Annotated in this window: 35 protein-coding genes; 13 read left to right on the forward strand and 22 right to left on the reverse strand. The window is 63.7% G+C overall.

Going from position 1 to position 46,256, the window contains the following annotated elements; translation table 11 throughout:
* Positions 1 to 391 precede the first annotated feature (391 nt).
* Positions 392 to 2,347 carry a M23 family metallopeptidase gene (locus ACOZKU_RS02810; RefSeq protein WP_421577567.1) on the forward strand — a complete coding sequence of 652 codons (1,956 nt, stop codon included), beginning with the start codon at positions 392 to 394 and terminating at the stop codon, positions 2,345 to 2,347.
* 55 nt (positions 2,348 to 2,402) lie between these two features.
* Here the strand turns inward: ACOZKU_RS02810 and clpB are convergent, their stop codons facing one another.
* From clpB to ACOZKU_RS02880, 14 genes are all read right to left on the reverse strand, one after another.
* Positions 2,403 to 5,009, reverse strand: coding sequence for an ATP-dependent chaperone ClpB (gene clpB, locus ACOZKU_RS02815; protein WP_421577568.1), 2,607 nt, complete (start codon positions 5,007 to 5,009; stop codon positions 2,403 to 2,405).
* 254 nt (positions 5,010 to 5,263) lie between these two features.
* On the reverse strand, positions 5,264 to 5,953 hold the full coding sequence (locus tag ACOZKU_RS02820; RefSeq protein ID WP_421577569.1) for a DUF4167 domain-containing protein: 690 nt from the start codon (positions 5,951 to 5,953) through the stop codon (positions 5,264 to 5,266).
* Between the two features lie 330 nt (positions 5,954 to 6,283).
* Complete coding sequence (prmC, locus tag ACOZKU_RS02825) at positions 6,284 to 7,156, reverse strand: peptide chain release factor N(5)-glutamine methyltransferase (protein ID WP_421577570.1); 873 nt, start codon at positions 7,154 to 7,156, stop codon at positions 6,284 to 6,286.
* The gene (prfA, locus tag ACOZKU_RS02830; RefSeq protein ID WP_421577571.1) at positions 7,153 to 8,235 is read right to left on the reverse strand and encodes a peptide chain release factor 1; all 1,083 of its coding nucleotides are present in this window, start codon (positions 8,233 to 8,235) and stop codon (positions 7,153 to 7,155) included. The genes prmC and prfA overlap by 4 nt, the downstream gene beginning before the upstream one ends.
* Before the next feature lie 22 nt (positions 8,236 to 8,257).
* Entirely contained in the window at positions 8,258 to 10,525 is a 2,268-nt protein-coding gene (gene ptsP, locus ACOZKU_RS02835; RefSeq protein ID WP_421577572.1) for a phosphoenolpyruvate--protein phosphotransferase, read from the reverse strand.
* A gap of 86 nt (positions 10,526 to 10,611) precedes the next feature.
* Entirely contained in the window at positions 10,612 to 11,886 is a 1,275-nt protein-coding gene (locus ACOZKU_RS02840) for an aspartate kinase (protein WP_314089285.1), read from the reverse strand.
* Between the two features lie 246 nt (positions 11,887 to 12,132).
* Positions 12,133 to 13,854, reverse strand: a complete 1,722-nt coding sequence (locus ACOZKU_RS02845; protein WP_314089287.1) for an ABC transporter substrate-binding protein — start codon at positions 13,852 to 13,854, stop codon at positions 12,133 to 12,135.
* An 82-nt stretch (positions 13,855 to 13,936) separates the two neighbouring features.
* Positions 13,937 to 14,356: a DUF2160 domain-containing protein gene (locus tag ACOZKU_RS02850; RefSeq protein WP_314089288.1), complete on the reverse strand. Its 420-nt coding sequence runs from the start codon at positions 14,354 to 14,356 to the stop codon at positions 13,937 to 13,939.
* Between the two features lie 13 nt (positions 14,357 to 14,369).
* Positions 14,370 to 15,221, reverse strand: coding sequence for a carbohydrate ABC transporter permease (locus tag ACOZKU_RS02855; protein WP_421577622.1), 852 nt, complete (start codon positions 15,219 to 15,221; stop codon positions 14,370 to 14,372).
* A 26-nt stretch (positions 15,222 to 15,247) separates the two neighbouring features.
* Positions 15,248 to 16,114: a sugar ABC transporter permease gene (locus tag ACOZKU_RS02860; protein WP_314089289.1), complete on the reverse strand. Its 867-nt coding sequence runs from the start codon at positions 16,112 to 16,114 to the stop codon at positions 15,248 to 15,250.
* Between the two features lie 2 nt (positions 16,115 to 16,116).
* Complete coding sequence (locus ACOZKU_RS02865; protein ID WP_421577573.1) at positions 16,117 to 17,187, reverse strand: ABC transporter ATP-binding protein; 1,071 nt, start codon at positions 17,185 to 17,187, stop codon at positions 16,117 to 16,119.
* Between the two features lie 10 nt (positions 17,188 to 17,197).
* Positions 17,198 to 18,280 (reverse strand): ABC transporter ATP-binding protein, encoded by a 1,083-nt coding sequence (locus tag ACOZKU_RS02870; protein ID WP_421577574.1) that lies wholly within the window; start codon positions 18,278 to 18,280, stop codon positions 17,198 to 17,200.
* A 42-nt stretch (positions 18,281 to 18,322) separates the two neighbouring features.
* A complete protein-coding gene (gene glpD, locus ACOZKU_RS02875; protein WP_421577575.1) occupies positions 18,323 to 19,840 on the reverse strand; it encodes a glycerol-3-phosphate dehydrogenase in 1,518 nt (505 codons plus the stop codon).
* A gap of 115 nt (positions 19,841 to 19,955) precedes the next feature.
* Positions 19,956 to 20,726: a DeoR/GlpR family DNA-binding transcription regulator gene (locus ACOZKU_RS02880; protein ID WP_421577576.1), complete on the reverse strand. Its 771-nt coding sequence runs from the start codon at positions 20,724 to 20,726 to the stop codon at positions 19,956 to 19,958.
* A gap of 139 nt (positions 20,727 to 20,865) precedes the next feature.
* Between ACOZKU_RS02880 and ACOZKU_RS02885 the strand changes: the two genes are divergently transcribed.
* Entirely contained in the window at positions 20,866 to 21,636 is a 771-nt protein-coding gene (locus ACOZKU_RS02885; protein WP_421577577.1) for an SDR family NAD(P)-dependent oxidoreductase, read from the forward strand.
* Positions 21,637 to 21,651: 15 nt separating this feature from the next.
* Here ACOZKU_RS02885 and ACOZKU_RS02890 read toward each other — a convergent pair whose 3' ends face one another.
* Entirely contained in the window at positions 21,652 to 22,647 is a 996-nt protein-coding gene (locus ACOZKU_RS02890; protein WP_421577578.1) for an MDR family oxidoreductase, read from the reverse strand.
* A gap of 103 nt (positions 22,648 to 22,750) precedes the next feature.
* Here ACOZKU_RS02890 and ACOZKU_RS02895 point away from each other — a divergent pair, with 103 nt between their 5' ends.
* From ACOZKU_RS02895 to ACOZKU_RS02925, 7 genes are all read left to right on the forward strand, one after another.
* On the forward strand, positions 22,751 to 23,644 hold the full coding sequence (locus ACOZKU_RS02895) for a LysR family transcriptional regulator (protein WP_421577579.1): 894 nt from the start codon (positions 22,751 to 22,753) through the stop codon (positions 23,642 to 23,644).
* Between the two features lie 183 nt (positions 23,645 to 23,827).
* Positions 23,828 to 24,307 carry a formate dehydrogenase subunit gamma gene (locus ACOZKU_RS02900; RefSeq protein ID WP_421577580.1) on the forward strand — a complete coding sequence of 160 codons (480 nt, stop codon included), beginning with the start codon at positions 23,828 to 23,830 and terminating at the stop codon, positions 24,305 to 24,307.
* Positions 24,304 to 25,860 (forward strand): formate dehydrogenase beta subunit, encoded by a 1,557-nt coding sequence (locus tag ACOZKU_RS02905; protein WP_421577581.1) that lies wholly within the window; start codon positions 24,304 to 24,306, stop codon positions 25,858 to 25,860. The genes ACOZKU_RS02900 and ACOZKU_RS02905 overlap by 4 nt, the downstream gene beginning before the upstream one ends.
* On the forward strand, positions 25,857 to 26,072 hold the full coding sequence (locus tag ACOZKU_RS02910; protein ID WP_421577582.1) for a DUF4287 domain-containing protein: 216 nt from the start codon (positions 25,857 to 25,859) through the stop codon (positions 26,070 to 26,072). The genes ACOZKU_RS02905 and ACOZKU_RS02910 overlap by 4 nt, the downstream gene beginning before the upstream one ends.
* A gap of 55 nt (positions 26,073 to 26,127) precedes the next feature.
* Positions 26,128 to 29,007 (forward strand): formate dehydrogenase subunit alpha, encoded by a 2,880-nt coding sequence (gene fdhF / locus ACOZKU_RS02915; RefSeq protein WP_421577583.1) that lies wholly within the window; start codon positions 26,128 to 26,130, stop codon positions 29,005 to 29,007.
* A gap of 8 nt (positions 29,008 to 29,015) precedes the next feature.
* The gene (gene fdhD, locus ACOZKU_RS02920) at positions 29,016 to 29,849 is read left to right on the forward strand and encodes a formate dehydrogenase accessory sulfurtransferase FdhD (protein ID WP_421577584.1); all 834 of its coding nucleotides are present in this window, start codon (positions 29,016 to 29,018) and stop codon (positions 29,847 to 29,849) included.
* Between the two features lie 9 nt (positions 29,850 to 29,858).
* The gene (locus ACOZKU_RS02925; protein WP_421577585.1) at positions 29,859 to 30,113 is read left to right on the forward strand and encodes a formate dehydrogenase subunit delta; all 255 of its coding nucleotides are present in this window, start codon (positions 29,859 to 29,861) and stop codon (positions 30,111 to 30,113) included.
* Positions 30,114 to 30,180: 67 nt separating this feature from the next.
* On the opposite strand, the gene ACOZKU_RS02930 is transcribed toward ACOZKU_RS02925, so the two are convergent.
* From ACOZKU_RS02930 to rocF, 4 genes are all read right to left on the reverse strand, one after another.
* A complete protein-coding gene (locus tag ACOZKU_RS02930; protein ID WP_421577586.1) occupies positions 30,181 to 31,965 on the reverse strand; it encodes a methyl-accepting chemotaxis protein in 1,785 nt (594 codons plus the stop codon).
* A 398-nt stretch (positions 31,966 to 32,363) separates the two neighbouring features.
* Positions 32,364 to 32,840 (reverse strand): chemotaxis protein CheW, encoded by a 477-nt coding sequence (locus tag ACOZKU_RS02935; protein WP_314089324.1) that lies wholly within the window; start codon positions 32,838 to 32,840, stop codon positions 32,364 to 32,366.
* Positions 32,841 to 32,990: 150 nt separating this feature from the next.
* Positions 32,991 to 34,196 carry an ornithine--oxo-acid transaminase gene (rocD, locus tag ACOZKU_RS02940; RefSeq protein WP_421577587.1) on the reverse strand — a complete coding sequence of 402 codons (1,206 nt, stop codon included), beginning with the start codon at positions 34,194 to 34,196 and terminating at the stop codon, positions 32,991 to 32,993.
* 18 nt (positions 34,197 to 34,214) lie between these two features.
* Complete coding sequence (gene rocF, locus ACOZKU_RS02945) at positions 34,215 to 35,150, reverse strand: arginase (protein ID WP_314089330.1); 936 nt, start codon at positions 35,148 to 35,150, stop codon at positions 34,215 to 34,217.
* 135 nt (positions 35,151 to 35,285) lie between these two features.
* On the opposite strand from rocF, the gene ACOZKU_RS02950 reads away from it, so the two are divergent.
* On the forward strand, positions 35,286 to 35,726 hold the full coding sequence (locus ACOZKU_RS02950) for an Lrp/AsnC family transcriptional regulator (RefSeq protein ID WP_314089332.1): 441 nt from the start codon (positions 35,286 to 35,288) through the stop codon (positions 35,724 to 35,726).
* Positions 35,727 to 35,753: 27 nt separating this feature from the next.
* Here the strand turns inward: ACOZKU_RS02950 and ACOZKU_RS02955 are convergent, their stop codons facing one another.
* From ACOZKU_RS02955 to ACOZKU_RS02965, 3 genes are all read right to left on the reverse strand, one after another.
* Positions 35,754 to 39,923: a translocation/assembly module TamB domain-containing protein gene (locus ACOZKU_RS02955; RefSeq protein ID WP_421577588.1), complete on the reverse strand. Its 4,170-nt coding sequence runs from the start codon at positions 39,921 to 39,923 to the stop codon at positions 35,754 to 35,756.
* Between the two features lie 104 nt (positions 39,924 to 40,027).
* Positions 40,028 to 41,950 (reverse strand): autotransporter assembly complex protein TamA, encoded by a 1,923-nt coding sequence (locus ACOZKU_RS02960; RefSeq protein ID WP_421577589.1) that lies wholly within the window; start codon positions 41,948 to 41,950, stop codon positions 40,028 to 40,030.
* 266 nt (positions 41,951 to 42,216) lie between these two features.
* Positions 42,217 to 42,480, reverse strand: coding sequence for a YMGG-like glycine zipper-containing protein (locus ACOZKU_RS02965; protein WP_117371935.1), 264 nt, complete (start codon positions 42,478 to 42,480; stop codon positions 42,217 to 42,219).
* A 457-nt stretch (positions 42,481 to 42,937) separates the two neighbouring features.
* Here ACOZKU_RS02965 and ACOZKU_RS02970 point away from each other — a divergent pair, with 457 nt between their 5' ends.
* The 3 genes from ACOZKU_RS02970 to ACOZKU_RS02980 form a co-directional block, all read left to right on the forward strand.
* Positions 42,938 to 43,429: a (2Fe-2S)-binding protein gene (locus ACOZKU_RS02970; protein ID WP_421577590.1), complete on the forward strand. Its 492-nt coding sequence runs from the start codon at positions 42,938 to 42,940 to the stop codon at positions 43,427 to 43,429.
* Positions 43,430 to 43,533: 104 nt separating this feature from the next.
* Positions 43,534 to 45,885 (forward strand): xanthine dehydrogenase family protein molybdopterin-binding subunit, encoded by a 2,352-nt coding sequence (locus ACOZKU_RS02975; RefSeq protein WP_421577591.1) that lies wholly within the window; start codon positions 43,534 to 43,536, stop codon positions 45,883 to 45,885.
* A 12-nt stretch (positions 45,886 to 45,897) separates the two neighbouring features.
* Positions 45,898 to 46,256: FAD binding domain-containing protein (locus ACOZKU_RS02980; RefSeq protein ID WP_421577592.1), on the forward strand; the 359-nt coding region annotated here is incomplete at its 3' end.

The raw sequence follows: 46,256 nt of genomic DNA on the forward strand, positions 1-46,256 counted from the left end.
CAAAAGCAGCAAAAACACCCTGAACCAAATCAGGCCCTATTCTCACCAGCTCCATCAGGAAACCTTAGAGCGAGTTCGTCGGCCGCCAGAAGCGCCGCCGCTCTCGTTCGATGGCCGGGTTATAGGCCCACAGTTTTCAACCGTCAACAGCCATGTGACACTTTTTTGAAAAAATCTTCGAAAAAATGCGTTTGCCTTTCATTTGCCGCGGCGAAAGGCCGGATTTCCAGGCGGTTTACACCGCAAACCGTGTGAAAGCGCCTAATTGCCCTCAGATTATCACAATCGGCGCCTCTAGAGAGGAGCATAGAAGCAGCGTGATTTGACTCGCGGGCCCACCTGCGTGCATCTTCCCGCGCTGAAACGATAAGACAGGGCGAATGCAATCGGCATGACCACCCACAGGAACATGATCCGATCCCTCGGCAATGAACCGCCGATCCTCGCCGACGGGCGCAAGGCGCCCGACCGTCGCGAGATTTCGCTGCGCTGGCTGTCCGGCACCTTCCTGACCGGCATCACCTCTTCCATCCTCATGGGCGTCGCGCTTTTTGCCGCCCTCGACGGGCGCCAGCAGCTTGCCATTCCGGCAGAAGCCTATGCGGCGATCGGCACGGCCAACCAGACGAACAAGACCGGCGAAACGGCCAAGCGCGGCGAACGCGTGCTGGAGCCTGCCATCGTCACCAAGCCCGCCGACAAGAAGATCATGGAAATTTCCACCATGATCCACGACGGCCAGAAGGAAGTGGTGCGGCGCCAGCCCTTCGCCCATGTGAAGATGGCACTCGCCGCCAATCATGCGACGACCGAGGACTACCCGCGCTTCGATCCGCTGGCGATCTTCTCGACCAACGGCAAGGACGCGGCATCGGCCCCGCGCATGGGCACGATCTATGGTTCGGATGTCGAATCCGAAGTGGCCTTGCAGACCGACGCTTTCCCGACCGGGGGCTCGGCACTCGATTATGCCGACCAGATGTCGATCGAAGAGGTCGAGGAAAACGTCCGCACCAACGGCTCGGTCCTGACGGACGGCGATACGCAGGTCGCATCCCTCTATTATGTCGATCCGCAGCGCTTCGCCTCCGAGGGGTCCGACCTCGATCTGCTGCAGGGCCTGACCGCGCGCGTGGTCGAAGAGAATATGAGCGTTTCGAACTTCGATACGGCGACCCCCGACGATACCGAATATGCCGACGACGTCATTCCGGTGCGCAGTGCGGCCGATATCACCGAGATCATGACGGCGGCGGGCTATACCAAGGCCCAGGCGGAGGACCTCTCCGCTTATCTCGAGGGCCAGCTGGGCAGCAAGCAGCTGGCCGAAGGCGATGTCCTGCGCATCTGCATTTCGCAGCAGGGCAAGGAGGCCAGCATCGTGCGCGCCAGCGTCTATTCGCGCGGGCACCATGTCGTGACGGCCGCACTCGATGATGCCGGCCGCTTCGTCAGCGGCGCCGAGCCGCCGGTTCTCGATGCCGTGGCGACCGCCTTCGATGCCGACGACCGGCCGACCATCATCGCCGGCCGCGACCTGCCCCGTGTTTATGACGGCATCTATCGTGCCGCGCTATCCTACGGCATGGGTCAGGACATGACAGCGGAAATCATTCGCGTTCTCGCCAGCAATGTCGATTTCCAGGCGCAGCTTCGCCCGACGGACAGTCTGGAAGCCTTCTTCTCGGTGGCCGATGAAAAAGGCCTAGCGACGGAGGATTCGGAACTCCTCTTCCTCGACGCCAAGTTCGGCGACTCGGAAACCCGCGTCTACCGTTTCCAGAATCCGGAAGACGATTCGGTCGACTACTACGACGAAGACGGCAAGAGCATCCGTCAGTTCCTGCTGCGCAACCCGGTTCCGAACGGCACGTTCCGCTCCGGCTTCGGCATGCGCCGCCACCCGATCCTTGGCTTCTCGCGCATGCATACCGGCGTGGACTGGGCAGCCCCGCGTGGCACGCCGATCATCGCCGCCGGCAACGGCGTGGTCGAAAAAGCCGGATGGGATTCCGGCGGCTACGGCAACCAAACGCTGATCCGCCACGCCAACGGCTACGTCTCCTCCTACAACCACCAGAGCGCCATCGCCAAGGGCGTCAAGGTCGGCGCGAAGGTGCGGCAGGGCCAGGTGATCGGCTTCGTCGGCACGACCGGCCTTTCGACCGGCCCGCACCTGCACTACGAGCTGATCGTCAACGGCAACAAGGTGGATGCGCTGAAAATCCGACTGCCCGGTGGCAAATCGCTGGAAGGCAAGGCGCTCGCCCAGTTCGAGACGGAGCGCAAGCGTATCGACGACCTGCTTGGCCGCGGCGACCCGACACAAGTCGCCGAAACCCACTAAAACAAAAAGCGCGGGCCGAGACCCGCGCTTCGTTTTTTCAGGGACAAGAGCCTGGTTAGGCAGCCTTGTTCACCGCGGCATTGCGCGGCGAGAAGAGCAGCCGGTCGGAACCGGCAGTCACCTTGACGGTCGAACCGTCCGGGATGTCGCCGGAGAGGATCTTCTCCGCCAGTGGATCCTGCAGGTGCTTCTGGATCGCCCGTTTCAGCGGACGCGCACCATAAACCGGGTCGTATCCCTTCTCGGCCAGCCAGTGCACGGCCTCCTCGTCGAGGTCGAGAACGATCTTGCGATCGGTCAGCAGCTTACGCAGACGCGCCAGCTGGATATCGACGATCGCGCCCATTTCCGACCGCTTCAGGCGGTGGAACAGGATGATCTCATCGACGCGGTTCAGGAATTCCGGGCGGAACGCCGTCTTCACGACATCCATCACCTGGTCGCGAACCGTATCGCTATCCTCGTTTTCGCCGAGCGCCGTCAGATATTCCGCACCGAGGTTAGACGTCATGATGATCATCGTGTTGCGGAAATCGACGGTGCGGCCCTGGCCATCGGTCAGGCGGCCGTCGTCGAGAACCTGCAGGAGCACGTTGAAGACATCCGGATGCGCCTTCTCGATTTCGTCGAACAACACGACCTGATAGGGCCGGCGGCGGACGGATTCGGTAAGCGCACCGCCTTCCTCATAGCCGACATAGCCGGGAGGCGCGCCGATCAGCCGGGCAACGGAGTGCTTCTCCATATACTCCGACATGTCCATGCGCTGGATCGCCGTCTCGTCGTCGAACAGGAAGCGGGCAAGCGCCTTGGTCAGCTCCGTCTTGCCGACGCCGGTGGGCCCAAGGAAGATGAACGAGCCGATCGGCCGGTTCGGATCCTGCAGGCCGGCGCGGGCACGGCGAACGGCACGGGACACCGCCTGGACGGCATCACCCTGGCCGACGACCCACTTGGCAAGCTCGTCTTCCATCCTGAGCAGCTTGTCGCGCTCGCCTTCCAGCATCTTGTCCACGGGAATGCCCGTCCAGCGGGAGACCACATGGGCGATGTTGTCGGGGGTCACGACCTCCTGCACCATCGGATCGACATCACCGACCTCATGGCCTTCAGCCTCTTCCAGCTCCTTTTCGAGCTTCGGGATGATGCCATAGGCCAGTTCGCCGGCGCGCTGGAATTCACCCTTGCGTTGGGCAATGGCGAGTTCATTGCGCAACTCGTCGAGTTGACGCTTCAAATCGGCAGCACGGCCGAGTTTCGACTTTTCCGCCTGCCAGCGGGCGGTCAGCGCCGAGGCTTCTTCCTCGATCGCGGCGAGATCGACTTCGAGCTTTTCGAGTCGGTCCTGCGACGACCGGTCGGTTTCCTTCTTCAGGGCCTCGCGCTCGATCTTCAGCTGGATGATGCGGCGATCGAGTTCGTCAAGCTCTTCCGGCTTGGAATCGACCTGCATGCGCAGCCGCGAGGCGGCTTCGTCCATCAGGTCGATGGCCTTGTCCGGCAGGAAGCGATCCGTGATGTAGCGGTTGGAGAGCGTCGCGGCGGCAACCAGCGCCGAATCGGAGATCCGGACCTTGTGATGCTGCTCGTACTTCTCCTTCAGGCCGCGCAGAATCGAGATCGTGTCCTCAACGGTCGGCTCTTCCACCATGACGGGCTGGAACCGGCGGGCAAGAGCCGCATCCTTCTCGACATGCTTGCGGTATTCGTCGAGCGTGGTGGCGCCGACGCAATGCAACTCACCGCGGGCAAGCGCGGGCTTCAGGAGGTTGGAGGCGTCCATCGCCCCCTCCGCCTTGCCGGCGCCGACCAGCGTGTGCATCTCGTCGATGAACAGGATGATCTCGCCGTCTTCCGCCTGCACTTCGGCAAGAACGGCCTTCAGGCGCTCCTCGAATTCACCGCGATATTTCGCACCGGCGATCAGCGCGCCCATGTCGAGCGCCATCAGCTTCTTGTCCTTCAGGCTTTCCGGCACGTCGCCATCGACGATACGGAGCGCAAGGCCTTCGGCGATCGCCGTCTTGCCGACGCCGGGCTCGCCGATCAGAACAGGATTGTTCTTGGTGCGGCGCGACAGGACCTGGATCGTGCGGCGAATTTCGTCGTCGCGGCCGATAACAGGATCGAGCCGGCCTTCGCGCGCATCGGCGGTCAGGTCGCGGGCGAATTTCTTCAGCGAATCGAAGCCTTGCTCGGCGCTTGCCGTATCGGCGGTGCGGCCCTTGCGGATGTCGTTGATGACCTGGTTGAGCTTGACGGCGGTCACGCCGGCTTTCGCCAGGATATCGGAAGTCGCAGCGGATTTTTCGATGGCCAGCGCCAGAAGCAGGCGTTCGACCGTGACGAAGCTGTCGCCGGCCTTCTTGGCGGCGTCTTCGGCGGTAGAGAAAACCTTGGCGAGCGGCTGCGAGAGATAGACCTGCCCGTTGCCGCCGGAAACTTTCGGCAGCTTGGCAAGGGCGGCGTCATTGGCCATCCGCGCATCGCGCGCATTGCCGCCGGCGCGCTCGATGAGCGATGCGGCCATGCCCTGCTCGTCGTCGAGCAGCACTTTCAGCACATGTTCGGGCGTGAACTGCGGATGGCCGTCGGCCAGCGCCTTGGTCTGGGCGGATTGCAGGAACCCGCGCACGCGTTCGGAGTATTTTTCAATGTTCATATAGGCCTCCAGGACTCGGCCGGCCCTTCAGGCACCGGTCGACGATTTGAAGATAGGCTCCCATCAAGGCGAACCTTTCATGCTTGCGGCGCCCCGGCCTTGCGACCGGTCAACCGCCTGAAGCGAATATGGTGGAGCGCGTTTGCGAATTAAAGGATCGTCGCCAGCCCCAGCCGATATTTTTCCAAACGGCCTGCCAAAACGCAAGAACCCGGCACGAGGCCGGGTTCCTGATGGTTCTGAAGAGCGCTTCGTTATTCCGAAGCAGGCTCGAGCGCCGGGGAATCGTCACCGGACGATGCACCGTCCTCACCGGCGGACTGGCCTTCGCCACGGCGCGGGCGGCGCGGACGCGGCGTATTGCTGCGGCGGCGCGGTGCGCGGCCGGCAGGCGCTGCGGCTTCTTCTTCAAGCGCGACTTCGGCCGGCGTGCCGTCGATGACCGGCTGCGGTCCGGAGCCATCGATGACGGGCTGCTCGACGACGGGCCGGGGCGCCGGCTTCGGCGCGGGCTTGGCAACAGGCGCTGCGGCAACGGGTGCCGGCTCGTCTGCTGGCATCGCGTCGCCATCGTCCTGATCGCGATCATAACCGTCGTTGTCATCGCTGCGGTCGGCATTGTCGGCGCGCTCGTCACGCGGATAGCGTTCCTGCATCTGCGCCTGCGCTGCCGCGATAATGCGGTTATAATGCTCGGCGTGCTGCAAGTAGTTTTCCGCGATGACACGGTCGCCGGCGCTCTGGGCGTCGCGCGCGAGCGTGGTGTATTTTTCGGCGATGTGCTGGGCCGTGCCCCTGATCTTCACGTCCGGACCCGAGCTGTCGTAGGTCCGCGTCAGGGGATTGCCGCCCTTGCGGTGGTTGTTGTGGTTATTGCTGTTATTGTTGTTGTTATTATTGTTGTTACGCCCGCGGCCGCGCTTGTTTTGCTGTCCTGGCCTCATATTTCACTCACCTAACGTATCGTGTCTGGATGATCATGTGTCTGCATGCTTGATCCGGCCATGCCAAATCAAGCATCCTTACCCGCGGGCAAACCACGCCGGTGGGTGGTCCTGTCGCCGTAAGACGTTAAATTAACAGGTACCCGCACAGGGCAGTCTTCAACCCTATCAACTCTTCGAGAGAGCAATCCTCGATCGGGGTCATGCAGGAACGAATCTCTGTGTCATGACCGCTTGCCCAGTGCGTGGCCGCAACCTAGCCCGCTTCCTTCACAATTCCAAGCCTTTTCTTCAGGCTCTCGGAATTTGCTGCGCACATGCAGCAAAACTTTAGAAGGCCGCCGATTTTGCAAAGACAAGCGCCCGGTCGTTGCCACCCAGATCCGCCACCGCTTCGATCCGCGCGAAACCGTTTTCGCGCATGATCGCGGTCACCGCGTCTTTCTGGTCATAGCCGATTTCGTATGCCACCAGGCCGTTTTCCCTGAGATGATCGCCTGCACCGGCGGCGATGGCGCGATAGGCAGCAAGCCCGTCTTCGCCGCCATCCAGTGCCAGGATCGGATCGAAGAGCCGGACCTCGTCGTCCAGCGTTCCGACCACGGAACGCACGATATAGGGCGGATTTGACACGATGATGTCGAAGGCCCCGGTCACGGCTGCAAACCAGTCGCTCTCGACCGCTTCGAAGCAGTCGGCGACACCATTGAGATCGGCATTGCGCCGCGCCGTTTCAAGGGCGCCCGCCGAAAGATCCGCGCCCACCCCCGTCGCACCCGGCACGAGATCGAGCAGCGCAAGGCAGATCGCCCCGGTGCCCGTGCCGAGATCGAGAATGCGGCAGCCCCCCGTTTCGGCCAGGATTTTCCGCGCATAGGGTACGAGCGTATCGACAAGCACCTCCGTATCGGGACGCGGCTCCAGCGTTTCCGGCGAAAGGGCAAGGTCGAGCCGCGAAAAGGCGCGATGGCCGAGAATGCGATGAACGGGTTCGCGCGCCACGCGGCGGGCAACGGCCGCGTCGACGGCCGATTGTTCGGCAGCGCCGAGAACGCGAGCCCCCTCGGTAAGGATCGCCGTCGAGGAAAGCTTGAGGACGCCGGAGACCAGGGCGCGCGCATCCTGCGCCGCATCCGCAATACCGCCATCCGCCAGTTGGCGCCGCGCCGCGGCCAGAACCTCGGCGAGCGTCGCGCCGCTCATCGGCCCTGTTCGCCGAGCTGGGCGAGCTGGCCCGCCTGATAATCGGCCACCAGCGCATCGACGATCTCGTCGATTTCGCCCACCATCATCCGGTCGAGCTTGTAGAGCGTCAGGTTGATGCGGTGGTCCGTCACGCGGCCCTGCGGAAAATTGTAGGTCCGAATGCGCTCGGACCGGTCGCCCGAGCCGACCTGACTCTTACGATCGGCGGAACGTTCGCTGTCGGCGCGCTGGCGCTCGATATCGTAGAGCCGCGAACGCAGGACCTGCATGGCCTTGGCGCGGTTCTGGTGCTGCGACTTTTCAGAGCTGGTGACGACAAGGCCGGTCGGCAGATGCGTGATGCGCACAGCCGAGTCGGTCGTGTTGACATGCTGGCCGCCGGCACCCGACGAGCGCATCGTATCGATGCGGATGTCTTCCGGGCGGATTTCGATATCGATCTCTTCCGCCTCCGGCAAAACGGCGACAGTCGCTGCCGAGGTATGGATGCGCCCGCTCGCCTCCGTCTCCGGCACGCGCTGCACGCGATGCACGCCGGATTCGAACTTCAGCTTGGCGAAGACGCCGCGCCCCGTAATCGTCGCGATGATTTCCTTGAAGCCGCCCGCCTCCCCCTCGCTTGAGGAGAGAACCTCGACCTTCCAGTTATGCGCGGCGGCGTAGCGTTCGTACATGCGAAAGAGATCGCCGGCAAAGAGGGCTGCTTCCGAACCGCCCGTACCGGCGCGGATTTCGAGGATCGCGCTCTTCTCGTCGGCCGCGTCCTTGGGGAGAAGCAGGATCTGCATCTCCTTTTCGAGGCCTTCGAGGCGTTCCTTCAGCTCCGGCAGCTCCATTTCGGCGAGATCACGCATCTCGCGGTCGGTCGTCTTGTCGTTCAACAGGGCTTCGAGGTCGGCGATTTCGCCATCGACCTTCTGGTATTCGCGGATTTTCGTAACGACCGGCTGGAGCTCGGAATATTCCGAGGCGAGCCGCACATAGGTCTCCGAATCCGGGCCCGCCGACATGCGTGCCTCGATCTCGCCGAAACGGCGTTCGAGTTCGCGCATCTTTTCAACGGGAAGCTTCGCCACCGTTCAAACTCCAATCATATCTTTAAAGCGGAATGCCGTTTTCGGCCGCAAAGTCGGTGAGGATCTGGCGGATCGAAGCCGTCGGCTTCAAGTCGTCGAGCGCAGGCGTCAGCAGCGCTTCGAGCTTGCCGGCATCGAGCGAAAGCAGCATCGACTTGACCGGGCCGATGGCGGCCGGCGACATCGAGACGGAGCGGAAGCCGATACCCAGCAGCGCCATGGCGGAGATCGGCTTGCTCGCCATCTCGCCGCACAGCGTCACCGATGTGTCGTTGCGTTCGCCGGCGCGCACGATGTCGCGCAGGATGCGCAGGAACGGGCGGCCGAGCGTATCGAAACGGTCCGACACCCGGGCATTGCCGCGGTCGACGGCCATCGCGAACTGGAAGAGATCGTTCGAGCCGACCGAGACGAAGTCCACCTCCGCCATCAGCTCGTCCATCTGCCAGAGCAAGGCCGGCACTTCGAGCATGGCGCCGAACTGCAATTTCTTCGGCAGCTGCTCGCCGATCTTCGACTGGCGCTGGATTTCCTTCTGAAGGAGATCGCGGACTTCCTTCAGCTCCGAAACCTCAGTCACCATCGGCAGCATGAGCCGGAGATCGGCGCCTGCCGCCGCGCGCAGCATGGCGCGCAACTGCGTGCGCAACAGGCCCGGCCGGTCAAGCGACAGGCGGATGGCCCGCCAGCCGAGCGCCGGGTTTTCTTCTTCCGCCGCGCGGAAATAGGGCACGACCTTGTCGCCGCCGATATCGAGCGTGCGGAAGGTCACCGGACGGCCGCCCGCCTGTTTCAGCACGTTGCGGTAAAACGCCTCCTGCTCCTCCGCCTTCGGCATGGTCGAGGCGATCATGAACTGAAGTTCGGTGCGGAAGAGGCCGATGCCGGACGCACCGGATTCGTTGAGATGCGGCAGGTCGACAAGCAGGCCCGCATTCATCTGCAGATTGATATGGCGCCCATCCCTCGTGACAGGCTCGACGGCGCGCAACGCGCGATACTGCTCCTGCCGGCGGGCGCGGAAGCGCACCTTTTCCTCATAGGAGCGCTGGAGATCGGAGAGCGGGCGCAGATGCACCCGCGCATCGTCCCCATCGACGATGATGGCATCGCCGTTTTCGGCCAGCGCCACGGCACCCGCCGCCTGGCCGACAACCGGAATGCCCATGGCGCGCGCGACGATGACGACGTGGCTGGTGACCGCGCCGTCTTCCAGCACGAGGCCGCGCACGTTCTGGCGCGGATAGTCTAGCAGTTCGGCCGCACCCATGGCGCGCGCGACGACGATCGCGTCGTTCGGGAAGCTGCTGGCCGAGAGTTTCGCGCCGTAGCCCGTCAACTGCCGCAGCAGGCGGTTGGCCAGGTCGTCGAAATCGTGCATGCGTTCGCGCAGATAGGGGTCCGTCAGGCGGATCATGCGCGCCTTGGTCTCGCTCTGCACGCGCTCGACCGCCGCTTCCGCCGTCAGGCCGTTGCGGATCGCCTCTTCGAGCTTTCTCACCCAGCCGCGGTCATGGGCGAACATGCGGTAGGTCTCCAAGACCTCGCGGTGCTCGCCTTCCATGGAGATTTCGCGGCGCGACAGCATGTCGTCGATGGAGATGCGCAGCGAACCCAAAGCTTCGGCAAGACGGCCGAGCTCGTGTTCGGAATCCTCGTTGAGCAGATTGGTGACGACGATGCGCGGCTCGTGCAGCACGACATAGCCGAGGCCGATGCCCTCACCGAAGCTCGCCCCCTCGATGGCGACGGGGCGCGACAGGTCCAGCTCCAGGCCGGGCTTGGTGAGCTTCTTCAGCTCGCCGGTCGCCACCATTTCCGCAATCACCATCGCCGTCGTTTCGAGCGCCTCTACCTCGTCTTCGCGGTAGGTACGGCTCGCCCTGTTCTGCACGACAAGCACGCCGAGCGCCCTGCCGGTGCGCAAGATAGGAACGCCGAGGAAGGAGTGGTAGATCTCCTCGCCCGTTTCCGGCAGATAGGTGAAGGCGGGATGCGACTGGGCGTCGGACAGGTTCAGCGGCCGGGCGGAGGCTGCGATGGTGCCGACGAGGCCCTGCCCCATCTTAAGCTGGGCCAAGTGCACGGCACCGGGATTGAGACCTTCGGTCGCGTAGAGTTCGAGAACGCCGTCGGAGCGCAGCACGTAGACGGAACACACTTCCGCGACCATGTTCTGCGCGATCTGGCGCACGATCTGGTCTAGGCGCTCCTGCGGCTCGAGCGGCTCCGCCATCAACTCGCGCAGCCGCTTGAGAAGAACGCGCGGACCCGCGGAGAGATCTCTCATCGCGTGGCGTCTCCCGAAAATGACGTTACCTCACCGGCGCTGGCCCGCGCTGGTGATCACAGGATCGGCGCCGACTCGGCTGGTAATTACTTCTTATCCAGACCGTAGACGGAATGCAAAGTCCGAACGGCGAGTTCCGCATAAGGACCGTCGATCAGGATGGAAATCTTGATTTCCGAGGTCGTGATCGCCTTGATGTTGATGCCCTTGTCGGCAAGCGCCCGGAAGGCCGAGGCGGCAACGCCGGCATGGCTGCGCATGCCGATACCGATGACCGACACCTTCACCAGGCCCGTTTCGTGCTGGATCACGTCGAAACCGACCTGCTCCTTGGCGCCTTCCAGAACCTTCAGCGCCTTTTCCACGTCGCCGAAGGGAACCGTGAAGGTCATGTCGGTCTTGGAGCCGTCCTCGGAAATGTTCTGGACGATCATGTCGACATTGATATGGGCTTCGGCAAGCGGGCCGAAGATCGCGGCCGAAACGCCCGGCCGGTCGGCGACGCGGCGGAGCGAGATCTGCGCTTCATCCTTGGCATAGGCGATGCCGGTTACGACTTCCTGTTCCACGATCTCATCCTCATCACAAATCAGCGTACCGGGCGGGTTCAGAAGATCGCCCATGCCCGGCGCATCGGGATCCTCGAAAGACGAACGCACGAAGGTGCGCACCTTGTGCACCATGGCAAGCTCGACGGAGCGCACCTGGAGGACCTTGGCGCCGAGGGAGGCCATTTCGAGCATTTCCTCGAAGGCGATCTTCTTCAGGCGGCGGGCCTTCGGCTCGATGCGCGGATCGGTCGTATAGACGCCGTCCACATCGGTATAGATATCGCAACGGTCCGCCTTGACGGCGGCGGCGATGGCAACGGCCGAGGTATCGGAGCCGCCACGGCCAAGCGTCGCGACGCGATTGTCGGGGCCGAGGCCCTGGAAGCCGGCAACGACGGCCACCTGACCCTCGCCCATACGGCGAATAATATCCGAACCCTCGATCTCGAGGATGCGGGCGGCACCGTGGGCGTTGTCGGTGCGGATCGGGATCTGCCAGCCCTGCCAGGAGCGGGCATCGACACCCATCGACTGGAGCGCAATGGCGAGAAGGCCGGCGGTGACGAGTTCGCCCGAGGCGACGATGGCGTCATATTCGCGCGCATCGTAGAAAGGCGAATTGGCGCCCGTCACCTTCGGCATGTTCTGCACCCAGGCGACGAGTTCGTTCGTCTTGCCGGACATGGCCGAAACGACGACGGCGACCTCGTGGCCGGCATCGACCTCGCGTTTCACATGGCGGGCCACATTGTGGATACGGTCGAGGTCAGCGACGGACGTTCCGCCGAATTTCATCACGATGCGTGCCATGGATGTTTACCGCTATTTTCGATGTCGCGCGAGCGCGCGGGAGAAACCGCGGGGTTCTTAGCGGAAGACCCCGCGCTGTGCAATGCGCAAACTGTACCAATCGGTACGGTTCGGACAAAAGGATGGGAAACCGCCCGCCCCGGCGTCGGCCCAAGAACGAAAAGGCCCGCGCGCCTTGTCGGGCACGCGGGCAAGAAGGGATCGGATGATAAGGGGACGGGCGGCGAACCGCCCATCCGGGCCTTGTTACTTCTGCCAGCTCTTGACGAGTTCGTCGTAGTTGACGGTGAGCGGCTTTTCCTTCTCGTTCTCGATCTTCAGCTGCGGAGCGAGGTTGCCCTTTTCAACGGCATCCTTGTTCCAGTAGGCGAGATCGTGCTCTTCCGCGAGCTTGGGACCCATGTCGCCCTGAACACCGGAGCGCTCGATGCGGCTCAGGACCTTTTCCTGCTCGGCGCAAAGCGAGTCCATCGCTTCCTGCGCGCTCTTGGCACCCGACGATGCATCGCCGATCGCCTGCCACCAAAGCTGGGCGAGCTTCGGATAGTCCGGAATGTTCGTGCCGGTCGGCGACCACTGCAGACGGGCCGGCGAACGGTAGAACTCGACCAGACCGCCGAGCTTTGGCGCGCGGTCCGTGAACGACTTGTGGTCGAGCGTGGACTGACGGATGAAAGTCAAGCCGACATGGCTCTTCTTCACGTCGACGGTCTTGGAGGTCACGAACTGCGCGTACAGCCAGGCGGCCTTGGCGCGGTCGTCCGGGGTGGACTTCATCAGCGTCCAGGAACCGGCGTCCTGATAGCCGAGCTTCATGCCGTCCTTCCAATAGACGCCGTGCGGGCTCGGCGCGAAGCGCCACTTCGGCGTGCCGTCCGCGTTGACGACCGGCAGGCCTTCCTTGACGAAGTCGGCGGTGAACGCCGTATAGGTGAACATCTGCTGGGCGACTTCGCCCTGCGAGGGGACGGGGCCGGATTCGGAGAAGTTCATGCCGGCTGCCGACGGCGGCGCGTAGGCCTTGATCCAGTCGAGATACTTCTGGATGGCATAGACCGAAGCCGGGCCGTTGGTATCGCCGCCGCGGGCGACGCACGAGCCGACCGGCTGCGACTTCTCGTTGACCTTGATGCCCCATTCGTCGACCGGCAGGCCGTTCGGAATGCCCTTGTCGCCGTTGCCGGCCATCGAGAGCCAGGCGTCGGTGAAGCGCCAGCCGAGCGACGGGTCCTTCTTGCCGTAGTCCATGTGGCCATAGACCTTCTTGCCGTCGATCTCACGGCCGGTGAAGAACTCGGCGATGTCCTCGTAGGCCGACCAGTTGACCGGAACGCCGAGGTCGTAGCCGTACTTCGCCTTGAAGTCTGCCTTGTTCTTCTCGTCGTTGAACCAGTCGTAGCGGAACCAGTAGAGGTTCGCGAACTGCTGGTCGGGCAACTGGTAGAGCTTGCCGTCGGGCGCGGTCGTGAAGGACTTGCCGATGAAGTCGTCGACGTCGAGACCCGGATTGGTGACGTCCTTGCCCTCGTTGGCCATGAAGTCGGTCAGCGCGCGGGCCTGCTGGTAGCGCCAATGGGTGCCGATGAGGTCGCTATCGTTGACATAGGCGTCGTAGATGTTTTCGCCCGACTGCATCTGCGTCTGCAGCTTTTCGATGACGTCGCCTTCGCCGATCAGGTCATGGGTGATCTTGATGCCGGTGATGGCGGTGAAGGCCGGTGCGAGAACCTTCGATTCGTATTCATGCGTGGTCAGCGTCTCGGAAACGACCTTGATGTCCATGCCGGCGAACGGCTTGGCGGCATCAACGAACCACTGCATTTCCTTTTCCTGGCCCGCGCGGTCGAGCGAGGACATGTCGCCGATCTCCGAATCCAGGAATTTCTTGGCGGCATCCATGTCCGCGAAGGCGGAGCCGGTGAACGCCAGCAGCAGGACTGCCGTCGTCGTCAGAAGTTGCTTTCGCATTTTGATCCTCCCTTAGGGTTTGCGATTGCGACTGCACGTGCGAAGGCCCCATTTCTCCCCGAGGCCTCCATTTTCTTTTGCCTTAGACGAAGCGGAACACGCCGATGGCGTAGACCACGGACAAGGCAAGAGCCCACCACAGGTTGGGACCGACAAGGCCCAGCCATGCGAGATGAATGAACGCCGAGCCGAGCAGCGACACGAAAAGCCGGTCGCCGCGGGTCGTCTCGAAGCGCAGGATACCGACGCGCGGGTTGCCGCCCGGGCGTGCGTATTCCCAGACCGCCATCAGCGCGATCAGAAGAAAGATCGTCAGGAAGAACATGGCTGTGGGGAACGACCAGGCCATCCAGCCGCCGGGGATCAGCGACGCGAACCAGTCGCGCGCGCCGTCCTTGACGGGAAGGGACAGCACCAGGAAGCCCGCAGCAAAGGCGTAGATGGCAAGCACGGCGGCCAGCGCGACGGGCCAGCGGGTATTGCGGTTGACGATGGTGGCCATGAGACCCTCCCCCTCAGACCCGGCCAAGGGCAAAGCCCTTGGCGATGTAGTTGCGGACGAAATAGATGACGAGCGCGCCCGGAATGATGGTGAGCACGCCGGCGGCGGCAAGCACGCCCCAGTCCATGCCGGAGGCCGACACCGTGCGCGTCATTGTGGCGGCGATCGGCTTGGCATCCGTCGTCGTCAGCGTGCGGGCGATCAGCAATTCGACCCAGGAGAACATGAAGCAGAAGAAAGCGGCAACCCCGATGCCCGACGCGATCAGCGGCACGAAGATCCGGACGAAGAACTTCGGGAACGAGTAGCCGTCGATATAGGCGGTTTCATCGATCTCCTTCGGCACGCCCGACATGAAGCCTTCCAGGATCCACACCGCGAGCGGCACGTTGAACAGGCAATGCGCGATGGCGACGGCGATATGGGTGTCGATCAGGCCGAAGGCCGAGTAGAGCTGGAAGAACGGCAACGCGAAGACGGCCGGTGGCGCCATGCGGTTGGTGAGCAGCCAGAAGAACAGGTGCTTGTCACCGAGGAACCGGTAGCGCGAGAAGGCATAGGCCGCCGGCAGCGCCACCGAGACGGAGATGATCGTGTTCAGCACCACATAGATGATCGAGTTGATATAGCCGGAATACCAGGCCGGGTCGGTGAAGATGACGGCGTAGTTGCGCAGCGTCGGCGTCTGCGGCCAGAGCGAGAAGGCGCCGGTGATTTCCTGGTTCGTCTTGAAGCTCATGTTGATGAGCCAGTAGATCGGCAGCAGCAGGAAGATGATGTAGAGCGTCGGCACGATCCACGACAGGCTTCGCTTGGAAGCGGCACGTGCGGAAAGCGTGTTTGCGGCGATTGCCTGTGAGGTCATAGAACTCGAGGTCATGGTTTCCTCCCTCACGCCTGTTCGTCGCTGCTGGTCATGACCGTGTAGAAGATCCACGAGAACAGCAGGATGATCAGGAAGTAGATGATGGACATGGCCGCGGCCGGGCCAAGGTCGAACTGGCCGATCGCCATCTTGACGAGGTCGATCGAAAGGAACGTGGTCGAGTTGCCCGGACCGCCGCCGGTGACGACGAAGGGCTCGGTATAAATCATGAAGCTGTCCATGAAGCGCAGCAGGAAGGCGATGAGCAGCACGCGCTTCATCTTCGGCAGCTGGATGTAGCGGAACACGGCCCAGCGCGAGGCGCCGTCGATCTTGGCGGCCTGGTAATAGGCCTCCGGGATCGAAACGAGGCCGGCATAGCACAAGAGCACGACAAGGCTCGTCCAGTGCCAGACATCCATGACGATGAGCGTGGCCCAGGCATCGAAGACGTTGTTGACGTAATTGTAGTTGATGCCGAGCCCGTCGATCGTACGTCCGAGCAGGCCGATATCGACGCGGCCGAAGACCTGCCAGATCGTGCCGACGACGTTCCACGGAATGAGCAGCGGCAGCGCCATCAGGACGAGGCATACCGGCACGCCGAGCCCCTTCTTGGGCATGTTGAGCGCAATCAGGATGCCGAGCGGGATCTCGATGGCGAGGATGATGCCGGAGAAGAGCAGGTTGCGGCCGAGCGCCTGCCAGAAGCGGTCGGATTCCAGGACGTCCGAGAACCAGCTAACGCCGTTCCAGAAGAACTGGTTGTTGCCGAAGGTGTCCTGCACCGAATAGTTCACCACCGTCATCAGCGGGATCACCGCCGAGAAGGCGACGAGCAGCAGGACGGGCAGGACCATGAACCAGGCCTTGTTGTTCCAGGTCTTGTTCATCGTCAGCCCTCCCTGCCGACACGCCAGCTATCGGCGTAGATGTTGATGGCGGCGGGATCGAAGGTGATGCGCGGATCGGCCGGGATCTCGCCATCCTCCGGCACGACGATGGCGATCGGCTTGCCCGCGAATTCGGCGCGCACGATCTTCTGGCGGCCGATATCCTCCACCTTGCTGATCGAAACCGGCATGCCCTCGCGCGACAGCGAGATGAATTCCGGGCGGATGCCGAGTTCCGTCCTGGCGCCGGCAGAAACGGCCGGCTTGTAATCGAGCGTCAGCGTCTCTCCGGCGACCGTGATGCTGCTGCCGTCGATGGCGGCCGGCAGCACGTTCATGCCCGGCGAACCGATGAAGTAGCCGACGAAAGTATGCTTCGGCCGTTCGAAGAGCTCGGCCGGCGTCCCGATCTGCACGATCTGGCCGTCATACATGACGACGACCTTGTCGGCGAAGGTGAGCGCCTCGGTCTGGTCATGCGTGACATAGACCATGGTGAAGCCGAACTGGCGGTGCAGCTTCTTCAGCTGCGAACGCAGCACCCATTTCATATGCGGGTCGATGACGGTCAGCGGCTCGTCGAACAGGATGGCGTTGACGTCGTTGCGCACGAGGCCGCGGCCGAGCGAGATCTTCTGCTTCTGGTCGGCGGTCAGGCCGCGTGCCGTCTTCTTCGCCCAGCCGGCGAGGTCGATCATGTCGAGGATGTCGCGCACGCGGCGGTCGACTTCCGGCTCGGCCACGCCGCGGTTGCGCAGCGGGAAGGCCAGATTGTCGTAGACCGTCATCGTGTCGTAGATAACCGGGAACTGGAAGACCTGCGCGATGTTGCGCTGCTGCGTCGACAGATACGTGACGTCCTTGCCGTCAAACAGGATGCGCCCTTCGGACGGCTGCAACAGGCCCGAGATGATGTTGAGCAGCGTGGTCTTGCCGCAGCCGGAAGGGCCGAGCAGCGCATAGGCGCCGCCGTCGTTCCACTCGTGATGGACTTCCTTCAGCGAATAGTCCGCTTCCGATTTCGGCTTTTCGCCGTAGGCGTGGCGGATGTGATCGAGGGTAATGCGTGCCATGGTCTCCTCCTCAGGCCGCAGCGACGGCCGGCTCGGCGATCGTTCTGCCGTCCGTGCCGAACGCCATGAGGTGGCGCGTGTCGACATGGACGGTGATGATTGCGTCCGGCTCGATGTCGTGGATGCCCGGCGAGAGCATGACCCAGCGGCTGCCCTCGAATTCGATGTAGATAAAGCTCTCCGAACCGGCGATTTCCGAGATCGCGGTGCGCGCCTGAAGGCTTGCCGAGGTCGGATGCCGGCTCGTCAACGCCAGGTGATGCGGATGGAACGCAATGGTGAAGGGACCGTCCGGCAATGCGGCAAGATGCGCCGGCACCGGCAGCACCGGTTTGCCGCCCACCTCAAAATTGCCGCCGTTTTTCAGAACCTGCATCGTGTTCAGCGGCGGGTCTGCGAAGGTGCGCGCCGTGACGAGGTCGCTCGGATGGCGATAGACGTCGATGGTGCGGCCGAACTGGGTGATGCGGCCTTGCGACAGCGTCGCCGTGTTGCCGCCGAGCAGCAGCGCCTCGGATGGTTCCGTCGTCGCATAGACAAAGATCGCGCCGGAAGCGGCAAAGATCTTCGGCAGCTCGAGACGCAGCTCCTCGCGCAGCTTGTAGTCGAGGTTGGCGAGCGGCTCGTCGAGCAGCACGAGGCTGGCATTCTTGACGATGGCGCGGGCAAGCGCCGTGCGCTGCTGCTGGCCGCCGGACAGATTGAGCGGCGTGCGGTCGAGATAGGGCGTCAGCTTCAGGAGATCGGCCGCCTTGCGCACTTCGCGGTCGATGGTGGCCGCATCGGCCCCCTTGATGCGCATCGGCGAGGCGATGTTCTCGTAAACGGTCAGCGCCGGGTAGTTGATGAACTGCTGGTAGACCATGGCGACGCCGCGGTCCTGCACGCGCACACCCGTCACGTCCTTGCCGTCGAACCAGACGGAACCGGATGTCGGCTTGTCGAGGCCGGCCATCAGCCGCATCAGCGAGGTCTTGCCCGACAGCGTCGGGCCGAGCAGCACATTGAGCGAGCCCCGCTCAAGCACGAGATTGGTCGGGTGTATATGCGTTTCCGCCCCCGCCACCTTCGCGATGTTTCTAAGTTCCAGCATTCCTATCTCCGTCGTTCCTCCCAGCCACCGGATCAGGGTGTGCTAGTGGGGCGCCGCCTGTGCAGCCGCCATGTAGTCCTCGAGTGCCGCCGCTTGCGCGCCCGTCAGGTGCAAGCCTCGTTTGGTCCGCCGCCACAGCACGTCTTCGGCGTGCCGGGCCCATTCTTCCTTCATCAGCCAGCGCACTTCGCGCTCGTAGAGATCGCTGCCGAAATGCTGTCCGAGATCGGCAGCGCTGGCCGCTCCCTCCAGCATCACCCTCGCCCGCGTGCCGTAAAGCCGGACCAGCCGGCGGGCGTGGGAAGCAGCGAGGAACGGGAAGAGCGCGGCAAGCGTCTTCACCTCGGCCTCGAAGCCATCGACCTTGAAATCGCCGCCCGGCAGGCGGGACTGCGCGGTCCAGCGGTTGCCTTTCGTGCCGATCGACTCACCGATCTTCTCCAGCGCCGATTCGGCGAGACGCCGGTAGGTGGTGAGCTTGCCGCCGAAGATGTTGAGCAGGGGCGCTTGGCCATCACCGCCCTCGACCTTCAGCACGTAGTCGCGCGTCGCTTCCTGCGCCTTGCTGGCGCCGTCGTCGAAGAGCGGGCGCACGCCGGAATAGGTCCAGACGATATCGTCGCGCGTCACCGGCTCGGCGAAATATTCGCTGGCCGAGGCGCAAAGGTAGCCGATTTCCTCGTCGCTGATGCGGACATCGCGGGGATCACCTTGGTAATCGCGGTCGGTCGTGCCGATCAGCGTGAACTCTTCTTGGTAGGGAATGGCGAACATGATGCGCCCGTCCGGGTTCTGGAAGAAATAGGCGCGCGGATCGGAGAACTTCTTCTTCACGACGATATGGCTGCCCTGAACGAGGCGGACGTTGTGCACATCGTTGCGCCCGAAGGCGGAGGACAGAACCTTGTCGATCCAGGGACCGGCCGCATTGACCAGCATGCGGGCGCGCACGGTCTCGCGGGTTCCCGTCTCGACATTCTCCGTCTCGACAGTCCAATGACCGTTCTCGCGGCGCGCGGTGACGACCTTCGTGCCTGTGCGGATATCGGCACCGCGGTCGGCGGCGTCGCGGGCGTTCAGCACGACGAGGCGCGCATCATCCACCCAGCCGTCGGAATATTCGAAAGCCTTGCGGAACAACTTCTTCAGCGGGCCGCCGGCCGGGTCCTTGGCAAGGTCCACCGTACTGGTCGCCGGCAGCAGCTTGCGGCCGCCGATATAGTCGTAGAGGAACAGGCCAAGGCGGATGAGCCAGGCCGGACGCGGACCGCCCTTCTGGAAGGGCAGCACGAAGCGCATCGGCCAGATGACATGCGGCGCCATCGCCCAGAGAATTTCGCGCTCCATCAGCGCCTCGCGCACCAGGCGGAATTCGTAATGCTCGAGGTAACGCAGGCCGCCATGAATGAGCTTGGTGGAGGCCGAGGACGTGCCGGAGGCGAAATCCTTCATTTCGGCAAGCACGACCGAGTAACCACGACCGGCAGCGTCGCGCGCGATGCCGCAACCGTTGATGCCGCCACCGATGACAAAAATATCGCGGATGCCGTTGCCGTCCAAGTTCCCCTCCCATTTCGCATTGCACAATATGCGCGCAGTTGCGAAAGCAAGTGGAGTTAAAACGAAAATATTTCGAATGTCAAACGAATGCGAGTAGAAATAGCACGCTGCCGTGTCAGGCCTGTGAAACGGTCTCCACGAGGCGCACGTCATGTTCCTGGCAAATGGCGCGAATGCCCTCGAAAGGACAGCTGTCGGTGATGAACGTGTGGACTTGCGACAGGTGGCCGATGCGCACCGGAGCCGTCCTTTCGAATTTCGTCGAATCCGAAACCAGGATGACATGGCGCGCATTCGCAATGATCGCCTGCGCCACCTTCACCTCGCGATAGTCGAAATCGAGCAGCGCGCCGTCCTCGTCGATGGCCGAAACGCCGATCACGGCGTAATCCACCTTGAACTGTCGGATGAAATCGACGGCCGCCTCGCCGACGATACCGCCATCCGCGCCGCGCACCACGCCGCCGGCGATCACCACCTCGATCGAGGGATAGACACGCAAGCGATTGGCGACATTGATGTTATTGGTGATGACCATCAATTCCTTGTGGTCGAGCAGCGCCTCGCCGACGGCCTCCGTCGTCGTGCCGATATTGATGAAAAGCGAGGAATTGTCAGGGATGACGGCGGCCGCGGCACGGCCGATCGCCTGCTTTTCCGGGGCCGCTATGGAGCGGCGCGCCTCGTATTTGACATTCTCGTTGCCGCTCGGGAAGAGCGCACCGCCATGGATGCGCGTCAAAACCTTGTTGTCGCAGAGATCGTTCAGGTCCTTGCGAATGGTCTGCGGCGTCACGGAGAAGCGTGCCGCCAGGTCTTCCACGAGGACGCGGCCTCCGGTTTTGGCGAGATCCACGATCTCCGCCTGCCGACCCGTCAGAAACATAGGCACCTCCCACTGCTTTCGTTTTTTTTCATCATATGCAAAAACGAAAGCACATCAATTGATCGATCCTGCCTTCTTGGAGTGTGCGCCACTTTTTGTGATACTGCGCCGATCGCAGGTGACCCGGGGAGGACAGCACATGTTTCATCCAGCCTTGTTCAAAGGCGCGAATGTCGTCGTCACGGGCGCCGGCCGCGGCATCGGCCTGGAGATCGCCCGGCAGTTCCTGGATTGCGGCGCCCATGTGCTGCTGCATGGCGGCCGCGCCCCGGCGGGGCCGCTGCCGGAATTCCTGGAGACAGCCGTCGCCGAAGCGCGCGCGCACATCGTCTATGCGGATTTTCTGAAGGAAGGCGGCATCGGCGCGATCCTTGAGCGCGTGGACAGCCTCTTCCCGCATGTCGATGTGCTCATCAACAATGCCGGCACGATGGTCGGCCGCTTCCCGGCCGCCGATCTTACAGACGAACAATATGAAACCGTCGTGCGCCTCAACCAGACCTCCGTGGTTGAGGTGACGCGCGCCCTTCTGCGCTCGCTGCGCCGCGCCCCCCACGCCGCCATCGTCAACACGGTATCGATCTCGGCGCTAACCGGCGGGAGCCCCGGTTCGGCGATCTATTCGGCGACGAAAGCCTTCGTCTCGACCTATTCGAAAGGCCTTGCCCGCGAACTCGCACCCGACGGCATCCGCGTCAACTGCGTGTCGCCCGGCACCATCACCACGGATTTCCACCAACGCTACTCGTCCGCCGAGAAGCTGGAAGCGACCCGCAAGACGATCCCGTTGCAAAGGCTCGGCACGGCGGAGGACTGTGCCCCCGCCTATCTCTTCCTCGCCTCCAACGCACTCTCCGGCTACATTACCGGCCAGGTGCTGGAAGTGAATGGCGGCCAACTGATCTGCTGACCGCTTTCGCCGTTTTCAGCCATTGACGTCGACGACCACCCGGCCCTTCACCTTGCCTTCCAGTATCTGGTTCGCCAAATCCGGCAGGTCGGACAGCCGGTGTTCGACCACCATGGCCTCCAGCTTGTCCATCGGCAGGTCGGCCGCGATGCGGTTCCAGGCATCGACGCGCTGATCGTAGGGGCGGTTGACCGAATCGATACCGAGCAGGCTCACACCGCGCAGCAGGAACGGAATGACCGTGAAGGACGGCACGACGGCTCCCGCCGCAAGGCCGACCGAAGCGACGGCACCGTCATATTTCATCTGCTTGAGCACCCGCGCCAGCATCTCGCCGCCAACGGCATCCACTGCCCCTGCCCAGCGCTCGGATTCGAGCGGCTTGCTGTTCGGTTCTGCGAGTTCTGAACGGTCGATAATGGTCTCCGCGCCAAGCGCCTTGAGATAACCCGCCGTTTCCGGCCGCCCGGTGACGGCCGCGACCGAATAGCCGAGCCGCGCCAGCAGCGCCACGGCCACCGAGCCGACGCCGCCGGCTGCCCCAGTCACCAGAACCTCACCCTTTAGCGGCGAGAGCCCGGCCTTTTCCAGCGCGATGACGGACAGCATGGAGGTGAGCCCGGCCGTGCCGATTGCCATGGCCTGCCGCGTCGACAGTTCGTCCGGCAGCGGCACTAGCCAGTCGGCCTTCACTTTGGCGCGGGTCGCATAGCCGCCCCACCAGACCTCGCCGACGCGCCAGCCGGTCAGCACAACCCGGTCGCCCGGCCGGTAGCGCGGGTCGTCGGACGCCTCCACCGTGCCGGCGAAATCGACGCCCGGCACATGCGGAAAGGTGCGCACCAACCCGCCCTTGCCGTTGATGCACAGCCCGTCCTTGTAGTTCAGCGTCGAATACTCCACCGCAACGGTGACGTCGCCATCGGGAAGCCGCGTGTCGTCAAGCGTCTGGATCGATGCCGACACCGCGCCATCGGCGGCCTTCTCTACCAACAGTGCCTGAAACGTCATCCTCGTCCTCCTCGGTTTCGCTGCTTTGCACCAGATATAGGGCGCAGCCCATTGGTGCCGCCACTGTTCTTTTGTATCAAGAGGACGGAGGCGCGCTTCGGATATGATAGACAAGCTCGAATATTTCATCGCGCTCGCCCGCGAACGGCATTTTGCCCGTGCGGCGGAAGAGCTCGGCATTTCGCAGCCGACGCTGTCGGCGGCGATCCGCCAGCTGGAGGATCAGCTCGGCGTGATGCTCGTCGTGCGCGGCTCGCGCTTCCAGGGCCTGACGCCGGAGGGCCAGCGCGTGCTGGAATGGGCACGCCGCATCGTTGGCGACACCCGCACCCTGCGCGAGGAGATGCGCGCCGCACGAAAGGGCCTGTCCGGCCATATCCGCCTCGCCGCCATTCCGACGACGCTTGCCATGGTGCCCCGCATCACCGCACCCTTCCAGGAAAAGCACCCCGACGTCACCTTCTCGATCGTCTCGACGACCTCGATTAAAATCCTCGGCCTATTGGAAAATCTCGAGATCGACGCCGGCCTGACCTATCTCGAAAACGAGCCGCTCGGCCGTGTCACCAGCGTGCCGCTGCTGCACGAGCACTATTGCCTGATCACGGCGAAGGGTAACCTCTTCTCCGATCGCAAAACCGTGACCTGGCAGGAGGCCAGCAGCGTTAGGCTTTGCCTATTGACGGCCGACATGCAGAACCGCCGCATCATCAACCGGCACTTCGCCGAAGCCGGCGTCACCGTCGAGCCGTCGCTCGAAGCCAATTCGATGATCGTGCTGTTCTCCCATGTGCGCACCGGGCGCTGGTCGAGCATCATGCCGCGCAATGTCGCTGAATCTTTCGGGTTTCCTGATGAAATCAGTATAGTTTCCCTGACCGATCCCGAACCGCATCACACGGTCGGCCTGGTCGCCACCCACCGTGAACCCTTCACGCCGCTCGTCTCCGCTTTGCTGCACGAGGCACGCGTGCTGGCGGACAAGGACGGCGACTGATAGGAAATTCCTATCGCCCAACGGCTTTGCCTTATTGACCCGTCGCCTCGGGGCTGAGAAGCTGGCGGATCGTCTGCGAAGATCGGCCGAATTCTGCTCTTCGCCGAAGAATTTCAATAGTATCGGCGCGGTGGAACCTTTATTCTTGCTCAGGTTCATTCGTGTCGGTTGGGAGGCCTGGCCATGAATGTGCACGTTACCGGCAGCGATGTCGGCGCCAGAACGCTGGCGATCGTCAGCGAATTGAAGGGTCTCGAAGGGCCGCTTCTTCCCATCCTGCATGAAATCCAGGCCGAGTTCGGCTATGTGCCGCAGGAAAGCCTGCCGGTGATTGCGCGCGAACTGAACCTGTCGCGCGCCGAGGTGCACGGCGTCGTCACCTTCTATCACGATTTCCGCGACCACCCGACGGGCCGCCATGTGCTGAAACTCTGTCGCGCCGAGGCCTGTCAGTCGATGGGCGGGGATGAAGTGGCCGAGCGCATCAAGGCGCTGCTCGGCATCGATTTCCACCAGACGACCATGGACGGCGCCGTGACGCTGGAACCCATCTACTGTCTCGGCCTCTGTTCCTGCGCGCCCGCCGCGATGCTCGACGGCGAGCTGCATGGACGGATCGATGCGGACCTTGCCAATGCACTCGTCGCGGAGGTTCGCCGATGACCGCCCGTATCTACGTTCCCCGCGATGCCGCAGCACTTGCCCTCGGCGCCGACCGCGTCGCTAGGGCGCTGGCCGCTGAAGCGCAATCCCGCAGTCTCGATATCGTCATCGTGCGCAACGGCTCGCGCGGCATGCACTGGCTGGAACCGCTGGTCGAGGTCGAGACGGCCGGGGGCCGCATCGCCTACGGCCCGGTCAAGGCCTCCGACGTGCCCGGCCTGCTCGATGCCGGCTTGCTCGAAGGCAAGGGGCACCCGCTCTGTCTTGGCGCAACGGAAGAGATTCCGTTCCTCAAGAACCAGACCCGCCTCACCTTCGCCCGCTGCGGCGTCATCGATCCGGTTTCCTTGGACGACTACAAGGCGCATGGCGGCCTGAAGGGCCTGGAAAAGGCCATCGCCATGGCCCCGCTCGACGTGGTCAAGGAGGTCACCGACAGCGGCCTGCGCGGTCGCGGCGGCGCCGGCTTCCCGACCGGCATCAAGTGGAAGACCGTTCACGACGCGCCCGGTGCGCAGAAATACATCGTCTGCAACGCCGACGAAGGCGATAGCGGCACCTTCGCCGACCGTATGATCATGGAAGGCGATCCCTTCGTGCTGATCGAGGGCATGGCGATTGCCGGCCTCGCGACCGGCGCCACCAAGGGCTATGTCTATACCCGCTCGGAATATCCGCACGCCATCGCCGTGATGAACGAGGCCGTCGCCGCCGCCCGCGCCGCCGGCGTGCTCGGCCCTTCGGTGCTCGGCTCGGGCAAGGCCTTCGACATGGAAATCCGCGTCGGCGCGGGCGCCTATGTCTGCGGCGAGGAAACGGCCCTGCTCAACAGTCTGGAAGGCAAGCGCGGCATCGTGCGCGCCAAGCCGCCGCTGCCGGCGCTTCAGGGTTTCCTCGGCCGCCCGACGGTCGTCAACAACGTCATCTCGCTCGCCTCCGTGCCCATCATCATGGACAAGGGTGCCGCCTATTACCGGGACTTCGGCATGGGTCGTTCGCGCGGCACGATCCCGATCCAGATCGCCGGTAATGTCAAACAGGGCGGCCTCTATGAGACCGCCTTCGGCCTGACGCTCGGCGAGATCGTCGATGAGATCGGCGGCGGCACCGCCTCCGGACGCCCCGTCCGCGCCGTGCAGGTCGGCGGCCCGCTCGGCGCCTATTTCCCGCGTGCGCTGTTCGACACGCCCTTCGACTACGAGGCCTTCGCGGCGAAGGACGGCCTGATCGGCCATGCCGGCATCACCGTCTTCGACGACACGGTCGACATGCTGAAGCAGGCGCGCTTCGCCATGGAGTTCTGCGCCGTCGAAAGCTGCGGCAAGTGCACGCCCTGCCGCATCGGCTCGACCCGCGGCGTCGAGACCGCCGACAAGATCGCGCAGGGCATCGAGCCGGAGAAGAACCGCGACCTGCTCGCCGACCTCTGCAACACCATGAAGTTCGGCTCACTCTGCGCGCTCGGCGGCTTCACGCCCTACCCGGTCATGAGCGCCATGACGCACTTCCCGGAGGATTTTTCGCCGGCGCCGATTGTGGAGGCCGCAGAATGAGCGAAACCGAAAAGGTCAAAGGCCCGGCCTCCTATTTCCCCACCATCGAGAAGAAATACGGCCAGCCGATCGAGCATTGGAAAGCCATCGTTCGCGCGCAGGACGGCAAGGCGCATATGCAGATCGTTGCCTTCCTCAAGGAAACACACGGTCTCGGCCATGGCCATGCCAATGCGATTGTCGCGGCGACGCTCGCCGAGACGAAATCGTAAGAATTGAACCCAAGCCGCTGCTTTAAGCGCGGCGCAGACGCATCCGGAGGTTCCCATGTCCCTCGTTCCTGAAATCGACTTCGGCACACCCGCCGCCCGCTCGGAGAAGATGGTGACGCTCACCATCGACGGGAACGCGGTCACCGTTCCCGAGGGCACCTCCATCATGCGCGCCTCCATGGAGGCCGGCATCCAGGTGCCGAAACTCTGCGCCACCGACATGGTCGACGCCTTCGGCTCCTGCCGCCTCTGTCTCGTCGAGATCGAGGGCCGCAACGGCACGCCCGCTTCCTGCACCACGCCCGTCGCCCCCGGCCTCATCGTCCATACCCAGACGGGCCGCCTGAAGGACATCCGCAAGGGGGTCATGGAGCTCTATATCTCCGACCATCCGCTCGACTGCCTGACCTGCGCGGCGAACGGCGACTGCGAATTGCAGGACATGGCGGGTGCCGTGGGCCTGCGCGACGTACGCTACGGCTATGAGGGCGACAACCACGTTAAGGCGCGCAGCAACGGCGAGACCAACGCCCGCTGGATGCCGAAGGACGAATCGAACCCCTACTTCACTTACGACCCCTCGAAATGCATCGTCTGCTCGCGCTGCGTGCGCGCCTGCGAAGAGGTGCAGGGCACCTTCGCGCTGACGATCGAGGGCCGTGGCTTCGACAGCCGCGTCTCGCCCGGCATGCACGAAAACTTCCTCGAATCCGAATGCGTCTCCTGCGGGGCCTGCGTGCAGGCCTGCCCGACGGCGACGCTGACGGAAAAGTCGGTCATCGAGATCGGCCAGCCGGAACATTCCGTCGTCACCACCTGCGCCTATTGCGGCGTTGGCTGCTCGTTCAAGGCGGAAATGCGCGGCGAGGAGCTGGTGCGCATGGTGCCGTGGAAGGACGGCCAGGCCAATCGCGGCCACTCCTGCGTCAAGGGCCGTTTCGCCTATGGTTATTCGACCCACCGCGACCGCATCCTCAACCCGATGATCCGCGAAAAGATCACCGACCCCTGGCGCGAGGTGACCTGGGAAGAGGCCTACGCTCACACCGCTGCGGAATTCCGCCGCATCCAGTATCAATACGGCCGCGATTCCATCGGCGGCATCACCTCGTCGCGCTGCACCAACGAGGAGACCTATCTCGTCCAGAAGCTGGTCCGCGCCGGCTTCGGCAACAACAATGTCGATACCTGCGCCCGCGTCTGCCATTCGCCGACGGGTTATGGTCTCGGCCAAGCTTTCGGCACCTCGGCCGGCACGCAGAATTTCGATTCGGTGGAGTTCACTGACGTCGTCATCGTCATCGGCGCCAACCCGACGGATGGCCATCCGGTCTTCGCCTCGCGCCTGAAAAAGCGTCTGCGCCAAGGCGCCAAGCTGATCGTCATCGATCCGCGCCGCATCGACCTCGTCTCATCGCCGCATGTCAAGGCGTCCTACCACCTGCCCCTTCGCCCCGGCACCAACGTCGCCGTGGTCACCGCACTCGCCCATGTCATAGTGACGGAAGGCCTCTACGATGAAAAATTCGTCCGCGAGCGCTGCGACTGGTCGGAATTCGAGGATTGGGCCGCCTTCGTCGCCGAGCCACGCCACAGCCCGGAAGAAACCGAAGCGCTGACCGGCGTGCCGGCCGAGACGCTGCGCGGCGCCGCCCGCCTCTTCGCCACCGGCGGCAACGGGTCGATCTATTACGGCCTCGGCGTCACCGAGCACAGCCAGGGCTCGACGACCGTCATGGCCATCGCCAACCTTGTCATGGCGACCGGCAATATCGGCCGCGACGGCGTCGGTGTGAACCCGCTGCGCGGCCAGAACAACGTGCAAGGCTCGTGCGACATGGGCTCCTTCCCGCACGAACTGCCGGGCTACCGCCACATCTCGGACGATTCGACGCGCGAGATCTTCGAAAAGCTCTGGGGCGTGACGCTCAACGACGAGCCGGGCCTGCGCATCCCCAACATGCTGGACGCCGCCGTCGAAGGCACGTTCAAGGGCCTCTATATCCAGGGTGAGGACATCCTCCAGTCCGATCCCGACACCAAGCACGTCTCCGCCGGTCTTGCCGCCATGGAATGCGTCGTGGTGCAGGATCTCTTCCTCAACGAAACCGCCAACTACGCCCATGTCTTCCTGCCGGGCTCGACCTTCCTGGAGAAGGACGGCACCTTCACCAATGCCGAGCGCCGCATCAACCGCGTGCGCCGCGTCATGACGCCGAAGAACGGTTATGCCGACTGGGAGGTAACCCAGAACCTCGCCCAGGCCATGGGGCTGGGCTGGAACTACAACCACCCCGCCGAGATCATGGATGAGATCGCCGCGACGACGCCGAGCTTCGCGCTGGTTTCCTACGACTATCTCGACAAGGTCGGCTCGGTGCAGTGGCCTTGCAACGACAAGCACCCGCTCGGCTCGCCGATCATGCACACGGACGGCTTCGTGCGCGGCAAGGGTAAGTTCATCCGCACGGAATATGTCGCGACAGACGAGAAGACCGGCCCGCGCTTCCCGCTGCTGCTCACCACCGGCCGCATCTTGAGCCAGTACAATGTCGGCGCCCAGACGCGACGCACCGACAACGTGCTCTGGCATGAAGAAGACCGGCTGGAAATGCACCCGCACGATGCGGAAAACCGAGGCATCCGCGACGGCGACTGGGTACGGCTGGCAAGCCGCGCCGGCGAGACGACGCTGCGCGCGCTCGTCACGGACCGCGTTTCGCCCGGCGTCGTTTATACGACCTTCCACCACCCGATGACGCAAGCCAACGTCATCACCACCGATTTCTCCGACTGGGCGACCAATTGCCCGGAATATAAGGTGACGGCGGTGCAGATCTCCCCGTCGAACGGTCCGTCCGACTGGCAGGTCGAATATGACGAGCTGTCGCGCCAGTCCCGCCGGATCAAGGGCAAGCTGGAGGCAGCGGAATAGGAACGCCCGTGCCGGATTTTCCGACCCACACGAAGGTTGCCAAGACCGCCCGCCGCAACGGGCGGCTCGGTGCCGGCGAGCGCTTCGTGCCGGAGGAAACCCCCGTCGCCTTCTCCTATGCCGGCTCGACCCATGCCGTGATGATGGCGACCCCCGCCGATCTCGAGGACTTCGCCATCGGCTTCAGCCTCACCGAGGGCATCATTACAGACCCCGCCGAGATCGAGACCATCGAGGCACTGGCCGAAGACAAGGGCATCGACCTGCAGATCCGCCTTGCCGACGCGCAGAACGACGCGCTGACTGCCCGCCGCCGCCACATGGCCGGCCCCGTCGGCTGCGGCCTGTGCGGCATCGAATCGATCGAACAGGCGGTGCGCGTCACGCCGTCCGTGCGTTCGTCACCACTTACACTTTGCGAAGACGAGATCGTCGAAGCCATACAGCTTTTGAATGGCCAGCAGCCGCTGCATATGGTGACACGGGCGGTGCATGGCGCGGGTTTCTACGTGCCCGGCCAGGGCCTCGTCGCCGTGCGTGAAGATGTCGGCCGGCACAATGCGCTCGACAAGCTCGTCGGCGCGGCGCGCCGCGCAGGCCACGCAGGCGCGACCGGTGCGGTTGTCGTGACGAGCCGCGTTTCGGTCGAGATGGTGCAGAAGACCGCCATCATCGGCAGCCCCTTCATCATTGCCATTTCTGCCCCGACCGCACTTGCCATCCGCACGGCGGAAGACGCGGGCATGACGCTGATCGCGCTGGTGCGCGGCGAGGATTTCGAAATTTTCACCGGTGCGGAACGCATCGTGCCCGGCACCGTGCGGCGTTTGGGCAACGGTTAGGAGAAGAGCATGTCCGAAGGCAACAAGATCATCCGGATGGCAAACCAGATCGCCACCTTCTTCCATTCGCAGCCGGCCAGCGAAGGGCCCGGCGGCGTTGCCACCCATATCAACAAGTTCTGGGAACCGCGCATGCGTCGCCAGCTCTTCGATATCGTCGATAACCATAACGGCGAAGGCCTCGACAGCCTCGTGCTGCAAGCGGCGCCGCTGATCCACCGCCCCAAGCCGGCCGAGACGCCGCCGGCCGCCGCCGCGCACTGAGGCGAGCGCTCCTCAGGCAAAACGGCCGGCATAGCGCCGGCCGTTTGTTTTTTACGATATGCTCGGCTCAGAATTCTTCCCAGCTCTCCGCCGCCACGGCGGCGTTGCCGGACGACCGCATGGTGCGGGCAACCGCGTGAAGCTGCGCGGTCGGGCGAGCGGGGACGGTCCGTGGAGCGCGACCCGTCTCCTGCCCGCCCGCCGCACCGTTTCCGGCAAGCCTGAACCGGCGGATAAGGGCGTGTAGCGCATCGGCCTCGCGCGCCATGGCATGGCTCGCCGCCGTGCTTTCCTCGACCATCGCCGCATTCTGCTGCGTCGCCTGATCCATGGAATTGACGGCGGTGTTGATTTCGCGAAGGCCGGTCGATTGCTCGCGCGAGGCTTCAACGATCGCCGCGACGTTCGTGTGCACCTCCTGCACCTGGGTCAGGATTTCCTCCAGCGCGCGTCCCGTCTCGTCGACCAGCGCCACGCCGCTCTTCACCTGTTCGCCCGAGGTGGTGATCAGCGCCTTGATGTCCTTGGCCGCACTGGCCGAACGCTGGGCCAGTTCACGCACTTCCTGTGCCACGACTGCAAAACCCTTGCCGGCTTCACCGGCGCGGGCCGCTTCGACGCCGGCATTCAGCGCCAGAAGGTTTGTCTGGAAAGCGATATCGTCGATGACGCCGATGATGTTGGAGATTTCGCGCGACGACTGCTCGATCTGCCCCATGGCATCGATCGCCTTCTTGACGACGATGCCGGATTTCTCTGCCCCCATCCGGGTCTTGGCGACCAGAGAGCCGGCCTCGTCGGCGCGGCGGCTCGAATCGGCGACTGTCGTGGTGATCTCGTCGAGAGCCGCAGCCGTCTCTTCAACGGAGGCTGCCTGCTGTTCCGTGCGCTTGGCCAGATCGTCCGCTGCCGAACGGATTTCCTGCGCGCCAGAGGCAATCGCATTCGCGTTGGTCTCGACCGTGCGCATCGCTTCATGCAGGCCGGCAACGGCTTCGTTGAAATCCTTGCGCACCGCCTCCATGGAAGGCACGAAGGCCCTCTTGAGGTTCTGCGTGAGGTCGCCTTCTGCAAGCGCCTTCAATGCGCCACCGAGTGCATTGATCGCCGACATGCGCTCGGTCACGTCGGTCGCGAATTTCACCACCTTGTAGACGCGGCCGTTGAGGTCGCGGATCGGATTATAGGCGGCCTGGATCCAGATTTCCTTGCCGCCCTTGCCGTAGCGCACGAATTCGTTGGAAATGAACTGGCCGTCGGCGAGGTTCTTCCAGAAATCCGCATAGGCCTGCGACTGCGCATAGGCAGGATCGCAGAACATGCGGTGATGCTTGCCGCGGATTTCCGGGAGCTCGTAGCCGAGCCCCGCGCAGAAATTCTCGTTGGCCGTCAGGATTTCGCCCGTCGGCGTGAATTCGATGACCGCCTGGGAGCGGGAGATGGCATCGAGCTTGGCGGCATCCTCCGCAGCCCGCATCTTCGCCTCGGTAATGTCGGTCGCGAATTTGACGACCTTGTAGGGTTTGCCACCGCGGAAGACCGGATTGTAGCTCGCCTGGATCCATATCTCCCTGCCGTCCTTGCGCAGGCGCTTGTAGCTGGACGAATCATACTCGCCACGCCCGAGCCGGGCCCAGAACTGGCGATACTCGTCGCTCGCCGTGTAGGCCGCCTCGCAGAAGATGCGGTGATGTTTGCCGACGATTTCCTTCAGGTCGTAGCCGAGCGCCTTGCAGAAGTTTTCATTGGCGGTGAGGATGTTGCCGTTGAGGTCAAATTGGATCACGGCCTGCGAGCGCGACAGCGCGTCAATGATGTGGCCTGCATCCATGGATTTCGCAAATGAAAGCATGACCTGTCCCTTTATAAACGGCCACGGTTTCGATGGTGATTGCCCGCGTGGCGATCGTCAGTTGCTGGTGTTGCATGAACTGCGGCGCAGTCCACGGTATCAATAATCGTTTTCAATCTGCGCGGGAGAACGTCGCGTCGTCGCCAGATTGCCCTCTGCAATCAAAGATGGAACGACAGCTTTAACAATTGATGAAAATCAAGAGGCGACTTTTAAGTTCTCTTATATAACAATAGCTTACATTTACAGACAACTTTATGTTGCTTACGTAACGTCAAGAAGACCTTTTACAGACCAATCGAATAATCTCTCAATAGTTGCATTTAGAAACAGGCAACAAAAAAACCGCCATGCGCGGGCACGGCGGTTTGCGATTTTAAAACGGATGCGGCGAGCGCTTAAGCCGCGATATCGTCCATGTCGCGTTCCTTGAACATGCGCGCCAGGTTGAGGAAGCAGATCATGCCGTTTTCATGGGCGATGATGCCCTCGGCATAGGCCTTGTCGAAGGAGGTCGTCACTTCCGGCACCGGCTGGATCTGCTCGCTGCGGATGGTGAGGATGTCGGACACACGGTCGACGACGAGGCCGACGACCATGCTGTGCACTTCGGCCACCACGATGGCGCTGCGCTCATTGGCTTCCGTGCTCTTCATGCCGAGCTTGTGGGCAAGGTCGATGATCGGGATGACCGTGCCGCGCAGGTTCATCACGCCGATTACATCAGGCGGCGAGTGCGGGATCGGCGTGGAGGGCGCCCAGCCGCGTATTTCGCGGATCGTCGTCGTCTTCACACAGAATTCCTGCTCATGCAGACGGAATGCGATGATTTCGAGCGTGTCGCCGGCAAAGGTGGCGGTAGTGATGGAGGTCATCGGGATCTTTCCAGGTTGGTCTGCGTCGTGGTTCGATCCTATGCACGTCCTGGTTAAAATCTTTCAAACATCGAAAGCTTTGGGGCATTCGGCCGGAAAAAAGGCCTCGCGTCGCCACGAGGCCTTGCTGCTTAGAGCCGTCGCGCCCTGTCAGGTGCGCAGGACCGCTTCGAACTGTTCCAGCGCCCAGTCCACCTGATCGCCGGTAATGACGAGCGGCGGGGCGATGCGGATCGTATCGCCATGCGTATCCTTGGCGAGGATGCCGCGCTCCTTCAGCGCCTCGCAATATTTGCGCGCGCCGCCGGCCGCCGGGTCGAGCTCGACGGCGAGCATCAGGCCGCGGCCGCGCACTTCCTTGATGATGTTGGAGCGGATGCCCTTGAGGCCCGCCTGGAAGCGGTCGCCCATGCGCTGCGAATTGCCGATCATGTCCTCTTCGACCAGCACCTTCAGCGCGGCGCGGGCGATGGCACAGGCCAGCGGATTGCCGCCGAAGGTCGAGCCATGCTGGCCAGGCTTCAGCACGCCCAGCACTTCGCTGTTCGAAAGCACAGCCGAGACCGGATAGAAACCGCCTGATAGCGCCTTGCCGACCAGCGTCACATCCGCCTCGATGCCTTCGTGCTCCTCGGCCAGCAGCTTGCCCGTGCGGCCAAGGCCGGTCTGGATCTCGTCGAGGATCAGCGTGATGCCGTGTTTGGTGCAGAGCTCGCGAACGCCCATGAAGTAACCCGTCGGCGGGATCAGCACGCCGGCCTCGCCCTGGATCGGCTCGATCAGGAAGGCGACCGTGTTTTCGTTGATCGCCGCGCGGAAGGCTTCGAGATCGCCGAACGCCACCTGGCGGAAACCCGGCGCGAAGGGACCGAAGCCGACGCGCGCATCCGGATCCGTCGAAAAGCCGACGATGCCCATGGTGCGGCCATGGAAATTGTTAGAGCAGACGATGATCTCGGCCTGGCCTTCCGGCACGCCCTTGACCTCGTAACCCCACTTGCGCACGGCCTTGACGGCCGTCTCGACGGCTTCCGCGCCGGAATTCATCGGCAGCACCTTGTGCGAACCGGTGAGCGCTGCGATTTCCTCATAGAAATGCGCGAGCTGATCGTTGCGGAAGGCACGCGAGGTGAGCGTCAGCTTCTGCGCCTGCTCCACCATCGCAGCGAGAATCTTCGGATGGCAATGGCCCTGATTGACCGCCGAATAGGCCGAGAGGCAGTCGAGATAGCGGTTGCCGTCGATGTCCCAGACATGAACGCCCTCCCCCCGCGACAGCACGACGTCGAGCGGCTTGTAGTTATGGGCGCCGAGGCGATACTCGGTTTCGATCAGGGTGGCAGTCGACGGCGTCATGGGGTCCTCCGGTTGTTTTCAGGCGCTGCGGGTCGGCCGGTCGAGAATGCGGCGCCCGAAAAGGCTGGCTGTGAGTTCGACGAGAATGCGCGCACTCTTGCCGCGATCGTCGAGGAAGGGGTTCAGTTCGACCAGGTCGAGCGAGGAGACGAGACCGCTGTCGCAGAGCATCTCCATGATGAGATGCGCCTCGCGGAAGGTCGCGCCGCCCGGCACCGTGGTGCCGACGCCCGGCGCCAGTTCCGGATCGAGAAAATCGACGTCGAGGCTGACATGCAGCAAGCCGTTCTCCGCTTTGATGCGGGCGATGATGTCATGCATGATATGCGCCATGCCGATCTCGTCGACCGCGCGCATATCATAGACATTGACGCCGTGCTCGGCGATTTCCTCGCGCTCGCGCGCATCGACGGAACGGATGCCGACCTGGAAGACGTTCTTTGGATCGACCAGCGGGCGGCCGGCTTCGAGGATCGGCGTAAACTCGGCCTCGCCGCAGAAAAAGGCGACCGGCATGCCGTGCATGTTGCCCGAAGGCGACGTCGCCGGCGAATTGAAGTCGGCATGGGCATCGAGCCAGAGCACGAAGAGCGGACGGCCCAGATCGGCCGCATGGCGCGCCATGCCGGAAACGGACCCCATCGACAATGCATGATCGCCGCCAAGGATAAGCGGGAATTTGCCGCTGCGGGCCGCGTCATAGACGGCCGTGTCGAGCGCGCGCGTGAAAGCGGCGACGACCTGAAGGTTGTTGGCCTTCGGGTGGTTGGCGAGATCGCGGGCCGGCACCGGTCGCAGGTCTCCCTCGTCCGTCACCGTATGTCCGAGATCCGCCAGCGTCGTATCGACGCCTGCAATGCGCAGTGCCGTCGGGCCCATCGCCGCGCCGCGGCGGCCGGAGCCTTCCTCGAGAGGTGCGCCGATCAGCGCGATCTGTTTGTCATTTTCAGCCATGATTTCCCCGCGGGTGCGTGAGAGCCGGTTTGCCCGGTTTTGTGCGATTATTGCCGTTCGCGCTGTTGGCAAAAAGAGGAAAAACTGACAAATAGTCGGATGATTTAGACATTTTGCGAAGCATCGGATGACAAAATGGTAAGCCTTGATGATCTCGACCATGCACTGATCGGCGCACTCCGCCACAATGCCCGCACCCCCGTCTCCTCGCTAGCGGTCATGACCGGCGCCTCGCGTGCCACGGTCTCCGCCCGCATCGAGCGGCTGGTCTCCTCCGGCACCATTGCCGCCTTTACCATCAAGACCGGCGCGGAACTGGCCGGCAGCGGCGTACGCGCCATCGTGATGATCGAGGTGCACGGCAAGATGGCTGACCGCGTCAGCGCGCAACTGCGCGGCCTGCCGCAAGTGCGCGCGCTTCACTCCACCAATGGCCGCTGGGATTTCATCGCTGAACTGGAAGACCGCGATCTCGCCACCTTCGACGAGACCCTGCACCGCATCCGTCTGATCGACGGCATCACGGTGACCGAGACGAATATTCTCCTGAAGACGACGAAGAACGCGCTGGCCTGAGGGAATACCGAGGCCGGGCAAGCCGCCTCAATATTCCTTCTCGTAGAAGATGCCGGCACCCGCGCTGCCGCCGCTGCCCGCTTCGCCGCGCAGTTTCAGGCCGCGGCCGACATCGAGATTGATGACCGCTTTGGCGCCGTTCGTCTCGGGGTCCTGCTTCAGCTCGATATAGGTCCGCTCGTTGAGATATTTGCCGGCCGAGACCGCCGCACGCCCTTCGGCATCCGTGGTGATGTCGAGGTCGTCGACACCGAGCTTGCTGCGCAAACTGTCGAGCAGGCCCGTCGACTTGCCGCCCGCCAGCTGGCTGGCCGCGGAGGCGAGCTGGGCGATCTGCACCGCCGACAGGTTCGACATCGAGCGGTTGAAGATCAGCTGCGCCAGGATTTCATCCTGCGGCAGCGAGGGCGAGGAGGCGAAGGTCACGGTCGGATTGCTGGCGAGGCCGGCGACCGTGACGGTGATTTCCGTCGCACCGGCGGAGCTGCCGGCAACGAGATTGACCGTCGGCACCAGGCCGCCGGCAAAGCCGATATGGGCGGAGGTGAAATCGAGCCGGCGCGTCAGGATTTCCATGCGCCCGCGCTCCAGCTCGAAACCGCCGGAAACGATCGGCGACGAGGACGTGCCGGTCACCTTCAGGCTGCCGCTCAGTTCCGCATTGATGCCGCGGCCCCGCACGAAGAGCTGGCCGGGCGCCTCGATGGTCAAATCGAGCGCAATGCCGCGCGCGGCGCCGTCGCCACCCTGCGCGCGATTGACATCCGCCGTCATCCGCTTGACGTCCGCAGGCGCGTTGCGGTGCTTGATGGCGATTTCGGACAGCGAGGCGGGCAGCTTCTGCGGAATGACGACGCTCGCCTTGTTGATGTGCACCTTGCCGCCGAGCGCGAGGTTGGCCACCGGCCCCTTGAGCGTCAGGTCGCCGGCGACATTCGCCGTCACCAGCGTGCCGTCGACATAAACGATGTCGCCGAGCTTGATCGCCACATCGACCGGGAAACCGCTTGCCGGATCGATGCCGACACTGCCCTTCGCCGAAAGCTGCCCGCCGCTCGTCAGCTTGCCGGAAACGGTCTCGATCACTGCCTGCTTACCGTTCATAGTCACGCGGATCGTCAGGTTCTCGACGGCAAGATTGCGGCGCACATCGACCAGGCGGGCACCGCTTGCCGTGATGCTGCCGGTCACCGAGGGCGCGGCGGTCGTGCCGCCGATCGTCACGTCCACATTGGCATTGCCCGTCAGCACGAATCCTTGAGCGGAAAGCTGGCTTTGCAGCATGCTGAACGGCACCGTGCCGTTGAATTTGAGGCCGAGCGGCGTGGCGCCCCCGATAGCGACCTTGCCGCCGCCACGGAAGGACAAGCCGCCGCCGCCCGACAACACCGTGTCGAGCGTCACCTGGTTGTTGGCGAAGGCGCCCTTCGCGTTGATAGTCAGCGCGCCGATGCCGGCGCTGCGCGTCTGGCTCGTCACCGCGCCGCCCCAGTCGAGCGCATAGTTGACCACGGGTGCAGCCGCCTTGCCCTTCACCGTCACCGTGCCGCTGATCGTGCCGTCGGCATCGAGACCCGCCGCAAAATTGTTGACGAGGGCCGCCGGCAGCGCATCGAGGCGCACCGAGAGATCGAGATTTTCCCCCGCCTTGCCGGAGACGGCGACCGTGCCGCGCCCTGCCTGGATGGTGAGGCCGTCGAGCGTCGCAACGCCATTCGTCACGCCGATCGTCGTCGCCTTGGCAAGTTTCAGGGCGATGCGCCGGGGCGCCGCTTCAAACGCCTGCAGCGCGACATCGAGCCCGCCGTCGCGTTGGAGCACCTTGCCCTTGGTGACGAGCGGCGCCCCGTCGAGGCGGCCGGTGAGATCGAAATTGGTTGCCTGCCCTGCGCGGGAGAAATCGAGCTTCAGCGCCTCCAGCCGGTTTTCGCCCGAAGCGACGCGCTCGGCGCGTACCGTGCCTGAAATCGCGGCGGTCGCAAGGTCGGCGATATCGAGATCGACCGCCGGCTTGGTGATGGTGACCGCATCGCGGCTGATCGCCGAGCCGGACGCCTGCACCGTGGCCGAGGTCTTGCCGTTGCTCGTGGCGATTTCCACCTGGCCCGCGAGATCGCCGGCAGCCTTCTGACCCGCCATAGCGGCGAGCAGGCCGAGATCGGGGAAATCGAAGCGGATCGTGCCGTCGGGCATGAAATTCTGCGCCAGCGCCAGCGAGCCCTTCAGCGTGTTCGGCCCGATCTCCGCCTCCAGCACCGGCACGGAAATGCGACCGCCTTCCGAGGTGATGCTGGAGCGCACGTTGATCGCCTGGCCGTCGAGCGCGCCGGTCGCCGTCAGCTCGCCGGAGGGGCTGTCGGCAACGGCCTTGCCCTTCAGCGTTACGACGAGGTCGCTCAGCGTGCGGCCCGACAGCGTCGCACCGCTCGACGTCACCTTGGCCGAGACGTCGAGCCCGTCGATGGGGCCGGTCGCGGAAAGATCGAAGGCCGCTTCGCCCTTGGCGTCGGCCAGCAGTTTGCCGAGCGCCAGCACCTTGCCGGTCAGCGCCGCCTGGAGATTGCCCTTGCCGAGCGAGACCGTGCCCGCCGTCTCCAGCGTGCCGGATTTCACGGTGAGGCCGGAGAGGTCGATTGCGCCATCGCTCGCCAGCTGGAGGCGTCCTTCCATGGCGATCGTCGTGTCGATCTTGCCGGTCAGCGCCGGCGGCAGCACGGCAGGCAGCGCGAAGAGGCGGAAATTGATATCGGCCTCGCGGCTTTCGAGCCCGTAGCGGCCGGAAAGCGTACCGCCGATGCTGGCGCTTTCCAGCGTTGCCGGATCGAAGGCAATCTCGGTCGGCGAAACATTGAGCGTCACCACGATCTTGGCCGGCCCCTTCACGGTGCGGTCGAGATCGGGATTGGCAAAGGCCGTCAGCCCCGTTTCGACCGTCGCCTCGATGCGGCCGGACTGGCTTGCCACGTTGAAGGCGTCGCTCCTGGCGTTAAGACGGATATTTTCGACACGCCCGGCCGGCAGTTCGGCGGAGACGATCGAGACATCGGCGTCGAGCGCCGCAGCATCGGCCTCGCCCTTGAGCGACACATCGGCACCGGCGATCAGCGCGCGCGCATCGCCCTCGGCGAGCGGCCAGCGGAAATCGATCGGCCCATTGCGGCCGGACAGTTTCACATCGAGATCGTTTGCGCCCTTGGCGCTGACCGTCCCCGATGCAGCAAGCGTCATCGCGCCCGTCGAGATCGAGCCCTTCTCGATGCGCAGCATGTCCGTGCCGTCGAAGGCGGCGATCACGTCGATGCCGGTTTCGCCCGTAAACAGCGGACGAAGCTGCGGCGGCATCAGCGCGTCGAACGTGCCGCCACCGGCCAGCGAAAGCGTGTGCAGCCCGTTGGTCGCTAGATCATGCCGGCCGTCGATATGCAGCATCTCCGTGCCGTCGAGCGCGGCCGAAAGTCTTCCCCTCCATTGCGAGAGCGGTCCATCACCCGTCAGGCGGATCGCCACGGCCGGATCATTCGGCAGCTTGAGCAGGGCGGCGAGGATGCCGCCTTTCGGCTCGGCGACGTCAGCCTCGAGACGAAGCTGGTTGTCGGCGGGATTGAAAACGATATCGGCCACGACCCGCGCATCCGGCCGCGCCTTTTCCGAGGCCGAGAGTTTCACCGCGACACTTTCGGCCGTCGCATCGCCGCTGCCCGAGAGAACGATGCGTTGGTCACGGCCGGCGATCGTACCCGACACGAAGAGCTCCGGCACCTGCAAGGCGCCGACATGCACCTCGACCGGCAGCGTGAAGGGCGTATCGGATTTTTCGGCACCCGCCTTGGGTTCCGGCAGGCGCAGCAGGGAGATGGACGAGGCGGAAATGCGCTGGGCATCGAAGCGGAAACCGAGCAGGCTCAGCGGCGACCAGTCGACCGAGAGGTCCTTCAGCTCCGCATAGGTGCCCCTGGCATCGCCGACGGTGATGATCTTCGCCCGGAGCCGCCCGGTAAGCAGGCCGGAGGGCTCGCTGATCGAGACGACCTGCCCGCTCGACGCGGCAATCTTTTCCACATAGGCGACGGCAAAACGCGCGCCCGCATCGGTAAAGCCGACAAAACCGACGAGCCCGACAAGAACAAGCAGAAGGATGACGATGCCGTAACCGAGATAACGGAGCGTTGCGCGGAGAATTCGGGACAGCCTGTTCATGCTTCATCCATTTCGCGTGCGGGGAGCGCAAAGAATCGCTCGTGTCCGTCTTGAATCCGAATCGCCCGGCCGATCAAGAGTCTAGACAGAAATTCGGGCGGCCGTCAGAACGACTGGCCAATGCCGGCATAAACCCCGAAAGAGGTGCCGCCATCATATTTCTTGAGCGGCACCGCCACGTCGAGGCGGAGCGGCCCGAAGGGCGTCGCATAGCGCAGGCCGATGCCGGCGCCCGCCCTGATATCCTTGAAATCAGGCACTTCATCGGTCGAAACCGTGCCCACGTCGAGGAACGGCACGAGGCCGATCGTCTCCGTAATCCCGATGCGGGCTTCGGCGGAAGCCGAGACATAGGACCGGCCGCCGAGGAGCTTGCCCTTGCCGTTGCGCGGCGAGATTTCCTGATAGCCATAGCCGCGCACCGTGCCGCCGCCGCCGAGGAAGAAGCGGCGCGTCGCCGGAATATCGGAAAGCTCGTTGCCGCCGATGATCGTGCCGGCCGCCAGTTTGCCGGCAAGCACGAAACGCTTTTCCTCGCCCAGCGCCTGATAGCCGGTAATGGCGCCCTCGAAGCTGGAGAAGACCGTGCCGCGGTTGAACTCGTAGCTCGGCTTGGCGTTGATCAGCGCGCGGTAGCCTTCGGTCGGGTTCAGCTTGTCGTCGCGCGTATCGCGGACATATTCGATCGGGATGGCAGCCGTCAGGTACTTGTTCTTGCCGAAGGCGTCCTCGACATCGCTCCACATCACCTCGCCGCCGGCGCTTACCGTGTCCTGGTCGGACAGTTCGACGCTGACGCCGGCCGCAGCCGTGGTGGTGAAGGCCTTGTAAGCATCGGGATCGACGATCGAAGCCTTGAGGCTCGCATTGAATGTCGAGGCCGGACCGAAGGCGCCGGGCTTCGAAAACAGGATGGCGGTCGAATAGTCCATATCGCCGAGCGCGGACTGGCCGATGCGGCTGACCGAACCTTCGATGCGCAGGGACTCCGCCTGGCCGAACAGGTTGCGATGGCCCCAATAACCCTGCAGGCCGAGGCCATCCGTGTTCGACACCTGCGCGCCGACACCGAAATAGCGATGTTTGCCTTCCGAGACTTCGATGGTCATCGGCAGCGATCCGTCCGGCGCCAGCTTGTCGGCCTCGCGGATCGTGACGCTGGAGAAGACGCCGAGCGTGCGCAGCCGTTCGGCGGCCTTCGTGAGCGCTTCCGGCGAATAGGGCTGGCCGGCATTGATGCGCGAATAGCGCTGCACGAAATCCGCATCGACCGTCTTGGTGCCGGTCACGCCGACCGCGCCGACGGGCGCCACCGGCCCGCCTTCGGCGGCGATCACCACATCGACGGTCTGCGTCTTGTGGTCCGCCGTTGCATTGCGCTCGGTCAGCTTGGCGAGCGGCCGGCCCTCGGCCTTGAGGTCGACGACCATTTTCTCGCCGGCCTTCAGGATGATGGTGGAATCCGCACGCGCACCCGGCACGAGCCCGTAGTCGGCCGCATTACGCCCCTCGGCATCACCGGAAAAGACGATGTCGCCGAAGGTGAAGACCGGGCCGGGATCGACGGTAATCGTCACCGGAATGGCGCCGCGATCAGGGAATTCCGGATTCGGCGGCAGCTGATCGAGGTCCTGCCCGTCGACCGTGACCTTCACAACGCCGCCATAGCGGGCCTTTTCATAGAGCGCGGCAAGGATGCGGTCGCGATCGTCGCGCGCCTTGATGACGAGGCCGAGATCGCCCGAGACCGGCTTGCCCTCGTCCTGCTTGAGCAGCGCGGTGTTCTCGATCGCGTCCTTGAGTTCGTCGTCGTCGGTGCCGGGATTAAGCGTCAGCGTATAGTTGACGGGATCGATGACGTCGGCCGTATCTTCCTCGCTCTCGAAGAACTTCATGCCGAAGATTTCAAAGGCAAAGGCGGGAGAGGCGGAAAGGGGGGCAACGGCCAACGCGGCAGCCACCGCGAGCGCGGTGCCAGCTTTCAGAAACGCAAAACTCTTTTCCGGCCGGTTCACTTTATCCCGCATCCGCAGCTATCCGTCGCCTTTCTCCGTAAGGTGCGGGGCTTACGGCGGACCGGCAGCTTTCCGTCACAGACTTCAGGCGCCCTGGTTCATCCAGAGCTTTCAGGCAGGAAAAGACCCTAACGCGTTAGGTTTTCCGTAATGTTAACGGCGGTTTTACACGGTGACGGACAGGATTTGAAGCGCCGAAGGGCATTTTATCCCGACGGCGGACAGGCAAAAGCCCCGGAGACGATCCGGGGCTTCGCATAGGTTGCAGGTGGCGGGTATCAGTAACCCGATGGGCAACGGTCGATGTAGCGGCGACCGTAGCGGTCACGGTAGTAGCACTGGCCGGGCTGTTCAGCGACGGAGCCGATCACAGCGCCGGAAACGCCACCGATGGCGGCACCGACGGCAGCGCCGCGCACGTCACCGGTGATCGCGCCACCGATGATCGCGCCGGAGACGGCGCCGATGCCTGCACCCTTTTCCGTCTGCGTGCAGCTGGCGACGGCCAGACCGACCAGGACGAGCGCAATGACTTTCTTCATGAAGATGTTCTCCAAAGTTGAGATGCGGCCCGTTTTCGGATCCGCACTATCCCCTTTTACGTTACGCAACACACGCCGCCGTCTTGCACGGTCAGGTCTGTCCGAAGTCCAAAATATAGCCGGAATCCGGGAAGTCCATGGGACTAAACTATTTTTTTGCTGTCCGAATAAACAGCGTTTCCGTTTCGTTTGTTTGGTCCGTCAAACGCGTCCGGTCACGAGAAATTTCGATTTACCTTGAAAGTACCGGTTGATCCCCGCCGCAAAAAGTCAAATGATATGACTGTTGATGCCGCGCCGACGGGAGGAGAACCCCGCGCGACATCTTGCCGGAATGAAATGCACGCGAATTGAATGCTGGTGTCGTCTGATCCCAGGCCCGCGTCGCGACGACGCCCGCTGCATGCACACTCGGATCGACCGACCCAGCGGCTCTGCAACCGCCAGGGAGGAACGAATGGCGAAAGTGGCAATGACCGTCAACGGCCGGAAGGTGAGCAAGGAATGCGAGGACCGCACCCTGCTTGTGCACTTCCTGCGCGACACCCTCAGCCTCACCGGAACCCATGTCGGCTGCGATACGTCCCAGTGCGGCGCCTGTGTCGTGCATATGGACGGCAAGGCCGTAAAAAGCTGTTCCATGCTCGCGGCCCAGGCCGCCGGCGCCGAAATCCTCACCATCGAGGGCCTTGCCGCGAACGGCGAACTGCACCCCGTTCAGGCCGCCTTCAAGGCGCATCACGGCCTGCAATGCGGCTTCTGCACGCCCGGCATGGTGATGACCGCTGTCGACATGATCAATCGCTATGGCGCCAAGCTCGACGAGCAGACCGTCCGGGAAAACCTGGAGGGCAATATCTGTCGATGCACCGGCTACCACAATATCGTGAAAGCCATCCTCGCCGCCGCCGAAGAAATGGGCGCGGCAGGGCGTCAGGCTGCGGAATAACGGGGAGCGTGAATAGGGAATAGGGCAGGACTTCGCTCCGCCACACCGCTTCCCTGATCGCTATTCCCTATTCGCTATTCGCTCATTCTCTGGAGGAGATGAACATGAGTGTCGAAGGCATCGGCGCGCGCGTCGCGCGAAAGGAAGACAAGCGGTTTCTCATGGGCCAGGGCAAATATACGGACGACATGTCCGTGCCCGGCATGCGCTACGCCGCATTCGTGCGCTCGCCGCACGCACACGCGAAGATCAGGAGCATCGATACGTCGGCGGCCGCGGACATGCCCGGCGTCATCGGCGTGCTCAACGGCAAACAGATGCTCGACGACGGCATCGGCAATCTGATCTGCGGCTGGATGATCCATTCCAAGGACGGCTCGCCGATGAAGATGGGCGCCTGGCGGCCGATCGCGCATGATACGGTGCGCTATGTCGGTGACGCCGTCGCCGTCGTGGTCGCCGACACGATGGGCGAGGCGCGCGACGCGGCCGAAGCCGTCGTCGTCGAATACGACGTGCTGCCCGCCGTCACCGATGCGGTGAAGGCGCTCGAGGCCGGCCAGCCGCAGCTCCATCCGGAAGCGCCCGGCAACCTGATCTACGACTGGGAGATCGGCGACAGCGCCGCGACGGATGCGGCGATTGCCGCTGCCGCCCATGTCACGGAAATGAAGATCGTCAACAACCGTCTCGCGCCGAACCCGATGGAACCGCGTGCCGCACTCGGCATCTACGATTCCGCCGAGGACCACTACACCTGCTACACGACGAGCCAGAACCCGCACGTCGCGCGCCTCGTCATGAGCGCCTTCTACAATGTCGCGCCGGAAAACAAGTTGCGCGTCATCGCGCCGGATGTCGGCGGCGGCTTCGGCTCGAAAATCTATATCTACCCCGAGGAGATCGTCTGTCTCTGGGCCTCCAAGCGCACCGGCGTGCCGGTGAAATGGACCAGCGACCGCACCGAGGCCTTCCTGACGGATGCCCACGGCCGCGACCATGTCTCGACCGTCAAGATGGCCTTCGACGCGAACAACCGCGTCACGGCGCTGAAGGTCGACACGATCGCCAATTTCGGCGCCTACATGTCGCTGTTCTCCTCAGCCGTGCCGACCTATCTCTACGCCACCCTTCTCTCCGGCCAGTATAATTTTCCGGCGATCCACGCCAATGTGCGCGCCGTCTATACCAACACGGTCGCCGTTGACGCCTATCGCGGCGCCGGGCGGCCGGAAGCGACCTATCTGCTCGAACGCACCATGGAGACGGCGGCGCGCGAGCTCGGCGTCTCGCCGGCGGAGCTGCGCCGCATCAACTTCATCCGCAGCTTCCCGCACCAGACGCCGGTCATCATGAACTACGATGCCGGCGACTACGAAGCCTCGCTGGAAGCTGCGATGCAGGCCGCCGACTGGGCCGGCTTCCCGGCCCGCAAGGCGGAAGCCGCAAGCCGCGGCATGAAGCGCGGCATCGGCATGAGCTGCTATATCGAAGCCTGCGGCATCGCGCCGTCGGCTGCGGTCGGCTCGCTCGGCGCGGGTGTCGGCCTGTGGGAATCGGCGGAGGTGCGCGTCAATGCCGTCGGCACCGTCGAGGTGCTGACCGGCTCGCACAGCCACGGCCAGGGCCACGAGACGACCTTCGCCCAGCTCGTCGCCGACCGTTTCGGCGTGCCGCTCGACAGCGTCTCCATCGTGCACGGCGATACCGACAAGGTGCAGATGGGCATGGGCACCTACGGCTCGCGCTCCGGCGCCGTCGGCATGTCCGCCGTCGTCAAGGCGCTCGACAAGGTGGAGGCCAAGGCCAAGAAGATCGCCGCCCACCTGATGGAGGCCGACGAGAGCGACATCGTCATCGAAAACGGCGCGCTGAAGGTCGCCGGCACCGACAAGTCGGTTCCCTGGTTCCAGATGGCGCTTGCCGCCTATACCGCCCACAACCTGCCGTCCGGCATGGAGCCCGGCCTCAAGGAAGGCGCCTTCTACGATCCCGCCAACTTCACCTTCCCGGCCGGCTGTTATATCGCGGAGGTCGAGATCGACCCGGAGACCGGCAAGACGAAGATCGTCCAGTTCGTCGCCGCCGACGACTTCGGCAACATCATCAACCCGATGATCGTCGAGGGCCAGGTGCATGGCGGCATCGCGCAGGGCATCGGCCAGGCGCTGCTCGAAAACGTGCACTACGACCCGGAAACCGGCCAGCTGCTGACGGCGAGCTACATGGATTACACCATGCCGCGCGCCGACGACCTGCCCTCCTTCCAGGTCTCGCACCAGATCACGCCCTGCCCGAACAATCCGCTCGGCATCAAGGGCTGCGGCGAGGCGGGCGCCATCGGCTCGCCGCCGGCGCTGATGAACGCCATCACCGACGCCATCAGCAACAACAACCTCGACATGCCGGCAACGCCCCAGAAGGTCTGGGCGGCGGCACGGGCAGCAGCGAACTGACGGGAGGACGCCATGTACGCTACCAACTATCACCGCGCCACTTCGGTCGCCGACGCCGTCAGACTGCAATCCGCCTCGGACGAGGCGAAATACGTCTCCGGCGGCATGACGCTGATCCCGACGATGAAGCAGCGGCTCGCCGCCCCCTCCGATCTCGTGGATCTCCGCCATATCGCCGAGATGAAAGGCATTTCCGTCAACGGCAGCCGCGTGCGCATCGGTGCGGCCACCACGCACTACGAGGTGTCGACCTCGGCGGAACTGAAGGCCGTCTGCCCAGCGCTCTCTCACCTCGCCGCCCATATCGGCGATCCGCATGTCCGCCACATGGGCACGATCGGCGGCTCCATCGCCAACAACGACCCGGCGGC

Origin of the sequence: Shinella sp. M31, assembly GCF_049199205.1 — a bacterium.
In the GTDB taxonomy this organism is placed as follows: Bacteria; Pseudomonadota; Alphaproteobacteria; order Rhizobiales; family Rhizobiaceae; genus Shinella.

Excerpts from the sequence above, each read along its gene's own strand:
- ACOZKU_RS02930 (WP_421577586.1), bottom strand. The coding sequence starts at position 31,965 with ATGCTTTCATTTGCGAAATCCATGGATGCAGGCCACATCATTGACGCG.
- ACOZKU_RS02890 (WP_421577578.1), bottom strand. The coding sequence starts at position 22,647 with ATGACGTTTCAGGCACTGTTGGTAGAGAAGGCCGCCGATGGCGCGGTG.
- ACOZKU_RS02870 (WP_421577574.1), bottom strand. The coding sequence starts at position 18,280 with ATGCTGGAACTTAGAAACATCGCGAAGGTGGCGGGGGCGGAAACGCAT.
- rocD (WP_421577587.1), bottom strand. The coding sequence starts at position 34,196 with ATGACGCCGTCGACTGCCACCCTGATCGAAACCGAGTATCGCCTCGGC.
- ACOZKU_RS02975 (WP_421577591.1), top strand. The coding sequence starts at position 43,534 with ATGAGTGTCGAAGGCATCGGCGCGCGCGTCGCGCGAAAGGAAGACAAG.
- ACOZKU_RS02970 (WP_421577590.1), top strand. The coding sequence starts at position 42,938 with ATGGCGAAAGTGGCAATGACCGTCAACGGCCGGAAGGTGAGCAAGGAA.
- clpB (WP_421577568.1), bottom strand. The coding sequence starts at position 5,009 with ATGAACATTGAAAAATACTCCGAACGCGTGCGCGGGTTCCTGCAATCC.
- ACOZKU_RS02965 (WP_117371935.1), bottom strand. The coding sequence starts at position 42,480 with ATGAAGAAAGTCATTGCGCTCGTCCTGGTCGGTCTGGCCGTCGCCAGC.
- ACOZKU_RS02845 (WP_314089287.1), bottom strand. The coding sequence starts at position 13,854 with ATGCGAAAGCAACTTCTGACGACGACGGCAGTCCTGCTGCTGGCGTTC.
- ACOZKU_RS02860 (WP_314089289.1), bottom strand. The coding sequence starts at position 16,114 with ATGAACAAGACCTGGAACAACAAGGCCTGGTTCATGGTCCTGCCCGTC.
- ACOZKU_RS02925 (WP_421577585.1), top strand. The coding sequence starts at position 29,859 with ATGTCCGAAGGCAACAAGATCATCCGGATGGCAAACCAGATCGCCACC.
- ACOZKU_RS02960 (WP_421577589.1), bottom strand. The coding sequence starts at position 41,950 with ATGCGGGATAAAGTGAACCGGCCGGAAAAGAGTTTTGCGTTTCTGAAA.
- fdhF (WP_421577583.1), top strand. The coding sequence starts at position 26,128 with ATGTCCCTCGTTCCTGAAATCGACTTCGGCACACCCGCCGCCCGCTCG.
- ACOZKU_RS02950 (WP_314089332.1), top strand. The coding sequence starts at position 35,286 with ATGGTAAGCCTTGATGATCTCGACCATGCACTGATCGGCGCACTCCGC.
- ACOZKU_RS02855 (WP_421577622.1), bottom strand. The coding sequence starts at position 15,221 with ATGACCTCACAGGCAATCGCCGCAAACACGCTTTCCGCACGTGCCGCT.
- ptsP (WP_421577572.1), bottom strand. The coding sequence starts at position 10,525 with ATGAGAGATCTCTCCGCGGGTCCGCGCGTTCTTCTCAAGCGGCTGCGC.
- ACOZKU_RS02955 (WP_421577588.1), bottom strand. The coding sequence starts at position 39,923 with ATGAACAGGCTGTCCCGAATTCTCCGCGCAACGCTCCGTTATCTCGGT.
- ACOZKU_RS02810 (WP_421577567.1), top strand. The coding sequence starts at position 392 with ATGACCACCCACAGGAACATGATCCGATCCCTCGGCAATGAACCGCCG.
- ACOZKU_RS02935 (WP_314089324.1), bottom strand. The coding sequence starts at position 32,840 with ATGACCTCCATCACTACCGCCACCTTTGCCGGCGACACGCTCGAAATC.
- ACOZKU_RS02885 (WP_421577577.1), top strand. The coding sequence starts at position 20,866 with ATGTTTCATCCAGCCTTGTTCAAAGGCGCGAATGTCGTCGTCACGGGC.
- ACOZKU_RS02880 (WP_421577576.1), bottom strand. The coding sequence starts at position 20,726 with ATGTTTCTGACGGGTCGGCAGGCGGAGATCGTGGATCTCGCCAAAACC.
- ACOZKU_RS02850 (WP_314089288.1), bottom strand. The coding sequence starts at position 14,356 with ATGGCCACCATCGTCAACCGCAATACCCGCTGGCCCGTCGCGCTGGCC.
- ACOZKU_RS02900 (WP_421577580.1), top strand. The coding sequence starts at position 23,828 with ATGAATGTGCACGTTACCGGCAGCGATGTCGGCGCCAGAACGCTGGCG.
- ACOZKU_RS02820 (WP_421577569.1), bottom strand. The coding sequence starts at position 5,953 with ATGAGGCCAGGACAGCAAAACAAGCGCGGCCGCGGGCGTAACAACAAT.
- rocF (WP_314089330.1), bottom strand. The coding sequence starts at position 35,150 with ATGGCTGAAAATGACAAACAGATCGCGCTGATCGGCGCACCTCTCGAG.
- ACOZKU_RS02840 (WP_314089285.1), bottom strand. The coding sequence starts at position 11,886 with ATGGCACGCATCGTGATGAAATTCGGCGGAACGTCCGTCGCTGACCTC.
- prmC (WP_421577570.1), bottom strand. The coding sequence starts at position 7,156 with ATGAGCGGCGCGACGCTCGCCGAGGTTCTGGCCGCGGCGCGGCGCCAA.
- ACOZKU_RS02905 (WP_421577581.1), top strand. The coding sequence starts at position 24,304 with ATGACCGCCCGTATCTACGTTCCCCGCGATGCCGCAGCACTTGCCCTC.
- ACOZKU_RS02910 (WP_421577582.1), top strand. The coding sequence starts at position 25,857 with ATGAGCGAAACCGAAAAGGTCAAAGGCCCGGCCTCCTATTTCCCCACC.
- ACOZKU_RS02865 (WP_421577573.1), bottom strand. The coding sequence starts at position 17,187 with ATGGCACGCATTACCCTCGATCACATCCGCCACGCCTACGGCGAAAAG.
- ACOZKU_RS02895 (WP_421577579.1), top strand. The coding sequence starts at position 22,751 with ATGATAGACAAGCTCGAATATTTCATCGCGCTCGCCCGCGAACGGCAT.